Here is a 55,408-nt window from a genome sequence, read left to right as displayed (position 1 = left end):
GCGCTCGCTCCCGTACCACGCGAACGGCATGACGCTCTTCGCGTACGACGAGGCGGGCACCCCGCTGCTGGAGAAGACGTACTACTCGGTCGGCGGCGGCTTCGTCGTGGACGAGGACGCGGTCGGCGAGGACCGGATCAAGCTCGACGACACCCCGCTGAAGTACCCCTTCCGCAGCGGCGACGAGATGCTCCGCCTCGCGAACGAGACCGGCCTGTCGATCTCCTCGATGATGCTGGAGAACGAGAAGGCCTGGCGCACCGAGGACGAGATCCGCGAGGGCCTGCTGGAGATCTGGCGCGTCATGCAGTCCTGCGTCTCGCGCGGCATGTCCCGCGAGGGCATCCTCCCCGGCGGTCTGCGGGTCAAGCGCCGGGCCGCCTCCACGGCGCGCCAGCTGCGCACCGAGGGCGACCCGATGATGCACCGCAGCGAGTGGGCGACGATCTACGCGATGGCGGTCAACGAGGAGAACGCGGCCGGCGGCCGCGTCGTCACCGCCCCGACGAACGGCGCCGCGGGCGTCCTGCCGGCGGTCCTGCACTACTACATGAACTTCGTGCCGGGCGCGGACGAGGACGGCGTGGTCCGCTTCCTCCTCGCCGCGGGCGCGATCGGCATGCTCTTCAAGGAGAACGCGTCGATCTCCGGCGCCGAGGTCGGCTGCCAGGGCGAGGTCGGCTCGGCCTGCTCGATGGCGGCCGGCGCGCTGGCCGAGGTCCTGGGCGGCACCCCGGAGCAGGTCGAGAACGCGGCCGAGATCGGCATGGAGCACAACCTCGGCCTGACCTGCGACCCGGTCGGCGGGCTCGTCCAGATCCCCTGCATCGAGCGCAACGGCATGGCGGCGGTCAAGGCCGTCACCGCGGCCAAGATGGCGATGCGCGGCGACGGCTCGCACAAGGTGTCCCTCGACAAGGTCATCAAGACCATGAAGGAGACCGGCGCGGACATGAAGGTCAAGTACAAGGAGACCGCCCGCGGCGGCCTCGCGGTCAACGTCATCGAGTGCTGACGAGGCCCTCCCGGCGCCTTCGCCCCTCCGCGTGACCCCGGACGGCCCGGGGACCCGATGCTCGGCATCGGGTCCCCGGGCCGTCCGCGTTGCCGTCGCCGTCGCCCTCCGCCGCATGGGTGGGTTACGCCAGTAACTGAGTTCGAAATTGGGTGGGATATGAGGTTTGGCGACAAGTTGATCACGCTTGAGAGGGAACCAGGCGGTCTGGGCTGGTTTCTTGATGATCACCTGCGGCAGGGTGGGGGCACGACGTCGCGTCCGCACCCGGCGGTTCGGCCAACCGCCTTGGACCACAGCCTTTTTGCTTAACTGGAGGACTAGAAACATGGCAAGCACCCGCAGCATCCGTGTGATGGCGGCTGTCGCATCGCTCCCCCTCGCCTTCGCGCTCCTCTCGGGCGTGGCCCAGGCCGACAACGGGGCCGGTGCGGCCGGGACCGCGTCGAACGCGGCCCTCGCCGGCATCCTGGGCAGCGGGGTCGGAGGCAGCAACCTCGGAAACTCCTCCACCGCCCAGCAGGTCGCCTCCGGCTTCGGCGCGTCCAACCAGAACAACGGCGCGCAGTCCAACGGCTCCGGCTTCACCGCGATCGGCCAGTCCAACGCGCACGAGTCCTTCATCTACAACCCCCTGCCGTAGTCCGGCGCCCCGGTCCGGCCGCCCCCGCGGTCAGGTCCGGGGCCGCGGCCGCAGTGCTCCCGCCGAGCCCGCCCTCCCCGCGGAGGGCGGGCTCGGCCCGTTGCGGGCCCGGCCCCTCGCCGGAGGTCGGGCCGAGGGGCCCGGCGGGACGGGACCTTTGGACGGCGGCGGCGGCCCGGGGGTGGGCTAGTGCTGTGACCGGAAAGGTTTGCCGGGTCGCGGTGTCCGGTGCGGTGCATCGCAAGGCGGAGGACCACGCCTCGTACTGGACGTACCGGTGTGGTCCGACAACGCGGCGAGGTGCCGTGCCGGGCGCCGCGACCCGGTGAACCTTTCCGGTCACAGCACTAGCTTGCCCGAGTGGGCGTGCCACGCATGCGTCGGCGGGGCCCCAGCAACGGCGAGCAGTCCTGCGTGGTGTCCGCCCGCGCGAAGGACGTACGGGAGCTGTGCCGGCGGATGACCGGGATGGTGCCCCGCGGCCAGGAGCAGCGGCACTACGACCTCGACGCCGAACTGAGCGCCCTGCTGCCCGGCTGAGCCCGGTGCAACCGCACGCGCGCGCGGAGCGTCTCAGGTGGTGACACCAGTCCCCGTCTCTCGAGAATCAGGGGGACGTCATGAACCGTCCACGCCGTCGGCAGGCCGCCGCACTGGGTACGGGCGCACTCCTCGCCACCACCCTCGCCTTCGCAGCGCCGGCCTCCGCCGCCTCCACCACCACCTCAACCGTCTCCTCCACCCCGCTCGTCATCAATGCCCGCTGGGGCGGGCACTGCACGTACGACCGGCTGGTCGTCGACCTGCGGGGACACGTCCCGGCGGTCACCGTCGCCCCCGTCCCGCGGCTGGTCTACGACGGGTCCGGCAAGCCCGTGCCGCTGGCCGGGCGGTACTTCCTGGAGATCCGCCTGGAGCCCGCCGCCGGGCACGACGACGCGGGCCGGAACGTCTACCGCGGACCCAAGCTCCTCAAGGTCTACCTGCCCAAGCTGAAGGGCGTCGCCCTGACCGGCGACTTCGAGGGCCGGGTCACCCTCGGCGCCGCCTTCGACACCAAGCCCGCCTTCACCTCGTTCACGCTGCACGGCCCCGAGCGGTTCGTGCTCGACATCGCGCACCCGAACGTGTGCTGAGCACGGCGGCGGGGCCCGGCGGCGTCGCACCCGCCGGGCCCCGCCCCGTGACCGCCCGGCGGGCGAGGGCGTGTTCGTGTAGTCCAGGAAGCGGAACCACTCGTGCTCACGCGGGTCCGGCCCGCCCTGGTCCACCTGCGCGGTGCCCAGCGCGCACACCTCGTGCCCGGCCAGCGCGTCCCTCAGGTCCATGAAGTCGGTGCCCTTGCCCACGGCCACCGACTTGACCATGTTGCCGATCTGCGGGACCAGCGTGTACGCCGCCCAGGTCGCGTCGCGGTCGTTGAAGGGGCAGCCGTCCTTGAACATCCGGTCCGAGTCGTTCTGCGACAGCCGGAAGGACTCCCCGCCCGGGAGCGGAGACGGATAGGACTGCAGGACGAGGCGGTAGTCGCCGTCCGCGTACCCCGCGCCGCGCATGGCGGCGCGGATGTCGTCCACGACCGCCGCGACCTTGGCCTTCACCCCGGGCAGCTTGCCCTCGACGACCGGCGCCTGCTTCTTCCAGCACAGCCTCCTGAAGTACCAGTCGTACGCGCAGTCTCCGATGATCTGGCCGAACCCGAGGTCGTTCCCGCCGATGGACGGCGCGATGACCTTGACCCGCTTCGTCCTCGCGAGCGCGGCGAGCTGGTCGGTCTGCGGGGCCTCTCCGTTGTACGGCTGCCCGCCCTTGGCGGCGCTGAGCACGTTGACGGTCTCGGCGCCGGAACAGGCGAGGTTGATCCGCTGGTCGATGCCGGGCAGCGGGGCGACCGCGATCTCCGAGACTCCCCCAGCTACCGCTGGGAGGGGCCCCCTGAGCGGTGGCAGCCGCCGACCGCCCCGGAGGCCCCGTAGACCTTGGCCGGGTCGTACTTCGACCCGCCGGTCCAGGCCCGGTCGGTGCCGTTGCGGCTGCCGTCGTAGCGGTCGGTGTTGCCGAGCCAGCGGCCGGCCTCGCCGGAGATGAAGCTGTCGCCCATCGCCACGGCGACGGCCGGGCCGGAGGGCGGGGAGGCCGCGGAAGCCCGGGCCGTGGCCTGGGGGACGCTGAGACCGGCCAGGCCGAGCACGGCGGCGGTCAGCAGCGCGGCGGTGCGCGTGCGGGAACGCATCGGGCATGTCCTCTCGGAGCGGTGGGCAGGGGCGCCGGGGCGCGGGGAGGTGGGGGTGCGCCCCGGCGCTCCCGGGCCGGAGCGGAATGTGCGGCACCCCTGCTCCGGCCGGGTGGCCAGACGCTACGATCGCGGCCCACCGGCCGCCCATCCGTCGGCCATCCGTCCGCGACACAGCGTCAGGAGTGCGCGATGGCCCTCGTCCTCTCACTGCTGGGCCCGGTCCGCATCACCCTGGACGGCCGCCCCCTGACCACCGGCGGACCGCGCGGCCGGCGGGTGCTGGCGGCGCTGGCGCTGGACGCGGGGCGGGTGGTCCCGGCCGCCGGGCTGGCGGCGGCGGTGTGGGACGACCCGCCGGCCACGGCGCGGGAGCAACTGCAGAACGTGGCGGGGGTGTTGCGGCGCGCCGGGGTCCCGGTGGCGCGCACGGAGGCGGGGTTCGCCCTCGCGGCCGACGCGACGGACGCGGCGGAGGACCCGGCGGACCCGGCGGGCGCACCGGACCGGGTGGAGGTCGACGTCCGGGACTTCGCGCGCCTGCGCCGCTCAGCGGAGGCCTGCCGGGACCCGGGCGAGACCCGCCGGCTGCTCGGCCGGGCACTCGGGGCCTGGCGGGGCCCGGTGGCCCTGGCCGGACTCCGGGGCCGGGTCTTCGAAGCCGCGTCGGCCCGGCTGGCCGAGGAACGGCTCGACTGCGTGGAGCACGCGCTGGCCGCGGACCTCGCGCTCGGCCGGCACGCGCGGGTGTGCGCGGAGCTCGCCGGACTGTCGGCCGAACACCCCTTGCGGGAGCGGCTGGTGGAGCTGCACATGCTGGCGCTCCACCGGTCGGGGCGGCGCGGCGAGGCCCTGGCCGCGTACGCCGCGGCCCGGCGGCGGCTGGCGGAGCAGGCCGGCCTGGATCCGGGCGGGGCCCTGACCGCCCTGCAGGCGGCGGTCCCGGCCGACTCCCCCGCCCTGCACCCCCGGCCGCGGCGCCCGCCGCCGACCCGGTGGAGGACCGCGACGCGGACGACGTACGGCGCCGCATGTCCGCACTCCAGCGCGGCTGGACCGCGGGCCGAGACCAGCACGCCCGCCAGCAGGCACAACAGGCACGGCACGACCCACAGCTCGACGCACCGCACCACCACGCACCACCGCAGTCCGGGTCCGAGGCCGGCACCCCTGCCGCCGACGGCCCCGGATACGAGAACGAAGGGGACGGTCGATGACCGCACCGCAGTCCGGAAACGACACCTGGGGCCGCGGCTCCGGCTCGCTCAACTGGCTCCTCGACGAGCTCGTCGACCGGGTCGCCAGCATCCGCAAGGCCGTGGTCCTCTCCGGCGACGGCCTGCCCACCGGCAGCTCCAAGGACCTCACCCGGGAGGACAGCGAGCACCTGGCGGCCGTGGCCTCCGGCTTCCACAGCCTGGCCAAGGGCGTCGGCCGCCACTTCGACTCGGGCAAGGTCCGCCAGACCGTGGTCGAGCTGGACGAGGCGTTCCTCTTCGTCATGGCGGCCGGCGACGGCAGTTGCCTGGCCGTCCTGGCCGACGCCGACTCCGATGTGGGCCAGGTGGCGTACGAGATGACCCTCATGGTCAAGCGCGTGGGTGACCACCTTGCGACCGCCCCGCGCACCGGGCTGCCCGCCGGAGGGTGAGTCGGACGGCATGAGCGAACCAGGCCAGGACCATCCCGCCCGCACCCCCGGCGCGGCCGCCGGCGGGACCTCGGAGGAGGCCCCCGCCGCGGCCGGCGACCAGTGGTTCGACGACGACGCGGGCCCCGTCGTACGCCCGTACGCGATGACCCGCGGCCGGACCAGCCACGCGGGCCAGCACCGGCTCGACCTCATCGCGCTCGTGGTCGCGGAGTCCGCGGCCGACGACCCGGTCTGGGACGCGACGCTGTCCCCGGAACACGCCCACATCCTCGGGCTGTGCCGGGAACGCCCGCAGTCCGTCGCGGAACTCGCGGCGGACCTCGACCTCGCCCTCGGCGTCGTACGCGTCCTGATCGGCGACCTCGCCGCCGACGAACTGGTCCACGTGACCCGGCCGGTACCTCCGGCCGAACTGCCAGACGAATCCATACTGCGTGAGGTGATCGATGGCCTTCGGGCGCTCTAGCCGCACCGGCGCGATGCATGCCGTGTCGCCGGTCGAGCCGCTGACCCTCAAGATCCTGGTCGCGGGCGGTTTCGGGGTGGGCAAGACCACCCTGGTCAGTGCGGTGAGCGAGATCAGGCCGCTCCGGACGGAGGAACGGCTCTCCGAGCCGGGCCGCGGCATCGACGACACGGGGGGAGTGGAGGGCAAGAGCACCACCACCGTGGCCATGGACTTCGGGCGCATCACGCTGCGCGAGGACCTGGTGCTGTACCTCTTCGGTACGCCCGGACAGGACCGGTTCTGGTTCCTGTGGGACGAGCTGGCCCAGGGCTCGCTCGGCGCGGTGGTCCTCGCCGACACGCGCCGGCTCGCCGACTGCTTCGCCGCCATCGACTACTTCGAACGGCGCGAGATCCCCTTCGTGGTCGCGGTGAACTGCTTCGACGGCGCCGACCGGCACCCGGTGGCCTCGGTCCGCGAGGCCCTCGACCTCGCCCCCGAGGTACCGGTGCTGCTGTGCGACGCGCGGGACCGCGAGCTGGTCAAGGACGTCCTTGTGGGGGTCGTGGAGCACGCGATGAACCTGTCCCGGGCCCGGCGGACCCTGACGGCGGGCGCGTAGGCCGACGGCCGGCCCGGGTCCGCCGGGGCCGGCCGACAGCTGCCGGTCCCGCCGGTCCCGCCGGTCCCGCTTCCGGTCCCGCTTCCGGTCCCGCCACATGGAGGCGGCCCGTACCCCCGCCGACTGGGGTACGGGCCGCAGCTCTCATGGGGGGTTCCGGGGTCCCGGTCGCGGAGCGGGACTGTGGAGCGAGTGTGAACCCGCCGCCAAGGGCCGTCAAGCGTTCGGACAACAGCGGCTGTTCAGCGGGTCCGCCCGTCCGGCACGGCCCGCGTACGGGTCCGCACGCGGGTCCGCACGCGGGTCCGCACGCGGGCCCGCACGCCCCGGGCTACCGGACCGCGACGACCGCGGACCCGTGGCCGAACAGCCCCTGGTTCGCGGTGATCCCGGCCCGCGCGCCCGACACCTGCCGGTCCCCGGCCGTTCCCCGCAGCTGCCACGTCAGCTCGCACACCTGCGCGATGGCCTGCGCCGGCACGGCCTCCCCGAAGGAGGCCAGCCCGCCGCTGGTGTTGACCGGGATCCGGCCGCCGAGCGCGGTGGCGCCCTCCCGCACGAGCTTGGCGCCCTCGCCCTCCCCGCACAGGCCGATGTCCTCGTACCACTCCAGTTCCAGCGCGGTGGACAGGTCGTACACCTCGGCGAGCGAGAGGTCCTCCGGCCCCAGCCCCGCCTCCTCGTAGGCGGCCCGCGCGATCGAGGACCGGAAGGAGCCGGGGGTCGGCGCCACCGCGGTCACCGAGTCGGTGGCGATGTCCGGCAGGTCCAGGACCGTACGGGGATACGTGGGCGTGACCGTGGACACGGCCCGGATCCGCACCGGGTCCGCGATCCCCCGCGAGCGCGCGAAGTCCATGCTGCTCAGCACGAGCGCGGCGCCCCCGTCCGAGGTGGCGCAGATGTCGAGGAGCCGCAGCGGATCGGCCACGATCGCCGAGGCCGCGACCTCCTCGGCCGTGACGGCCTTGCGGTAGCGGGCGTTCGGGTTCAGCAGCCCGGCCGCCGCGTTCTTCACCTTGACCTGCGCGAAGTCCTCGCCGGTGTCCCCGTACACGGCCATGCGGCGCCGCGCGTACAGCGCGAAGTACGCCGGGTTCGTGGCCCCGAGGACCCGGAAGCGCAGCCAGTCCGGGTCGTCCGGCCGGTCCCCGCCGGCGGGGGCGAAGAACCCCTTGGGGGCGGCGTCCGCCCCCACCACCAGCACGACGTCGGCCAGCCCGGCCAGGATCTGCGCCCGGGCCGCCCCGATGGCCTGGGCGCCGGACGCGCAGGCCGCGTAGACGCTGGTCACGCGGGCCCCCTGCCAGCCGAGCGCCTGGGCGAAGGTGGCGCCGGCCACGTAGCCCGGGTAGCCCGACCGCACGGTGTCGGCCCCGACGATGGACTGCACGTCCGTCCACTGGAGCCCCGCGTCGGCGAGCGCGGCCCGGGCGGCGGCCCGCCCGTACTCGACGAAGCTGCGGCCCCACTTGCCCCACGGGTGCATGCCCGCCCCGAGGACGGCCACGTCCGCGGAGGAGCCGCTCACGCGTCCACCCCCACGGGCCGGAAGTGCCAGGTCGTCCAGGTGGTGCCGGCGGCGTCCTCGTTCAGTACGCCGGCCACCACCTCCACCTCCATTCCCACCGCCAGATCGCCGACGCCCACCCCGGGCACCGTCTGGCCCAGCACGACCATCCCCTCGGCCTCCAGCTCGACCGCGACCAGGGTGTACGGGGTCCAGGGCGCGTCCGGGTCGGACACGTAGGGGGCCGGCGGCCGGTACCGCCCGTCGGTGTAGGACCAGATCCGGCCGCGCGGGGACAGCGGCGCCTCGACCAGTTCCCCGCCGCCCGGGCAGCGCGGATTGCGGCAGTACGCGTCCTCGCGCGGGAAGAACACGGCGGCGCAGGCGGAGCACCGGCTGCCGAGCAGGCGGAAGCCGCCGCCGTCCGCGTCGTCCTCGGTGAACCACCCGTCCACGACGGGTGTGCGTGTGCGTTCCAAGACCCCTCCCGAAAGCAGAATCTGACGAACCGTCAGAAGTCTGTCACGGGAAGGCGCCGGCGGTCACCCGTTCTCGGCGAGCCACTTGCGCGCGATCTCGCCCAGCTCCGCGTCCCGTCCGGCCAGCATCATCCGGATCATCTGCGCGTCCCCGCGCAGCGACCACCCCGGATTGCCGAAGGTGGCCGGGTTGTTCTTCTCGATCAGGAAGTGCGCCGGCCAGGCGGTCCCGTACCCGATGAGGGGGAGCGCCGCGAGATAGCGCGGGCGGCCGCGCGCCAGCCCGTAGGCCGTGACGGCGAGGCCGGTGAGGGTGCCGGAGAGGTGGACCCAGCGGGTGGCGGCCCGGGAGTGCATGGCGACGTAGTGGGGCCAGAACTCCTCGTACGAACTGAAAGTCATGCCGAGCAACGTACTCAGGGCCGGACGGCCGCGACAGAGACGGGGAAGTCGAAGTACGTGTCCGGGAACGCCTCCGGCTTGTACGTGAAGTGCCACCACTCCTCGGGCAGGTTCACGAACCCCTGGGCGGCCAGCGCGCTCCGCAGCAGGTCCCGGTGCGCACGGGCGGGGCCCGTGACGCGCGGGTCGTCGGTGTGCGCGAGCGGGTCGAAGAAGTCGAAGGGGGTCCCCATGTCGAGCGGTTCGCGGAGCAGGTCCGTGAGCGTCACGTCGACCGTGCTCCCGCGGCTGTGCCCGGACCTCTCGGCGATGTACCCCTCCGGGATCAGCCGGTCCTTCTCCACGGCGGGATAGAACTCCGCCTTGGTCGACCGCTCCGCCCCGTCCGAGGCCCACCGCACGAACCGGTCCACGGCCCGCTGCGGCCGGTAGCAGTCGTACACCAGGAGGGAGTACCCGCGCCGCAGCACCTCCCGCTGCGCCCGGGCCAGCGCCTCGGCGGCGGGCCGGGCGAGCAGGCAGACGGGCTCCTCGTAGCCGTCCACGACGGCGCCGGTGAAATTGTGGGCGCCGGCGTACCGCATGTCCTGGCCGATGCTCGGATCGACGTGGGTCAGCGGCGCGAACCCGGGGGCGGGCGCACCGTTCAGCAGGGCTCCCACACAGCTCACAACAGCCAGCATCCGCATGCCCCTTGGCATACCATCGCCGCATGCCGGCACACCTGAGGGACTCGCACTGCTCCACCTGTGGAGCGCTGTTCGATTCGGCCGACTGGCCCCGCGCGTGCCCCTCGTGCGGCGCCGTCGCCTATCGCAACCCCCTTCCGGTGGCGGTCGCCCTCCTCCCCGTCGAGGACGAGGAGGGGACCGGCCTGGTGGTCATCACCCGCACCATCGAGCCCGCCCTCGGCGGTGTCGCCCTGCCTGGCGGCTTCATGGACTTCGGTGAGGACTGGCGCGAATCGGTCGTCCGCGAACTCCGTGAGGAGACCGGCATCCACGCACCGGCCGCCGACGTCACCCTGGCCGGAGCCCACAGCTCCCCGGCCGGGCACCTGCTCCTCTTCGGCCTCCTCCCGGTCCGCCCGGCCGCCGCCCTCCCCGCGTCCGTCGCCACCGACGAGACGACGGGCTGGCACGTCCTGCGGGGCCCGGAGGAGCTGGCGTTCCCGCTGCACACGCGGGCGGCGCAGGAGTGGTTCCGGGGCGGGTACGCGTAGTCCTCCGCAGGGCGCGGCGAGGGCGCGGCCAGGGTCCGGCGAGGGCGCGGCCAGGGTCCGGCGAGGGCGCGGCCAGGGTCCGGCGAGGGCGCGGCCAGGGTCCGGGCCCGCAGTCCGGCGCGCCCCGCCGGTGCCGGTCAGAGCCCCCGCACCACCACGCCCTCCACTGGCTCCCCGGCCTCGTCCTCCACCACCACCGCGTCCCCGATCCACCGCACCGCGTACCGCTCCACCTCGCCCGGCTCGAACCCCGGCCCCGGATCGCGGACCACCACCCCGCCGCCCGTCCGGCCCCGCGCCGGAGCCCACGCCTCCAGGGCCACCGACCCGTCGGGCGCCCGGACCGGCAGCAGCGAGCCCGCCCGCGCCAGCACCGGGATCCGGTCCTGCGGCGCGTCCAGCAGCACCTGGCCCGGCCCCTCGTACGCCGTGCCCGTCGCCGTGTCGTACCAGCGCCCCCGGGGCAGCCGCACCGCCCGCCGGTCCGCCCCGCACTCCAGCACCGGAGCCACCAGCAGCGCGTCCCCCAGCAGGAAGGCGTCCTCGCAGTCCCGCAGCGCCCGGTCCTCCGGCGCCCCCCACCACAGGGGACGCACGTAGGGGGCGCCGGTCCGCCGCGCGAGGTGCGCCAGCGTCACGAAGTACGGCCGCAGCCGCTCCCGCTCGTCGAGGACCGCCCGCGCGCCCGCCGCCGCCCCCGGCCCGAACTCCCACGGCTCGCGCCGGCCCGCCCAGATCGCCGAGTGCGTCCGGAACAGCGGCAGGTACGAGCCCAGTTGGAGCCACCGCAGGTACAGCTCGGGGGAGGGCGAGCCCCAGAATCCGCCCACATCGGGCCCCGAGTACGGCACCCCGCACAGGCCGAGCCCCAGGACCAGCGCCAGCGAGGCCCGCAGGCCGTCCCACGTGCTCTCCACGTCCCCCGACCACGTGCCCCCGTACCGCTGCATGCCCTGCCTCTTATACACCCCCGACGCTGGCGACGACCGACCCCTTCTGTATATCTGTGGCCGCCGACAACCCCGCCGAACGGCAACCTCGCGCAGGGCAGGCCGGCCACCGCTTCCTCGGCCGTCCAGTCGTACGCGGCGGGCAACGCCGTCGACGGAAACGCCTCCACCTACTGGGAGAGCAGCGGAAACTCCTTCCCGCAGACCCTGACGGTGGACCTCGGCGAGGCCAAGCGGATCGGCAAGGTCACGCTCAAGCTGCCGCCCTCCTCCGACTGGGCCACGCGCACCGAGAACCTCGCGGTGCTCGGCTCCACCGACAACTCCGCCTGGTCCACACTGCTCGGCTCCTCCGGCGTCACCTTCAACCCCGCGTCCGGCAACACCGCGACGCTCACCCTCGACGCGGCCGACGTCCGCTACGTACGGCTGAACATCACGGCCAACACCGGCTGGGCGGCCGGACAGATTTCGGAGTTCGAGGTCTACGCGGCCGACGGCGGCCCGACGACCCCGCCGACCACGACCCCGCCTCCGCCCACCACCCCTCCGGCCGGCACCAACCTCGCGCGGGGCAAGAGCGCGACCGACACCTCCCACACCCAGGGCTACCTGGCCGGCAACGTCACCGACGGGGACGCCGGAAGTTACTGGGAGAGCAACAACAGCTCCTTCCCGCAGTCGCTCACCGTCGACCTCGGCGCCACCCAGACCGTCGGCCGGCTGGTGCTGAAGCTCCCCGCCTCCTGGGGCACCCGTACCCAGACCCTCTCGGTGCTGGGCTCCACCGACAATGCGGCCTGGTCGACTGTGAAGGCCTCCGCCGCCTACACGTTCACCGAGGGATCCAACACGGTCACCGTCACCCTGCCCGCGTCCGGAGTTCGCCACCTGCGCCTGACCTTCGCCGGCAACACCGGCTGGCCCGCGGGCCAGCTGTCGGAACTGGAGGCGTACACCTCCTAGCGCACCCGCACCCGCACCCGCACCCGCACCCGCACCCGCGGCGGGCGCCGGACGGCCGACCGGAGACCTCCCGGTCCGGCCGTCCGGCGCGCCGCGAACGCGGGCCACCGGCTCGGCGATCATGAAGTCGCGGCGGACCATTGACGGCGTCGAAGGGCCTTCCCTAGATTCGCCGCATGGCGAACCCCGAGGCCTTGCCCACGGCCACCGAGTCTCCTTCCCGACAGTCCTCCGTCTGGTGGCGCAGTGCGGCGATCTACCAGATCTATCCGCGCAGTTTCGCGGACGGCAACGGCGACGGCGTCGGTGACATCGCCGGAATCCGCGCGCGGCTGCCGCATCTGCGCCGGCTCGGCGTCGACGCGGTGTGGATCAGCCCCTGGTATCCGTCCCCCATGGCGGACGGGGGGTACGACATCGCCGACTACCGTGACATCGACCCGCTCTTCGGTACCCTGGAAGAAGCCGAAGCGCTGCTGTCCGAGGCGCACGACCTGGGCATCCGGGTGATCGTCGACATCGTCCCCAACCACTGTTCGGACCAGCATCCCTGGTTCCGGGCGGCCCTCGCGGCCGGTCCCGGTTCGCCCGAGCGGGCGCGGTTCTGGTTCCGGCGCGGCCGTGGCGAGCACGGCGAACTGCCGCCCAACAACTGGCAGTCCGTGTTCGGCGGCCCGGGCTGGCGGAGGGTGACCGAGGCCGACGGCGCACCCGGCGAGTGGTACCTGCACCGGTTCGCCCCGGAGCAGCCCGACTTCAACTGGGACAACCCCGAGGTCCGCGCGGAGTTCGAGTCGATCCTGCGGTTCTGGCTCGACCGCGGCGTCGACGGCTTCCGCATCGACGTCGCCGACAACCTCGTCAAGGACCCCGCGCTGCCCGACCACGAGAGCGGGCCCACCCCCTGGGCCGACCAGGACGGCGTCCACGACATCTACCGCGCGTGGCACAAGGTGCTCGACGACTACGACCACCACCCGGTCTTCGTGGGCGAGGTGTGGACTTCCGACCCCGAGCGCTTCGCCCGCTACCTGCGCCCCGACGAACTGCACACGGCCTTCAACTTCCCCTTCCTCCAGAGCCCCTGGGAAGCGACGGCCCTGCGCACGGTCATCGATTCCACACTCGCCGAGCACGCCCCCGTCGGCGCCGCCGCGACCTGGGTCCTCTCGAACCACGACACCACCCGCCACATCACCCGGTACGGCCGCGCCGACACCTCGTACGCGCTCGACGGCCGCCGCGCGCACGGCGTGCCGGCCGACCTCGGCCTCGGGCGGCGCCGGGCCCGGGCGGCGGTCCTGCTGACGATGGCCCTGCCCGGCTGTGTCTACGTCTACCAGGGCGACGAGCTGGGCCTGTGGGAGGTCGAGGACATCCCGGCAGGACTCCGCCAGGATCCGACGTTCTTCCAGACCGGAGGCGAGGACCTCGGCCGGGACGGCTGCCGGGTCCCCCTCCCCTGGGGAGACGAGGCCCCGGACGCCAAGTCCTGGCTGCCCCGGCCGGCCGAGTGGGCCGCGCTGAGCGTGCGCGAGCAGGGCGCGGACCCGGACTCGATGCTCAGCTTCTACCGGCAGGCGCTCGCGCTGCGGGGCACCCAACCGCTCCTGCGCGAGGGCGGGTTCAGCTGGCTGCCCACCCATCCGGGCCGGCCGGGCGTACTCGCCTTCGCCCGTGCCGCGGCCGGATCCTCCGTGCGCTGCCTGGTGAACCTCTCGGCCGGCCCGGTTCCGCTGCCGGACCACACCGAGGTGCTGATCGCCAGCGGCCCGGTCGAGGACGGCGTGCTTCCCCGGGACACCGCGGTCTGGCTGCGCTGAATCAGGGTGACGCGGGGTGGCAGACACCGCTCGGCCGTGCCTCCGCCCCGCCCCCGCTTCCCGGCTGCTCGAGCTGAGGCCGCGCCGACTGAGCCGGCCGCGGGCGCATGGAACGGGCGGCACCGGACACACGTATGCCAACTGGCCTGAACGCAGAAGCAGTCGGGCCGCCCTTCCTCCGTCCACTGAGAAGGCGAGACGTCATGCCGCTGACATTCCGCAAGAGCTTCAGGATCCTGCCCGGCGTCCGGCTCAACATCAACCGCAAGTCGTGGTCGATCACCACCGGCGGCAAGCACGGCCCCCGCCGCACCCGCAGCAGCACCGGACGCCGTACCACCTCCATGAACCTGCCCGGCCCCTTCGGCTGGCGCAAGAGCCGCCGCGGCTGAGCGGCGGATACAGTCGGCTCGCTGCCCGGGCCGGACCGGGTGCGGGGCGCCCGCCATGTTCCCCTCTCGCGTTCCGGCCAGGAGACCCGATGCCCAGTACGCAGGAGTCGGCCGAGTCGGTCACGAACACTTCCACGGCACCGCGCGTGCCGTCGGCCGAGATACGGGTGGCGCGGCTGCGCCGGCGCCTGGAACGGCTGATAGGGATCGCGGCGACCGAGGGGAACGCCCTCACCCCCTTGCGCAACGGGGACGAGATCTTCGCCGCGATGCTGGGCGGCATCCGCCGCGCCCGGTACACGGTGGACATGATGACGTTCGTGTACTGGAAGGGCGACATCGCCCGCGACTTCGCCCGGGCACTCGCCGAGCGGGCCCGCGCCGGTGTGCGGGTCCGGCTGCTCCTGGACGGCTTCGGCAGCCGCCTGATCGAAAGGGAGCTGCTGGACGAGATGGAACGGGCAGGGGTGCAGGTGGCATGGTTCCGAAAGCCGCTGTACCTCTCGCCGCTCAAGCAGAACCACCGCTGCCACAGGAAGGTCCTCGTCGTCGACGAGGAGACCGCGTTCACCGGCGGGGTCGGGATCGCCGAGGAGTGGTGCGGCAACGCGCGCGACCAGCACGAATGGCGCGACACGCACGTAGAGGTCCGCGGGCCCGCCGTCGACGGGATCGCCGCGGCGTTCGCGCAGAACTGGGCCGAGTGCCACGACGAACTCTTCGACGACCGCGACCGGTTCACAGACCACCGCCCGCAGGGCGACGCGATCGTCCAGGTCGTGCGCGGCTCGGCCAGCTACGGCTGGCAGGACATGCAGACGCTGATGCGCGTCATGCTGGAGTCCGCCGAGGAGCGCTTCCGCCTCGCCACCGCCTACTTCTCACCGGACGCGTACTTCATCGAGCTGCTCTGCGCCACCGCCCGGCGCGGGGTCGAGGTGGAGATCCTGCTCCCGGGCCCCCACACGGACAAGCGGGTCTGTCAGCTGGCCGGCCAACACCACTACGCGGACCTGATCTCCTGCGGAGTGAAGATCTACCAGTACCAGCCGACGATGATGCACGCCAAGGTCATCACGGTCGACCACGTCGCCGCCTTGGTCGGCTCGACCAACTTCAACCGCCGCTCCCTCGACCATGACGAGGAGGTCATGCTCGCCGTCCTCGACGAGCGGTTCACCGCCGTCCTCGACGGGCACTTCGACGAGGACCTGGCTGTGAGCGAGCGGATCCAGGAAGGCCGCTGGAAGCGACGCCCCACCCTCCAGCGAGTCCGGGAGCTGGCCGTGCAGCCCATCCGCCGCTTCCTGTGAAACAGGCTCAGCGGGCTCAGCGGGCCCAGGGGGCCCAGGGGGTTCAGGAGGGGGGCTCACGCCAGGGTGCTCGTGACCTGCCCCGGAACACGGTCCACCGGTCGGTCTCCTCCGCTGCGGGCGATGAGGAACTTCCTGGGCGTAAAACCTGTCATTGCTCTGAAATCGCGGTGCAGGTGGGCCTGGTCATAGAAGCCGCAGGATGACGCCACGTCTGCCGCCGCGCCTCCCGACGTCAGCATTCTCAGTGCCCGCTGGATGCGCAGCACGCGTGAGACCGTTTTGGGCGGCTGGCCGATCTGCTCACGGAATTTGAGTTCGAGATGGCGAGCACTCCACTCGGTGGTCTTCATCAGCTCGCTCAGCGGAATCCGTCCATCGGTGCGTACCAGTTTCCCCCAAGCCCACACCACCTGCGGGGCTGCCGCGCGCCCCGCATCGCGCCTGCTCAGGAGCAGCAGGTCGAGCAGGGTGAACCGCGCCTGCCAGGACGGCGCACGCGCCAGCTGGTCCTCGAGCCGGTGGCCGGCCGGGCCGAGCAGTTCGACGAGGGACACCGTGCGGTTCCTGAGTTCGTGCATGTCCGTACCGAAGAGCGTGTATGCCATCCATGGTGTGAAATGGACCTCCATGCCATGGAGCTGCCCTGTGTGTTCGCCGATGACCGCGGTCGTCCTCAGTCCGTTGATCAGAGAACTGTAGGAAGTCGCCTCGGTGCCGATTTCACCGACTCTGACCGGATCGCCGAAATTGATCACCATGGTGACTGCCGCGTGAGGGATTTCAATGCGCCGTTGTGGCCGGTTCATGGCCAAGTGGTATCCGCGATATCCCAACACTCCATCCCGAAGGAGTGCAGCCGGCGCACCCGTGACCAATTGCCACATTCCGCAGTCTGTGGCCCCTCGCACTGAATTCATTCACGTCCCGATCTCCGTGACCGTCGATGATTCAATGGAATTCCTACCACCTGTGACCACCTGCGGGAGGACGGTTTCGAGCCGTCGGCCGCCGAGGAACCGGCCTGCCGTCCCGCAGGGATGCGAGGGGCGCATCCGGACCCGGCCGGAGTGCCGAGCCCGCACCGGGCGGATATCGTGGCGAATGTGATCGAGTCTGGACCGCCGCGGCGTCGTAGGCGCCCCGGCCCGGGAAGACTTGTACGGCTGTCGCCGGTCATCCTGACCGTCGTCATCGCCAGCCTGGCCTACACCACCCCGCCGGACATGGCCTTCAGCCGCCTCCTGCCCGCGGCGCCGGCGCTGGCCGCCGCCATGTGGCCGGTCCTCCCCACCATCCTGCTCGGGACGGTCTGCCTCCTGCTGATGATCGGCCTCAGCCTCGTCTTCCCCGATCTGGGAACGTGGTGGACGGCCGCGGGGATCATCGCGGTCACCGTGGCCGCCGCGTACGGAAGCCACGTCCGGCTCCAGCGGGAGCGCACCCTCTTTCAGGTGAGGCTCGTCGCCGACGCGGCCCAGCAGGTGGTGCTGAGCCCCATGCCGCGCCGCTTCGGCAGCATCGAGATCGAGTCGCTGTACCTCGCGGCCGCGGCGGAGGCCCGTATCGGCGGGGACTTCTACGAGGTGGTCGACACGGCGTTCGGGGTCAGGCTGCTGATCGGTGACGTGCGGGGCAAGGGTCTGCCGGCGGGCGGGGCGGCCGCGGCGATCGTCAACGCCTTCCGGGAGGCGGCCTACGGCGAGAGCGACCTGGTCGACATCGCGCGCAGGCTGGACGCCAGCAGCACCCGCTACAACTCGGCGTTTCCGCCCGAGGGCCCGATGGAACGCTTCGCCACCGCCCTTCTCGTCCAGATCCCGCACGAGGGCAGACGCATCGACATCCTCAACTGCGGACACCCCCCGCCGCTGATCCTGAACCGCGGGAAAGTCCGTGCCCTCGAGCCGGCCGCCACCTCGCCGCTGATCAGCCTCGCGGAGCTGATCGGCGACCAGTACACCGTCGACACCTTCGACTACGCCCCCGGCGACCTGCTGCTGCTCTACACCGACGGGATCGCCGAGGCCCGCGCGCGCGACGGCGAGTTCTTCCCCCTGGCAGCCTGGATGGGCGGACAGCCCCCGACACCGCCCCGCGAACTGCTCGCGGCTCTTCACCGCGACCTCCTGCGCTACAGCAGAGGACGCCTCGACGACGACGTCGCCGCCCTCGCCGTACGCCTGTGCGAGCCCTGACGGGGGTCTGCTGCCCGCCCTCCGCCGGTGTTCAGGGCCGGACGTCGAGTGCGGTGTAGCGGCCTTCCTCGAAGGCGATGGTGAAGGTGACCTGCTGGTCCTCGGAGAGGGTGGTGCAGGGAGGATCGAGTGCGGAGGCTTCCACGTAGATGGTGAAGGCCGTCCGGTACGGGACGAGGAAGCCGTAGCCGCGGGCGCGGTTGTAGGACTGGACGTAGCCGGAGATGCGGTCGTTCACGGGGCAGATCCTTGACGGGGGCTCGTCCCCCGGATGCCCAGGAATGTGGGTCGGGTCCTCGCGGAGGATGATCTGCGGGCCGGTGGGCGGGTCCCGCGTCACCCCACCGTCCTGGCGGGGGTTCGGGGGAGCGGCTGCGGCCGCGAGGAATCCACGCCGTGCGGGCCGCTCGGGTGCACGAACCCGCGAGCTGCGCGGCGTATTCCTTCGATTCCCTCATGGTGCCGGAACAACCCTTGTGCGACCAGGAACGGAAAGCTCAGTGGTCCACGGGGGCCGGCAGCGACTGCTCGGACCAGATGATCTTCCCGGAGGGGGTGTAACGGGTGCCCCATCTGCCGCCGATTTGAGCCACCAGGAAGAGCCCGCGACCGCCTTCGTCCGTGGTCGCGGCGTACCGCAGGTGCGGTGAGGTACTGCTGCCGTCGGAGACTTCGCAGGTCAGCAGCCTGCCGTCGTTCAGTAGCCGGACGCGGACCGGTGCGCTGCCGTGCCGGATGGCGTTCGTGACGAGCTCGCTGAGTACGAGTTCCGTGCCGAAGGCGAGCTCGGACAGGCCCCATTCCTCGAGCTTCTCCACGGCGCGGGTCCGCACGACCCCCACGGCACTCGGCTCGAACGGCACCTCCCAGTCGGCGATGCGGTCCGCGCCCAGCGCGTGCGTCTGCGCGATGAGGACGGCCACGTCGTCCCTCGGGCGCATGGGCAGCAGCCCCTTCAGGACCGCTCGGCAGGTCTCGTGGGGCCCCCGGCCGGCCTGGGAGAGTGCCGAACGGAGCAGCTCGAGCCCCTCGTCGATGTCGCGGCCCGGGTCTTCGATCAGGCCGTCGGTGTACAGCACCAGCTGCGAGCCCTCACTGAGGTCCAGCTCCGCCGACTCGAAGGGGAACCCGCCCAGCCCCAAGGGCGCGCCCGGGGGCAGGTCGGGCATGTGCGTCGAACCGTCGGGACGCACCACGAAGGGCGGCACGTGTCCCGCGCGGGCCATCGTGCACCGCTGGGTCACCGCGTCGTACACGGCGTACAGGCAGGTCGCTCCGATCAGCCCGCCGCCGTCGGCGCCGCCCTCCCCGCTCTGGTCGATGTACTGGACGAGGTCGTCGAGACGGGCCAGCAGCTCGTCGGGGGGAAGGTCCAGGGACGAGAAGTTGAGCACGGCGGTACGCAGCTGGCCCATGGTGGCCGCGGCGCGCAGTCCGTGGCCGACGACGTCGCCCACGACCAGGGCGACCCGGCTGCCGGGAAGCGGGATGACGTCGAACCAGTCGCCGCCGACCCCGGAGTGGGCGGGCAGGTAGTAGTGCGCCACCTCCACGGCGCTCTGTTCGGGCAGCTCGCGCGGCAGCAGGCTGTTCTGGAGCGTCACGGCCAGGGCGTGTTCGCGGGTGTAGCGGCGGGCGTTGTCGATGGTGATGCCCGCCCGTGCCACGAGCTCCTCGGCGACCGAGAGGTCCTCTTCGTTGAAGGGTTCCGGCTTCCGCGAGCGCCAGAAGTTGGCGACGCCGAGCGTGACCCCGCGGGCCGTGAGGGGAGCGGTGATCAGGGAGTGGATCCCGAAGTCGAGGATCTCTTGGGCCCGCCGCGGGTCCTGGGCGTGCCAGTCGGGCCCCTCGGAGAGCACGGGCACCAGCTCGGCCACCCCGCTGTCGAGGCCGCGGGCCTGCGGTGTGGCGGGCAGGAAGCCGATCAGCCTGCCGCGCGGATAGAGGGGCGAGTCGTCGCGGATGCCGCTGAACCCGGTACGGCGCAGGTCCGCGTCCGGCGTGGGCTCGTCCCCGTGGAGCACGGACTCGGCCAGGTCCACGGTCACGAAGTCGGCGAAGCGCGGTACGGCGACGTCGGCGAGCTCCTGGGCCGTGCGCTCCACGTCCAGGGTGGTGCCGACTCCCGTGCCGGCGTCGTACAGCAGCCTCAGCCGCCTGTGGGCGGCGTCGGCCCGGGCGCTGAGGACGCGCAGTTCGGTGGAGTCACGGATCGTGACGGCCGCCCCCTCGGGTCCGCCGTCGGCCCGGGTCGGCCGCTGGCTGATCACCAGCAGCCGGTCTCCGGCCTCGTGCACCTCGTCGGTGGCCTCCCGACCGGACTGCAACAGGCTCGACACCTCCCGGTCGAGGCCGGGCAGGTCCCGGATGAGTGCGCCTTCGGCATCGGGGGAGAGCCGGAGGAGCCGCTTCGCCTCGTCGTTCGCGAGCAGCAGCCGGCCCGCGCCATCGGTGATCAGCACCCCCTCGCGTACGGCGTGCAGCACCGCGTCGTGGTGCTCGTACATCCGTGTCATCTCCAGGGGGCCGAGCCCGTGGGTCTGGCGCCGGAGGCGTCTGCTGATCAGTGCCGCGCCCCCGGTGGCCAGTGCGAGGCCGGCCGCGCTGACGCCGAGGATCACGGGGAGCTGCCGGTCGACCACTCCGGTGACGTTCTCCACGGTGAGGCCGGCGGACACCAGGGCCACGACCCGGCCGTTGTCGGAGAACACCGGCACGACGGCCTGGATCTCGTTGCCCAGCGGACCGTCGACGCTCTCCGTGTACACGCGGCCGGCGAGCGAGGGCGCGAGCGTCCCCACGAACCGCTTGCCGATGCGGTCGGGGAGGGGATGGGTGTAGCGGATCCCCTGGGTGTCCATCACCACGATGAAGTCCACCCCGGCGGCCTTGCGCGTCGACTCGGCGAGTGGCTGGAGGATCGCGGAGGGATCGGGGGAACGGAGGGCTTCCTGCAGCCCGAGCGAGCGCGCGAAGGTCTCGGCGACCGCCACGGACCGGGTGCGGGCCTCGCGGTCGATGTCGTGGCGCGACTGGAGCACCAGCGCCAGCACCGCACCGGCGGCGAGCAGCACCACGACCGCCACCTGGAGGACGAAGACCTGTCGGGCGACGCTTCGCGGGCGGTTCCCGTTCAGTGACCGCACCGACGTCCCCGGTACGGGTTGCAAGGAGGGGTCACGAACCAGTTGTAGCACTGTCGGCGGCCCGTGGTGGGGCATGAAGGCCAAGAAAGGCGAGGCGCCCGCCCGCCAGGCCCACGCCGCCGGCCCGTAGGTGCCCTCGGCGCCCGGTGGGTACGCGGCGCGGGGTCACCCGGTTGCCGTGAGCTGTGACAACGGTGCGTGACGAGGGCAGACATGGGGGCGGGCAGGGCGAGCGCTCGCTTCCCGGCCCGGATCCGTCCACCGCCGCCCGTGAGGAACCCCATGCGCAGTGCTCCGCCCGTGCTCGACTCCGAACCCGCACCGTCCACGCGCCGCGGTGCGTGGACGGCGATGATCCTCGTGATCGCCTGTGCGGCCCAGTTCATGGTCGTCCTGGACATCTCGATCGTGAACGTCGCCCTTCCTGACATCAAGGACTCCCTCGGACTGAGCCCGGCCGGGCAGCAGTGGATCGTCAACGCCTACACCCTCGCCTTCGCCGGGCTGCTGCTCCTGGGCGGGCGCGCCGCCGACCTGGTCGGTGCCCGCCGCGTCTTCCTGGCCGGCCTCGGCGTCTTCACCGCCGCGTCCCTCGCCTGCGGACTCGCCGCCAACGCGGGCACGCTCATCGCGGCGCGCGCCGTCCAGGGCGTCGGCGGCGCGATCCTCGCCCCCGCCACCTTGACGCTGATCATGACCACCTTCACCGACCCGCGCGCCCGTACCCGTGCGCTGGGCGCCTGGAGCTCCGTCAACGCCGTGGGCGGCGCGGTCGGCGCGCTGCTGGGCGGCGCGCTGACCGAGTACGCCGGCTGGCGCTGGGTCTTCTTCATCGGCGTTCCCGTCGGCGTCGTGTTCTGCGTCGCCGGGTACCTCCACCTGCCCGCCGCCCGGAGCGGTGACGGTGCGCGGGGCACGGACGGACCGCAGTGCGCGGACGGACCGCGGGGCACGGACGGACCGCGGCGCTTGGACCTTCCCGGCGCGCTGTCCGTCACCGTCGGTCTGACCGCCCTCGTCTACGCGATCATCTCCACCGAGAGCGTTTCCCCGGCCTCCCCGCACGTGTGGGCGGCACTCGCCGTCGGCGTCGTGCTGATGGCGGCCTTCGTCCTCATCCAGTCGAAGGCCGCCGACCCGCTGGTCCCCTTGCGCGTCCTGCGCCGCCGCACCCTCGCCATCGCGAACGGGGTCATGATCGGCCTGGGCGCGGCGATGTTCGCGATGTGGTTCCTGCTCTCCCTCTACATGCAGCAGGTCCTCGGCTTCAGCGCGCTGAAGACGGGGCTGTGGTTCCTGCCCAGCTGCCTCGCGGTCGTCATCGGGACCAGGACCGCCACCCACCTCGTCCACCGCACCGGCCCGCGGAGCCTGCTCGTCGGTGGCCTGGCCATCAGCACCCTCGGCTTCCTGTGGCTCTCGCGCATCCACCTGCACGGAGTCTTCACCACCGATGTGGCAGCGCCGTTCACCCTGTGCGCCCTCGGCCTGGGGCTGGCCATGCTGCCCGTCACCGCCGCGGCCACCACCGGCATCCACCCGCGGGAGGCGGGCCTGGTCTCCGGGCTGGTCAACACGTCCCGCCAGGTCGGCGGCGCCGTCGGACTCGCCGTTCTCGCCGCCATCGTGTCCCACACCGCCCGCGGCCATGCGGGCCCGGGATCCCAGGCCCTCACGGCCGGCTACGCCCACGCCTTCCTCTGCGCCGCCCTCTTCACCGCCTGCGCGGCCCTCGGCTCGCTCTTCCTCCCCGGCCGCCCCGCCCCGTCGGCGGGGGCACCCACACCTGGCGCCAAGGAATGACCCCGGAGGATCACCATGACCACGACCACGACCGCCTCCTACTGGGAACCGCTCTGGGCACAAGGCCGCCGGTACCGGCAGATCGACGGCCCTGAGACACGGTTGCTGGAGCAGCACCTGGGCCGGGGCCGCGGGCGCCCGGCCCTCGACCTCGGTTGCGGCGACGGAGCCCTGGCCCGTCACCTCCACCACGGGCTCGGATACCGCACCACCGGCATCGACTGCTCCCGGAGCGCCGTCGCGCTGGCCGCCCACGGCGCGGCTCCCGGACACGGACCGGTCTGGAGGTGCGCCGACTTCACCACCGACGACCTCACCGCGCTGCCGGACCCGGCGTACGCGGTCATCACCTGCCGGCTGGTGTACCGGTGGATGGACGACAAGGCGCTCTTGCTCGACCGCGTACGCCGCCTACTCGCACCGGGCGGAACCTTCTGGGTGGTCACCGAGGTCACCGGCCGCCGAGGGGGCTCCGACCCCCTCCAGGGCCTGGGGATCAGCCCCGCGGAGGTCGAGATCCTCACCGCCGGATGGTCCGTCGTGCGGACCGCCGACCTCGACGTGCTCCGCTGCTACGCCTTGCGCCCCTGACCGCTCCCCGCCCGCAGCGTCACGCCACGGAATCGATCTCGTCGGCACACACATCCTGGATGACCTTCAAGTCCATCAGGACCTGCTCCCGCGCGTCCTGATGGCCCGGCAGCCCCTTGCCGATCTTCTCCACCGCCTCGCCGATCGCCGCGGTGACCGCCTTCGGGGCGAAGCGCGTCCCGAAGCTGTATCCCGTGTCAGCGCGGGTGCGCAGATCCCGCTCCACCGCGTCCCAGGCGGCGAGGACCGCAGACCGCTGGTCCACCACGTCCGCACCGGGTGGCTTCTCCAGGGCGCGGACCAAGGCCTGGATGTCCTTGTGGGTCTGCGTGCACAGCTTCCGGTAGCGGGTCCACATCTTGTGGGTCGCCACCACCATGGCGACGGCGATCGTGAGGGTCAGCGCGGGCAATGACCTGACGCTGTCGTGAGCGAACCTGGAGAGCAGGGTGTAGAGCAGGACCGCCACGCCGCAGAGTCCGCTGAAGTTCGCCAGCGTACGGCCGACCATGGCGCGGAAGACGCGCGCCGCGAGCCTTTGGAGCTGGTTCTCCTTCGGCTCGATCCAGCGGGTGAAGGAGGGGAACAGGAACGTGAACGCGAGCATCGTCATGGCGTCCCTGCCGTGCTCGAACAGCTGATCCGGGGCGGCCGCGATCCTTTCGGGGAGAAAGAACGGATGGACCGCGAACCTGAAGGCGATGAGCCCCCACACCGCCACCTTGAGCTTTCCCCAGCGGCTGACCCACTCAGGTGTCAGGAACGCGTCTTTCAGCCGGCCGCTCACCTGCCCGGGAAGGTGCCATCCCTGCCCGAACCCGTCCCACGCACGGCGCCCGCGCACCGCGATCACGAGTCCGCACACGAAGAGCGCGAGGCCCGGCCACCGGTGGGGGGTGCTGTACATCGAATTGCCCAAGCCATTGATGACAGCCCCAGCAGGCACGTACACGCGCTTCCAGTGGGTGCGAGCCGGAAGCGTCCAAGACGAGATCGACATGGCCGCATCGTCCTGCCGACGCAGGGCGCGGACGTACGATTTGACGCAGATCAGAGGTTGGATCCCTCGAGGCTGGTGGCGCGGCCGGTACCCGCATACCGGCACCCCATGGGGACGATCAACGGGATCCGGCGTCGACGTTCAGGACAGGCTCATCGGAGCGGTCCCTTTTCGTCGATGAACACCGTGGGCGCGGAGAGGAACGAAGTTCGGCGACTCCGGCACGGGCACGGGCACGGGCACCGGTGCCACCGCGACGCACCGCCACCCGGCCGGGCAGGGCAGCTACACCGCGGAGCTCACCGTCACCGACAACTCCGGTATGACGACCACGACGTCGCGCCGCATCGACTGCTACGGCTTCGGCACCGGCCGGTCCCGTTCCCCGGAATGGCGGGCCGGCGGCACATGGTCAAGCGGTCAGCTCATGGACGCAGGAAATCGCGGAGAGGGATCCCAGCACGAGCCCGGCGATACGCAGGACGGTGGGACTGAATCCAGCTCCAGGGGCCACGGGCGAACGGTCCATCGCGAGCTGGTGAATTCGATAGGCGCAGTCAAATAGATTGAAGGCAATCCCGAGCCCCACTATGCCAAAGACTCCATACCGTATGGCGTAGAGGTATTCCACGGTCGCGACTTGGGCCGCCAACACCATTCTGCTCCGCTCCCCGCCCTGCGTGCGTTCGTCTGTGATGGGCCATTCAGATGGTACGTGCGGTGGCCGTCCGGGGCCGAGCAGTACCGACGGCCTGAGGCTGTGCCGGGCCGCGGAACGGCAGGGTACGGCTGAGGACGAGGTTGGTGGTCGTGCTCCCGAACTGCGCCAGTGCGTCGACGATCTCCTCGAGCTGGGCCATCGACGTGGCCGCCACCTTCAGTACGTAGCAGTCGTCTCCGGTAGTGCGCAGGCACTCCAGAATTTCCGGTCGCTCCCCGAGGAGTTGACGCAAGGGCTCATGCCGATTCCCCGGATACTTCAGCCGGACGATCGCCAGCGCCATGTAACCGGTCCGTTCGAGGTCCACCTCCGCCCGGTACCCCGCTATCACCTCGGCCGCCTCCAGCCTCCGCACCCGCTCCGTCGTCGCGGACGCGCTCAGGTTGACGCGCCGGGCCAGCTCCGTGAACGCGATCCTGCCGTCCCGCTGGAGTTCATCCAGAATCGCCCAGTCCGTCGAGTCGAGATTCTCGGTCATCTGCCCATATTACCGATGGATCCACGGGAGAACCGGCCCTGAACAGGCGGGAATCCCTTCTGGCGGTCCCGCTTCCGCGACTAGCCTGAGCTGCATGAAGATCGGAGTCAACATCCTCAACTTCGGCCCCGGCACGGACCCGGGAACCCTACGCGATGGGGCTCAGACGGTGGAGGGTCTCGGCTTCGACCTGCTGATGGTCTCGGACCACATCGTCACTACTCCCGATGTCGCCGAGCGGTATCCCGCACCGTTCTACGAGCCGTTCACCACCCTGTCCTGGCTGGCCGGACTCACCACTCGGGTGCGGCTGGGCACGACAGTCCTCATCGCTCCCTACCGACACCCGCTGCTCACGGCCCGCATGGCGGCCAACCTGGACCAGTTGAGCGGCGGCCGGCTCGTCCTCGGTGTGGGGGTGGGCTGGGCACGACAGGAGTTCGCCGCCCTCGGGGTTCCGTTCGAACGTCGCGGGCGACTGACCGACGACCACCTGCGGGACATACGGGCGGCCTGGACGGACACCGCCTCCTACGGAAGCCGCGGGATCCCGGTATGGGTCGGCGGAAACAGCGACGCGGGGCTGCGCCGTGCCGTGCGGCTCGGTGACGCCTGGCATCCGCTGCGTTGCACCCTGCCGTGGCTACGCGAAGCCGTGGTCAGGCTGAAGGCCTTCGCGGACGAGGAACGACTCCCCGTCCCCGCCCTGAGCCCCCGGATCGCGCTCAAGCTCACCGAAGCACCGGTCACCGGACCACAACGGCTCGCAGGGGAGGGAACGATCGACCAGATCATGGACGACCTTGACCGACTGCGCCTGCTCGGAGCCGAGACCGTCGTCCTCGACACCTACAACGGCGACCCCCGTGAGACGTGCCATCCCCAGGCGAGTTGGCAGGCACTCGCCACGGTGGCAGCCCACTCCTTCTCCCCCCGCACCTGAACGGAGCAGTCATGACCACACTCGACGACCACACTCTCCTGCGCCGGGCCATCGCGCTCGCGGCCAAGGCGGCCGCGGGCGGTGACCCGCCGTTCGGATCCCTCCTGGCGGGACCGGACGGAACGGTTCTGGCAGAGGCCCACAACACCACCCTCACCGACAACGACATCACCGCGCACCCGGAGCTGAAGCTGGCGAGGTGGGCCGCGGGGGAGTTGCAGGGGGACACCGCGGCGCGGACCACGATGTACACCAGCTGCCAGCCGTGCGGAATGTGCGAGGCGGCCATCCAGAGCGCGGGACTACGGCGGGTGGTATTCGCCCTGTCCAACGAACAGCTCCTGGACATCAGGCCCGGCAGCGGCCGGCTGCCCGTGCCGCAGGACGGCCCCGCGCTGTTCGACGAGGTGAAGCCGGTGGTCGAGGGCTACTACCGCTGACCTTGCCGAGACCAGGGCTTGGCCCTACGCGACCGTCAGGACGAGCCCCCCGGTCAACGCCGGGACCGACGTCCGCGACCTCGTCCGACAGCGACAGCCACAGCGACAACGGCAACGTCATCGACCACTCGAAGGCGACCCGCGTTCCGGAGATCCGGAACGCGCACCGGTCCCGCACCGCCCCCCGGGCCGGTCCTGGCGGTGCGGGCCCGGTTCGTCCGTACGGGAGTCCAGAGGCCTGACCGGGCGGTACCGTGGTGTGAACCCGCCAGTTCAGTGTCCTGGAGTCCCCGATGAGGCATGAGTGAACAGCCGGCCTCCGCCGCCCGGCAGCCGCTGGACCCCGCGGCCGCCGACGCGGCCACGGGAAGAGGTGTGCGAAGCACACCTCGCCCGCCTCACCGACCAGCACCCCGCGGCCGCCTGATGGGCACACATCCCGCCCGCCGCCGAGCGCGGATCGCCTTGTCCGACGCCGCTGCGAAACAGCTGGAGGACATCACCGACGAGGCCGTCCTCCACGCCCTGGACCGCGCCCTCGTCGTCATCTCCGTGGACCCCGTCATCGGCGAGACGATCCCCGGCGACACCACCGCACCCCAACTCCGCCAGTACACCGACGAGGTCGAGTCCGTCCGCGTCCTCTACTTCGTCACGGCGCTGCGCACCGTGGTCGTCGTGGCGTACATCGAGGTCTAGTGCTGTGGCCGGAAAGGTTTGCCGGGTCGCGGTGTCCGGTGCGGTGCCTCGCAAGGCGGAGGGCCGCCGCTCGTACTGGACGTACTTCGGTGGTCCGACAACGCGGCGAGGTGCCGTGCCGGGCGCCGCGACCCGGTGAACCTTTCCGGTCACAGCACTAGCTGTCATGCCTGCCCGCCGGGGATGTCAGGGAGCGGCCGGAGCGAGTGGGGCCGGCGAACGTCCCTGGCCGATGCCGGAAAACCCGGGCAACGGCTCCGGCCCGCCCGCGGGTTGCTGCCGGGCACCCCGCAGTGCGTTGACGATGTCGGCGGGTGTGTCGTGGGCGGGGCGGAGTTCGTCCAGCCATGCGGCGCTCTCGCAGTAGTGCGCCTGGAACGGGCGGCCGACCAGCCGCGGATCCCGGGCCTGGAGCATGCGCAACTGGAAGAAGCGTCCCTGGGCGGTCTCGGTGACGCCGTCGACGACCACCTTGCCGGGTGTGGCCGACATGACCGGTCCGCGCACCGTGCGGGCGAGCCCGGGCAGGGTCAGGTAGGCGGACCGGAAGATGTCGTGGGCGCGGGCGAGCGGCACCTTGAAGTACTCGTACGGGCCGGTGTCCCGCTCGACGAACATGTAATAGGGCACGGCGCCCGCGGCCAGTTCCGCGCGCCACAGCGCGCTCCACGTCCCCGGGTCATCGTTGACGTGGGCGACCAGGGGCGCCTGGCAGTAGACCAGGGCGCCGGTCGACCGGATCCGGGCGATGGCCCGGCGGGCGAGGTCCGACTCCAGCTCCCGGGGGTGGGTGAAGTGCATCATCACCGCGAGGTTCCTCCCCGAGGCGACGACCTCCTCGAAGAGCCGGAGCACGTCGTCCGCGTCGGCGTCGGTCACGAACCGCTGGGGCCAGTAGGCGACCGACTTGGTCCCGATGCGGATGGTACGGACACCGGGCACGCCCAGAATGGGGGCGAGGTGACTCCGCAGCCGGTCGGTCGACATGATCATCGGATCGCCACCGGTGACGAGAACGTCATCGACCTCGGGGTGCCGGCCGAGGTAGTCCACGAGGCCGGTGGGCTCCGGTGCGGCGAAACGCAGATCGGCGTCCCCCACGAACTGAGCCCAGCGGAAGCAGTAGGTGCAGTACGCGTGGCAGGTCTGTCCCTGGCCGGGAAAGTAGAGGACGGTCTCGCGGTACTTGTGCTGGAGGCCGGGCACCGAATCGCCGTCCAGGGTGGGGACGTTGAGCTGCTTCTGCCCCGAGGGATGGGGGTTGAGGCCGCCTCGGATCTGCTCGACCGCGAGCCGGAGTTCCTTCCTCGCGCCGGGATCGTCCACGAGGGCCGCCAGTCGGCGCTCGTCCTCCGCCCGGAGCATCCCGGTCTGCGGGAAGACCATCTGGAAGACGGGGTCGTCCGGAATGTCGTCCCAGTCGATCAGGTGGGTGAGGACGTACTCGTTCACACGGAACGGCAGGACGGCGGCGAGGGACTTGACGGACCGGGCGACATGGCCCGGAATCGCGAACCGTTGGCTCAGCTCGTCCACGTGACGGGCGCCGTAGGCCCGGAATCTTTCCGTTTCCACGGCCGCGGGAGGAGTGAAGGGCATACGAGGTCCTCCGGTTCCGGGAAGCCGACCCGAGCAAGGTCCCTTGATCGTAAGCCGATCGGCCCAGCCTGATCCTCATGGACCGAAGGTCGGCTCATAGGAGCACCGCATGGCCGAAATGAGGGGCCCGGGAGGAAGGCCACCACCTGGTGCGCTCGTACCGTGCGGACAGAGGGAGCCGCGGGGAGTGCGAGTTCGGGCCGTCGTCACGGAGTCCGGGGTGGCGTGCCGCGAAGAGTTCTACATGGCTGACAACAACCTCCACCACACGAAGATCCGCATACCTGCCTTCACCCTCCCCGCAGGTACGCGTCTCCTCAAGGCCGTTGCCGGCTGCTGGCCCGCCTGCATCGGCTGGGACGAAGTGGCCGACCACGCGATGTGGTCCGTCGACGTAACCGTGACGGGGGTGGATGGCAGCGACGTCCTCTTTCTGGAGGCGGCGGTCGGAGAAATGGGCGAGAAAACCAACATGTGGCGCATTGGCTATCACCTGACCGCCTATCTCGGCGGCGAGGTGACCGACAACTCCCTCGCCCAGCTCATCATCTAGCACCAGGGGCTGTCCGAGCGGCGCAGGTGGGGGTACGGAACGGGCCGTACGGTGGCAGACTGCGCGCCAGGGGGTGGGGTCATGACAGATCAACCCGTACACGGGGGACAGCCGAAGGACCGGGCCGCGAACGAGGCCGAGTTGAGGGCGGCCGTGACGGCCACGCTGCAGGGCAAGGGGGCGGCGATCCCCAGGTGGGCCGGTGAGCAGCTCAAGAACCTCGACACGCTGCTCGCGGCGCTGCCCGCAGGACGGCGTGCGCAGTGGGTGGCCATGCTCAGGGAGTTGCTCAGGGCGCGCTCCAACGCTCTGGTCGCCGCGCTGAAGCTGCGCCTCGACACATCCGTCACCGTGACGCTCGCCGAGCTCCGCAAGAGCAGCCACGGCCTCATGCTGTCCGACGTGCAGCCGCTGACCGCCTCGACGGAGCAGTACATCGGGGACCAGTTCGCCTACGCCTCGATGCTCTGGACCCAGGTCGAGGAGAAGCTGGCGGAGTTCCAGGGCGAAGTCGCCGGGTACGTCGAGCGCGCGGTCCGGGTCGAGCAGACCGTGACGCTGTGCCTGACGAACGCGGGCAAGGAGCGCGACCGCCTCGCGCAGACGCTCCAGACGGCCAAGACGCTGACCGTCGAGGTCGCCGTGCTGGACCTGACCCTGTACGTGGGCCCGCTGCTGGACCCGGTGCACAAGGAGTGCGTGGCGGCGGAGGCGGCCCTGCAGGTCACTCCGGAGTCGCTCGCGGGCATGGTCGACGGTGAGCTGCTCAAGGCCTTCGCCCTCTCGGAGGAGCAGCAGAAGCAGCTGGTCGGCGATCTGTCGGGGAAGGCCATGACCCTGTGCATGCAGGTGGAGTCGCGGCTGAGTGCCCGCGCGGCCCGTCTGACCCCGTCGATGCTGAGCCGTCTGGCACCGCTGACCACGCTGCCCGCCACGTCCAGGAAGGCGTGCCTGTCGCTCGTCGGGACGTACGGCACGGCGTGGATCCACTGCCTGTGCTCGATGGAGTCCCCGGAGGACCTGGCCCGTCTCCTGGTCCGCTGTACGCACCTCGAAGTCGTGAAGGCGCTCACGAAGAAGGTCCCGGCGGCCAACCCCGAGAACCTGTCGATCGCGGTCCAGGTACTCAACGACGGCGCCCTGGACTGGGATGTCGCCTGCGGCAAGCTCAACAAGCTCGGCTTCACCACGATTTCGCTGCCGAGCGGCGTCAACGCGCTGTCGTGGCGCGGGATCGGCCAGGCGTGGGCCCCGAGCGCGTTCTGGTCCGGCGCGATGGAGACCGATCTGGCCTGCACCAAGCACATGGTCCAGGAGCTTGGCGTCGATCCGTCCCCGGCCAAGGTCGCCTCGTACTTCGCGGACATGGTCCAGGCCTGCCTGGTCGCCTGCGGCCAGTGGACCCAGAGTGGTCGGCCGGCCTCGTTCGCCGCGGACCCCTTCGTGGTCAACGGGGCGACGTGGAACATCATCGTGCGGAACCTGTTCGGCAAGCCGCAGATCTTCCACATCGACAGCGGCTACCAGAACTCACCCTGGCGCACCCGCACCGCTTAGGCCGACCCGGCCGCCGTCACCGTCGCGAACACGCGCCGACCGGCCAGAGCAGTAATGCAAGCCCGATCGAACTGGAGGTATGTACGCTGATCATGTATTCGCACATGTGACCGTAAGAGAAAATGGGGGGCCGGTGCATCATCGCCGACTCGTAGTTTCCGCTGCCCTCGTGGCCGCGGGCATCGGATTCATACCGGGGATCGCCCAGGCGGCAGGACCCGCCGCTCCGGCAGCGCCGGCAGCGCAGGGAGCGCCCGCGACCGGGGCCAACCCGGACGCGGCACGCAAGGCCAAGGCCAAGGGCAAGACCTTCACCAGCCCTGCCGACCGCACGGTCGTGACCGCGCCTTCCGGCGCCAAGGCCGGCGGGACCGCGCGGGCACAGGGGGCGCAGGAGGTGCCGGACCCGCACATCTCGATCTACCTGGACGCGACGACTCCGACCGCGCACTCCATCGACCTGCGGTCCCACGTCATCACCTGGGACGACGCCGAGGTCGAAGCGGTCGTCTCCTGGGGCGACGGGACCACGGACACGTACTCCGCCGCCCTCGCGGGCTTCCGCGGGGACGCCCGCAACATCACGCACACCTACGCCGCGGTCGGCTCGTACGACGTCAAGGTCACGGTGAAGCACGCCGCGAGCGGCGCCCAGGCCGTCAACGAGCTCAAGTTCGTCACCGACGGCACCGAGTTCACCGCGCACGAGCCCACCCGGCTGCTGGACACCCGCTCCGGCCTCGGTGCCGCGAGGGCCAAGGTCGGCGCGCGCAGCTCGGTGGCACTGAAGGTCGCGGGTGCCGCGAAGGTCCCCGCCGGGGTCGGCTCGGTCGTCCTCAACGTCACCGCCACCAACACCGCGGGACCGGGCCACATCTCGGTCGGCAAGACCAAGGAACTGACCGAGACCGCCGAGACGTCGAACCTGAACTTCGTCGCGGGCCAGACCGCCGCGAACCTGGTGATCGCGCCGGTCGGCGAGGACGGGTACGTGCACCTGTTCAACGCCGGCTGGGAGCCGGTCGACCTGATCGCCGACGTCACCGGCTCCTTCAAGGCCGCGCCCGCCGCCGGCTACGGCTCGGTGACCCAGACCCGTGTCGTGGACACCCGCGCGGGCCTCGGCACGGCGAAGGGCCAGGTCCCCGGCTACGGAACCTTCGGCGTGGAGATCGCCGGCCGCGGCGGCGTGCCGAAGGGCGCCACCGCGGTGGCGCTCAACCTCACCGCCACCAACCCGCGGTCGGCCGGCCACCTGAGCGCCTACCCCAGCGGGCAGGCGGCTCCGGTCACCTCGAACCTGAACTTCACCGCCGGCCAGACCATCGCCAACGCGGTGATCGTGCCGATCGGCGCCGACGGGAAGATCACCGTGCGCAACGGCAGCTGGGACCCTGCCGACGTGGTGGTCGACGTCGTCGGCTACTACAGCCCCGACAGCCGGTCCGCCTTCTCGTCCGCCTGGGTTCCGATGCGGCTGCTGGACACCCGCGAGGACCGCAGCTGGGGCCTGCGGCCGGCCGGCCCGGTGCCGGCCCGCAAGGTCGAGGTCATGCGGTTCGAGTCCGACACGAAGACGCCCCGCGTCGACGGCTGGGCGCTGAACACCACGGTCACCAACACCCGCGGCGACGGCTTCCTGTCCGTGACGCCGGACCCGAACTTCTGGTCCGACTACCAGAACGGCACCGCGATCACTCCGCAGCGGCCCGTCTCCTCGGCCCTGAACTGGACCGCGGGCGCGACCGTCCCGAACCTGGTGCAGACGCCCGCCGGCAAGGGAGCCATCATCGACTTCTGGAACCAGGGCTGGGAGGACGTCGACCTGCTCGTCGACCTGGTCGGCTACTACCAGACGATCTGATCGACCCGCGGGCCCGCCGGTGAGCGGGCCGGCAGGAGGGGCGGTGCGCCGTAAGGCGCACCGCCCCTCCGCTTGTGCGGGCCCGTTCAGTGCGGTGACGGTTTCGGGTCCAGGGCGTTGGCGACGGTGCAGCCGCCCTCCCCGGGCATCCGATGGATCCGGGGCGGCACCCACACGTCGGTGGCGCCGGGGCTCACGCGGGCAAGAAGGCAGTCCTGCGCGTCGAAGCCGTTGCCCCGTACCGACAGGAGAACGCCGACCCGGCCGCCGTCCGCCTTCACCTCGGTACGGATCGCCGGATCCAGGTCCAGGGCGGCGAGCGCGCTCCGCACCTCGCCCTCGTCCACCCGGCCGCCGTCCGGCACCCGGGGAAGCTTCGAGCGAAGCTCCTCGTACGGCAGCCGCGGCGGTTCGGGTGGCGGGGCGAAGGTCAGCGCGGGCCCGTCCGGGCAGCTGACGTCACGGGGATCCTCACCCCACTCCGACGTGGGTGAGACGCGCACCGCGAAACAGCGCCGCACGGTGACCCCCTCGGGGGCGAGCCACCCCCGGTTCGCCGATCCCGATGTGCGGACGAGGACGTCGATGCCTTTCCCGTCGTGTGTCGAGGTACCCGTCACCCGCAGCACCTCGACCCCGTCGATGCCGGAAGCGGAGCGCCCGACCTCCTCCGCCGTGCGCGGACGCTGGCCGTAGAGGCGCTCGCCCGCCGTCCTGGCCACCTCCCGTGCGGCGTCCGCCGCCTCACCCTCGGAGGACTGCACCAGTCCGCAGCCGGTGGCGAACAGCAACAGCGGGGCGAGCAGCAGCGGTCGGCGCATGCGTCCACCCTTGCGCCGCCGCGCGGGGCGGGCAACGGCTCGCGTACTCAGACCGGCGTAGGCGATCGTACTCAGCCGTTGCGGCGCGCTCGGGCTGCCTGCCTGTCTGTCTGCAGGCCGTTGAACCCGCTGAGACGGGGCCCCCACCGAGGACGAAGGTCACCCGTGCGCCTCGCTTCGCCGCCGAAATGATGCGGACCGTCACGGTGCGTGCCAGCGTCATCCGAGAGAAATCCGTGCTCCACGCAAAAAGGAGTCGCCGTCATGGGCGGTACGCAGGGCAAGAGCCAGGAACCGGACAAGGGCCGCGAGGCGCAGGAGCACCATCGCCCCGGAGACCCCGCGCACCCCCAGCCAGGCAAGCCCTCCCGCGAGCCGGGGCAGAAGCAGGGCCAGAAGCAGGGGCCGAAGCAGGGCCAGAAGGAGGGCCAGAAGGAGGCCTCGCACCGCCGCGAGGACGACCTGCTGCGCGAAGAGGACCTGCACGACGAGACCTTCTGACCAGGGCACACGCGCCCACACACCCAGAGCCCGGCCGGTCCACAGTCACCCGGCCGGGCTCTGTCACATCCGGAGACCGGCCCTCGCCCCGGGCGGCCCGGTCGGGGAACACGTGCGGCCCGATGTGACCGGTCTGCCCCCAGGTGGGAGAATTGTCATGGCCAGTGGTGGCGCATGCGTCTGTGCGTCCCACCCCCGAACAGGACAGCAGGTCAGGTCATGACCAAGCAGCCGAAGCCGTCCCCGCCCTCCGACGGAGAGGGCATAAGCCGGCACAGGGGATCCAAGCAGCACGGTTGGTCTCCGGATGTGGACGAGACCCGCCAGGAGGAGAACCCGAGCGCCCACCGCTCCTTCCACCCTGATGAGTACGCCCCCGCCAAGGGACCGGGTAGGACGGTTTCCAAGGAGGAAGCGGGCAATCCCCATGGCAAGCCCTCCAAGAGCAGGGGCGCCCGCGGGGAGGATCTGAGCAAGGGATCCGGCGACGAGGGCATGCACGACCTCGGAACGCGAGGCCGCTCGCAGCGACCCAGTGGAACCAAGGACGCCTCCGCCTCCACCGGTGTGGACCCCCAGGACCCGCCCGGCACGCGCAGTGCCGGATAGCCGCGGGTGGTCCGGGCACCGGCACCGTACGCAGCTCATCCAGGTCGCGCCTCAGCAGATGCGCGGTAGCTGCTCTCCGATCGGCAGGTCGACCACGCGGGTGCCGCCGAGGCCGGTCCGGGCGACCACCAGACCCGGGTGCGCGTCCACCGCCTCGCCGATCACCGCCGCGTGCCGGCCCAGCGGGTGGGTGCGCATGGCGGCGAGTACGGCCTCGGCGTGCTCGCGGGGTACGAACGCGACGAGCTTGCCCTCGTTGGCCACGTAGAGCGGGTCGAGGCCCAGGATCGCGCAGGCATTGCGGACGGGTACGGGAACGGGGACGCGGCCCTCCTGGATGACGACTCCCGCACCGGACGCGGCCGCGATCTCGTTGAGCGAGGCGGCCAGTCCGCCCCGGGTGGGGTCGCGCAGGACGTGCAGGTCGGGGGTGACCTCCAGCATCGCCCGTACGAGATCACCGAGCGGGGCGCAGTCGCTCTCGATGTCCACTCCGAATTCCAGCCCTTCGCGGACGCTCATGATCGCCACCCCGTGGAGCCCGATCTCCCCGCTGACGATCACCACGTCGCCGGGTACGACCCGCTGCGGCCGCAGGTCGACGCCCTGCGGGATGATCCCGATGCCCGCGGTGTTGATGTAGATCCCGTCTCCGTGGCCGGCCTCGACGACCTTGGTGTCGCCGGTCGCCACCTCGACCCCGGCCGCGCGGGCGGCGTCGCCCAGGGCCTCGGCCACCCGGGCCACCACGGACAGTTCCACGCCTTCCTCGAGGATGAACCCGCAGGACAGATAGGCGGCTTGGGCTCCGCTCATGGCGAGGTCGTTGACCGTGCCGTTGACGGCGAGGTCGCCGATGCTTCCCCCGGGGAAGAACAGGGGGCGCACCACGTAGGAGTCGGTGGAGAAGGCCAGCCGGACCCCGCCCAGCGTGACCGTCGCCGAGTCGCCGAGCTGGGCGAGCACCGGGCCGCCGAAGGCGGGTGCGAAGAGGTGCTCGACCAGCTCGGCGGAGAGCGCTCCGCCACCGCCGTGGCCCATCACCACCCGGGGGCGGTCGCGCAGCGGCGCGGGGCAGGTCCAGCCGGTGATGTCGAGGGTCGTGTCAGGCAACGGGGCTCGCCTCCAGCGGCGCGTCGGCGGTGGCGGTCCGCTCCGCCGTACGGGCGGTAGGGGCGGGGGCGGCGGTACGGGCCGTGCGGGTCGGCGTGATCTCCAGGCGCCGGTAGAGGTAGTAGGCGGCGCACGCGCCCTCGCTGGAGACCATCGTGGCGCCGAGCGGGTTGCGCGGGGTGCAGGTGGTGCCGAAGGCCTCGCACTCGTGTGGTTTCAGCAGCCCTTGGAGGACTTCGCCGCTCCGGCATTCGGCCGGCTCGCGCGTGTTGATCCCGGTCACCGAGAAGCGGTGCTCGGCGTCGAAGTCCCGGTAGCGTGCCGACAGCCGCCAGCCGCTGTCGGGAATCACGCCGATGCCGCGCCAGGCCCGGTCGGTGACCTCGAATACGTCCCCCAGCATGGCGAGCGCCGCCGGGTTCCCCTCCGGACGCACCGCGCGGGCGTAGGCGTTGTCCACGGTGTGCTCGCCGCGCTCCAGCTGATGCACGGCCCTGCGTACGCCTTCCAGGATGTCCAGGGGCTCGAAGCCGGTGACCACGATCGGGACGCGGTGGCGCGCGGCGAGCTCCGGGTACTCTCCCGTGCCCATCACACTGCACACGTGCCCGGCGGCCAGGAAGGCCTGGACGCGGCAGCTCGGCGACTGCATGATCGCCTCGATCGCCGGGGGGACGCGGACGTGGGACACCAGCAGGCTGAAGTTGCGGATGCCCAGCTTCTTGGCCTGGTACACGGTCATGGCATTGGGCGGGGCCGTGGTTTCGAAGCCGATGCCGAAGAACACCACCTCGTTCCGCGGGTTCTGCTGGGCGATCTTCAGGGCGTCGAGCGGGGAGTAGACGACCCGTACGTCACCGCCTTCGCTGCGCACCTGGAAGAGGTCGCGGCCGGTCCCGGGTACGCGCAGCATGTCCCCGAAGGAGCAGAAGATGACATCGGGGCGGGAGGCGATCTCCAGAGCCTTGTCGATGACCTCCAGCGGGGTGACGCACACGGGACAGCCCGGTCCGTGAATCAACTCGACCAAATCGGGGAGCAGTTGGTCGATACCGTGCCGGATGATGGTGTGGGTCTGGCCCCCGCACACCTCCATCAGCGCCCAGGGCCGGGTGACCGTCGAGTGGATGTCGTCCAGTAGCCGGCGAGCGAGGTCGGGGTCTTGGAATTCGTCGATGTACTTCACTGCCGGGTCGCCTCCTGCGCTACGTCATCGGAGTCGTCGGAGTCGTCGGAGTCGTCGGTGAAGGGCCACGGCGCCCCACCGGCCTGCGCGGCCTGCTCCCACGGATCGCCGAATTCCTCCTGGAGCATGCCGAGTTCCGCGAAGAGCTCCAAGGTCTGCTTGGCCGACTCCTCGTCGAGCCGCTGCAGTGCGAAGCCGACGTGGACGATCGCGTACTCGCCGACCTGGAGGTCCGGCAGGTACTCCAGGCACACTTCCTTGACCACCCCGCCGAAGTCGACGGTGGCCATGCGGGTGCCGTCCTTCTCCCCGATGTCAATCACTCTGCCGGGTACCGCCAGGCACATGGGCTTCTCCTTGCTGTGGGTGTTCCGTCGCGCGGGCAGAGTCGGCCGTGGCAGTGGCCGTGGTGGCAGCCGCAACCATGAGCTGGCCGAGGGCCAGGCCGCCGTCGTTCGGGGGGACGCGATGGTGCTGGAGCACGGTGAAGCCGTGTCCGCGCAGCCGTCGGGCCGTGGCCGAGGACAACAGGGTGTTCGAGAAGACCCCGCCGGTCAGCGCGACGGAGTCCAGGCCGTACCGCTCTCGCGCCAGGACGCACAGGTCGGCGACGAGTCCGGCGACGCCGGAGTGGAATCGGGCCGCGATCAGGGGTGGCGGGGTACCCGCGCGCACATCGGCCACGACGGCGGCCAGAACGGGCGCTGGATCGGCGACGACCGGACTCCCGGCGCCGGGAGCCGGGAACCGCAGGGAGAACCCGTAGCCCTCACCCGCCTCCTCTGCTGCCCCCTCACCCTCTCCTGCCCCCGCGCCGCGTGCCGCGGCCTCCAGCTCGATCGCGGCCTGGGCCTCGTACCCCGAGTGGTGGCAGACACCGGCCAGCGAGGATACGGCGTCGAACAGCCGCCCCATGCTCGACGTGGGGACGCAGTTCAGGTTCCGATCCAACTGGCTTCCCAGAACGCGCAGTTCATCGGCCGGGCAGACCGCCGTGCAGGGCAGGTCCGGCGCCCAGTCGAGGCCCGCGGCCCGCAGGTGCGCCAGGGCCATCCGGTACGGTCTGCGCACCGCGGCGTCGCCGCCCGGCAGCGGTACGTACGCGAGGTGTGCGAAGCGGCTGTATCCGGCGTAGTCGGCGAGGAGGACCTCGCCTCCCCACACGGCTCCGTCGTCCCCGTAGCCGGTGCCGTCGAACGCGATGCCGATGACCCGCCGACTGCCGTCCAGGCCGTGCTCCGCCATCGCCGAGGCGATGTGCGCGTGATGGTGCTGCACGCGCACCAGCGGCCGGTCGCCCGCGTGCCGCCCCGCCCACTGCGCGGATCGGTAGCCGGGGTGTCGATCGGCGGCGAGCAGCCGGGGCGCGACACCTGTGACGGACTCCAACTGACGCTCGGCGCGCTCGAACGCGTACTGCGTGGCCAGGTCGTCCATGTCGCCGATGTGGGCGGACAGCCAGGCGCGACGTCCCTCCCCGAGGCAGAAGGCGTTCTTCAGGTCCCCTCCGACCGCGAGGGTCGCGGGCACGGCCAAGGGCAGCGACAGGGGGAGCGGGGCGTAGCCGCGGGAGCGCCGGACGGTCAGCGGCTCGCCGTCGCACACGCGGACCACCGAGTCGTCGCACGGGACGTGGATCGGGCGGTCGTGGGTCAGCCAGGCATCGGCGAGGCCGGCCAGCCGCTCCAGAGCCTCGGCGTCATCGGTGACGATGGGTTCGCCCGAGAGGTTTCCGCTGGTCATGACCAGCAGCCGCGGCCCGGGGGGATCGCCGGGAAGCCCGAGCAGCAGATGGTGCAAGGGGCTGTACGGGAGCATCACCCCGAGGTCGGGACTGCCCGGGGCGACGTCGGCGGCCGGGGCCGCGGCGCCCGCGCGCCGGCGCAGCAGGACGATGGGCCGCTCCCGCCCCGTGAGCAGGGTCCGCTCCTCGGGACCGAGGTGGACGAGTTCCTCGACGGCGGGGAGGTCACGCGCCATCAGGGCGAACGGCTTGTCACCGCGGGCCTTGCGGCGACGCAGCTCCCGTACGGCGCCGGCGTGGGCGGCGTCGCAGGCGAGGTGGTAGCCGCCGATGCCCTTGACGGCGAGGATCACCCCGGCGCCGAGCAGTCGCCGGGCGCCGGCCACCGGGTCGGCGGGGTCCGTCTCGCGCGGCGGCGTTCCGGCGAGCAGCCGCAGCCGGGGTCCGCAGGCCGGGCAGGCGACGGGCTGGGCGTGAAACCGGCGGTCGGCGGGGTCGGCGTACTCGCGTGCGCAGTCGGGGCACATCGGGAAGCCGGCCATCGTGGTGTTCGGCCGGTCGTAGGGCAGTGCGGTGACGATGGTGAAGCGCGGCCCGCAGTGCGTGCAGGTGATGAAGGGGTGGCGGTGGCGCCGGTCTGCCGGGTCCGCGAGCTCGGCCAGACAGTCGCCGCAGGTGGCCACGTCCGGGGAGATCAGGGTACGGGCGGGGCCTCCCGTCCGGGAGGCGACGATGGTGAATCCGGCCCCGCCCACGGCCGGGACCTCGTCGTGGTGGACGGTGTCGACGACGGCGAGCGGGGGAGCGTCGGCCGCGAGCCGGTCGCAGAACTCCGCGACCGCCGACGGCGCGCCCTCCACCTCGGCGACGACGCCCTCCGCGGTGTTGGTGACGTGGCCGGCCAGTCCGAGGTCCGTCGCGCGGGTGTACACGTACGGCCGGAACCCGACGCCCTGCACCACGCCGCGGACGGTGACCCGGCGGCGCTGGAGCGCCTCCATCAGGGGGTCTGCACCGTGGCGTGACGGACGTGCTGCTGAGGATCGGAGTGCGGGTGCGGGTGGTCTCCTCCGTGCCCGCTCGGATGGCCGTGCTCGGGGCCGGGGCCGGGGCCGGGGCCATGGTCGTGCCCGTGCCCGTGTCCATGCCCATGTCCATGCCCGTGGTCGTGCTCGTGCGTGCTCGTGCCCCGGCCCGAGACTTGCCGGGCCATGACCGGCGCGTGCGTTGCCGCGCCGTCCGCGACCGCGGTCGCCCGGTCGAGCAGGATTCCCACCCCCGCCCCGGAGCGTGCGGACGTCAGCACCACCTCCACCCCTGGATTGACCTGCTGGACGTTGGCCCGGAACGCGTCCTCGTCGAACTCGACCGCCCCGGCGATGTCGGTCTTGGTGACCACCACGAGCTGGGCGAGACCGAAGGCGGTCGGGTACTTCAGGGGCTTGTCCTCGCCCTCGGTCACCGAGGCCAGGACGACCCGCAGGGACTCGCCGAGATCGTAGGAGGCGGGGCAGACGAGGTTGCCCACGTTCTCCACGAACAGGAGCCGGGTGGCATCGGGCAGCCAGCCGTCCAGGTGCCGGCCGAGCATCCCGGCCTCCAGGTGGCAGAGCCCGTCGGTGAGCACCTGCTTGACGGGTACGCCGGACCGCGCGAGGCGCACCGCGTCGTTCTCGGTGGCCAGGTCGGCGGTGAGGGCGGCCACCGCGAGACCGCGCTCCTTGGCGAGGAGCAGTTCGCGTTCCAGCAGGGCCGTCTTTCCGCTGCCGGGGCTGGAGAGCAGGTTGACGGTCACCGTGCCGCGGGCGGTGAGTTCGGCGCGCAGGGTGTGCGCGGCGGCGTCGTTCTTGGCGAGTACCGCCTGCTTCAGGTCGACCACTCGGCACATGGTTCGTCGCTCCTCGGAGTTCGGTTCGTGGGCGGGTGCGTGGCCGGGTGTGTGACCGTGCTCGTGGCCGGGGTGACGCCGGAACCGTCGTCCCAGTTCACACTGGCGATCTGCAGCTCACGGCCCGCGAGCAGTTCCACGTGCGCGGCGCTCCCGCATCCGGGGCAGCACAGTCGTGGCGGCATGCCGACCGCCCATTCCCGGGTGCAGGAGGAGCAGCTCGCGCGGGCGGACACCGGCTCCGTGACGAGCTCGGCACCTTCGAGGACCGTTCCCGCGCAGGCCAGTTCGAAGCAGAAGGCCAGGGCGTCGGGCACCACTCCGGCCAACTCCCCGACCCGCAGGCGCACTACGGTCACGGCGCTCGCACCGGCGGCCTCGGCCGCTTCCTCCACCTGGCCCACGACGGCCATGGCGATCGACATCTCGTGCATCGGACTCCGTCCTGCCGGGGCTCATTACACCGGCAGGACGGGGAGGCCGCGGCCGGGCACGCCGACGCAGGGTCCGCCGCGTACGCCGTTCGGTCGCTCCGAAGGACCGAACCGGCTGCCGCACGCGTCACATACGGCGCATGCGCAGATAGCGCCTGATGTCGGGGAGGATCTGCTTGAGCACGGCGACGAGCGTGGCCACGGCCGCACCGCCGATGACGGCCTTCTTCACGGGGTCCTCCTCAACTCGGCGACCGGGGCCGCCACGACGTCATGGTCTTCGTGGTCGTGATCCTCAGGGCCCTGACCCTCACGGCCCTGACCCTCACGGCCGTGATCTCCGGGGCCGCGATCTTCGAGTTCGTCCCGCAGTAGGCCCAGGATCATCCGTACGGCCTCCGGCACCGCGGCGGCCACCGGTCCGCTCAGCCCGATGCCCTCCGCGATCGACGCGGGCTCGCATCCCACGACGAGGATCCGCCGGGGCGGGTTGGTTCCGGTGCCCTCGCACAGGGTGCCCAGCAGGGCCAGGACCGCGTCGGGGGACATGTGGTGGCCGTCGAGCAGGGCGGCGCCCGGCTGGACGGAGCCGGGTTCGTCGGCCTCGATGAGGTACAGCGTGCCGGGGGCGCCGCCGCGTGCCGTGGCATCCGCCAGGACGAGGGTGTCGTAGCCGTCGAGGAGCTGGTAGGCGAGGTGCATTCCCCGGACGCCGAAGTCCACGGCCTCGACCTGGTCGGGCAGTTCGTACGCGGACAGCTGCCGCAGCGTCTCCACCCCGAAGCCGTCGTCGCCGAGGAAGACGTTGCCGATGCCCGCGATCAGGATGCGGCCGCTCACGCGTCCTCCAAGGGCGAGAGTTCGTCGGGCTGGAAGTAGAGGAACCGGCCCTGCTCCCGGCGGATGTCGGCCCCGGGGTCACCCTCCACCGTGACGGCGAGGTGCACCCCGCCGTCCACGTCGTGCAGGACGGCCTCGACCAGGGCGGCGCGGCCCAGGAGGAACAGGTCCTGGGCGTCGGTGCGTCGCAGGCCCGGCCGCAGGAGCACCCGGCTGCCGACTCCGACCGGTACGCCGTCGACGAGGACCCGGTCCCGCGCGGGATCGGCGGTGTCCGTGTGCGCCGGGTCCCACCAGGGGGTCTCGGGCCTGAACACGGCCTGCTCGTCGAAGAATTCCAGAGCGTCCACCGGGACATCCGGCCGGTCCGGGACATCCGGCCGGTCCGGGCCGTCCGGTCCGTCCGGGCCGGTGATTTCGCGCAGGGCGCGCACGGCGCCGTGCAGGCGCTCCAGTACCTCGGGGGGCATCGACTCGGCCATGTCGATCACGGCGGCGGCCCTCGGGTCCGTCCCGCGCGCCTCCCGCTTCTCCTGGTCGGTCAGGGCGGCGGTGCGCAGGGCGAGGATCTCGTCGATCTCGGTGGAGTCGTACATCGCGCCGATGCTCTCGGGAGCGATGGCGGGATGGTCCTCCAGGATGATCGGCGAGGACAGCACCACGTCCGCCCGGCCCGGCTCCCCGGCGAGCACCGGCCAGGTGTGCCGGTTGACGCAGGAGGCGACGGCGCCCTTGGCCCACTCCGGCGGATCGGTCATGGACAGGAAGGAGCCGCTGCTCAGGCCCAGCAGCAGATGAGCGGCGACGAGCGAGCGCGGCAGCGCCGCCTCACGGTCCTCACCGTCGGCGGCGGGGATCCACGGGCTGGTGTTCTCCACCACCGCCGTGAGTCTCAACACCCGGTAGGGTCCGTCGAGTTCGGTGGCACGCAGCCGCACGCACCCCTCGATCCGCTCGGTACGTCGCATCAGACGTCCGGCGCACCGTCCGTCCCTGTCGGTGACGGGCTCGGTATCCTCCCGGGCGTCCCGCGAGAACGGGATCTCGACTCCCTCTCCGGTCAGTTCGGCCAGGTCGACGCTCCACTCGACCCGCTCCTCGGCCCCCTCGTCCCAGGGCACGAGCACCCGGTCGTCGAGATGCAGTTCGGCGACCTCCGCGAACCCGCTTTCGGGCAGGGCCTGCTGTACGGTGCGCCGCTGGGCGTGCAGGAACCGCAGCTCAACGGCGAGCGTCGACTCGCCCTTGGGCTCCATGAGGAGTTCGGTCTGCTGGAAGGAGTGCTCTTCGTGCGCCGGACCCCATGCGGGCGGTACGAGCACGCCGAACTGCCAGCGCATGCGGTTCTTGGCCGCCGAGGCCCGGTAGGGGTACAGCACGTACCCCTCGAAGAGGACCGCGTCGGCCACCTGCCGGGCGGTCGCGAAGCGGGCCTCCAGTGCGGTGGCCGTGGTCACGGCGCCGTCCTCTCGGTGACACGCGGCAGGGCGGCGCCCAGCCGGAAGGGTTGCACGGGATCGGGCCGGGGTGCGGCCGCCGCGTCCAGGAGGGTCCGTACGGTCGCCTCCCAGGAGGCGAGGGCGTGCCGGGAGCGGAAGGCGAGCAGCTCGTCCATGACGGCCCGGGGCAGGCGGAGCCAGCCGCAGCCCGGGAAGTGCTGCTCGACCATCTCGTGCCAGACCGCCACGGGCATCCGGTACGAGGCCTCGCGGTCCCAGGGCACGGGCTCGACGCGGAAGCCGCCGGCCCCCGTGAAGGCGGTGCCGGAGAACAGCATCAGCAATGGCGCCTCGCCGTCCTCCAAGGTGCTGAAGTAGCGGCTCGCGGCGATGTCCATGTCGTAGGTGCACGGCACGACCACGTCGATCTCGGTCTCCCCGGTGAAGCTGGGCACCATGAGGGCGACCTGCGCGAACTGCACGGGCTGCAGGGTGGTGCCCCAGCGGGCGCGCTCGCCGAACAGGTCGGCCAGGCCCGCCGCCTCGGCCGGTCCGTAGCCGCGCCGGGCGGGTTCGATGCGCAGTTGGCAGCGCAGCGCGAGCGCGTGGACCCGGGTGGGTTCGGGGCCGCTGCCGGCCGTGACGCGCAGCCGGAACACCAGGGTGGGTCCGGCGGCGTACGGGTCGGCGCGCACGCCGGTGCAGGTGAAGCCGAAGTCGGTCATGGCGCGGGTGCCTCCGCCGGGATCTTGGCCCGCCGCCCGACCTCGGCGAAGAAGTCGGCGAGCGCTGCCCGGGCCTCGGCTCCGCCGTCGAACCCCGTCCACAGCAGGCGCATCCGCCCGACGAGCTCGTAGCAGGCGTCGATCGGCACCAGGTAGCAGTCGGTCCGGCCCTGCTCGCGGCGCAGCAGCAGGGCCTCCACGTCGGGTTCGAGGAGCGGGGCGAGGCGCCCGGCGCCGAGCACGGTCTGCCAGGTCTCGGCGTCGAGTTCGCTCTCGGTGGCGCCGGCCGGGCTCGGGTAGAGCGCGACGAGACGGTCGAGGGCGGCGTTGCGGAAGAAGAAGGCGACGCCGACCGGGATCTGCAGCAACTCCCAGGCACCGTCGTCGAGCCGGTGGTCGGGGTCGGCGAGATAGCGGTTCGGGACGGCGCGGAAGCGGCCGGTGGCGACGCCGGGCCTGTCGAACAGCAGGGCGCACGCGGTGCAGGCGCACACCAGCGCCCGCTTCTCGGTCTCCACGACGTGGCGGTGCGCGTTCTCGGCGACCACCACACCGCACAGCCCGCAGACCTCCGGACGGACCGGGCGCGCACCGGCGAACCGGCGCAGACCGCGCGGGGCGCCCGGCGCGCCCGGGCCGGGCCCGCCGTCCGTACGGGCGGCGGGCGGGGACCACCCCGGGGAGCCGCTCACCGGGTCCGTGCCGGGGTCTGCGCCGGGGTGGGCGCCGGGGTCTGCGGGCCGGTCCCGATCTGGAGCAGGACCGGCGCCGGGGCCTCGGCCGGCGCCATCTCCACGGTCATCACCTCGGGGGCGAAGCAGGCGAGGGCGTCCTCGACGGCCCGGGAGGGGCCCGCGCCGGCTTCGGCGCTGCCGCAACCGCAGCCCCCACCGGGCGCGGACCGCAGCCGCAGCGTTCCGGTGGCCTCGTCGAAGCCGAGGACCTCCACGGGTTCCCGCGCGCTCGCCAGGGCGCGGGCGATGCGGGCGTCCACGTCCTCGGGGTGCAGGTCGTGCAGGGCGAGCAGGCTCGCCACGAGTTCGTCGTCGAGGAGTCGGGAGAGCGGGGCCTCGCCGAGGCCGGCGACGATCCGGGCGAGCCCGGCGCCGTAGAAGTCCATGAGGACGCGCACCAGTTCCTCGGCGGCCGCGCACACTTCCCGGTCTCCGGTGGCGGCGAGCCGGTCGAGGACCTCCTCGACCCGCACCCCCGTCTGGCGGGCATCGGCGCGCACGCTCTGGCCGGCGCTCATCCGCCCAGTCCGCTCAGGCCGGTGGGCACGTGCATCTGCTTCACCGTCTGGCCGCCGCCCACGTACATGTGGACCCCGCACGGGAGGCAGGGATCGAAGCTGCGCACGGCCCGCATGATGTCGATGCCCTTGAAGTTCTCCGGGGTGTTCTCCTCGAAGATCGGGGTGTTCTGCACCGCGTCCTCGTAGGGCCCCGGCGTGCCGAAGGTGTCGCGGGTGCTCGCGTTCCAAGGGGTCGGCGGGTAGGGGTGATAGTTGGCGATCTTGCCGTCGCGGATCACCATGTGGTGCGAGAGCACCCCGCGGACGGCCTCCGTGAAGCCGACGCCGAGGCCCTCGTCCGGGACCTCGAACTTCTCCCAGGTCTGCGTCCGGCCGGCGCGGACCTCCGCCAGACCCTTCTCGGCGCAGTGCAGGGCGATGGCGGCCGCGTACGCCTGGAAGTACGTGCGGGCGCGGTTGCGCTCCAGCGCGTTGCTCCACTTCGGGATCTTCCACTCGAAGCGCGTCTCGGGCTTGGTCATGGTGCGGGGGAGGGTGATGACGACGCTGTGTCCGGTGGCCTGGACGTAGTCGGTGTTCACCAGCCCCGACAGAGCGGTGGACCACAGGCGGGCGAGCGGGCCGCCGCCGGTGTCGAGAGCGAGGTGGTCCTTGCCGTCGAACCAGCGCGGGGACATCACCCAGCTGTACTTGTCGTCGAAGTTCCGCTTCTGCGGGGCGGGGATGGTGTGCTGGTTCCAGGGGTGACGGGCGTCGACCGGGTTGCCGAGCGGGTCGTGGGTGACGAACTTCTCCTGGCCCTCCCAATCGTCGTAGTACGAACTGCCGAGCAGGATCCGGATGCCGAGGTTGATCTCGGTGAGGTCGTTGGTGACGAGCTTCCCGTCCACCACGATGCCCGGGGTGACGAACATCTTCCGTCCCCAGTCCGTCATGTTGGCGTAGGTGAAGTCGCAGTGCTCGGGGTCGTTGAGGGCACCCCAGCAGCCCAGCAGCACGCGCCGGCGGCCGACCTCCTCGTACCCGGGCAGGGCCTCGTAGAAGAAGTCGAAGAGGTCGTCGTGGAGCGGGACGACGCGCTTCATGAACTCGCAGTACCGCATGAGGCGGCTCATGTAGTCCGTGAAGAGCTGGACGGAGGCGATGGTGCCGACGCCACCCGGGTAGAGGGTGGAGGGGTGCACGTGACGCCCCTCCATCAGACAGAACATCTCACGGGTGTAGCGGCTGACCTGGAGGGCCTCGCGGTAGAACTCGCCCTCGATGGGGTTGAGCGAGCGCATGATGTCGGCGATGGTCTTGAAGCCGTGCTCGCCCGCGTGGGGGGCGGCGGTGCGCTCGGCCAGTTCCAGGACGCCGGGGTTGGTCTCGCGGACCATCTTCTCGCAGTAGTCGACCCCGACCAGGTTCTCCTGGAAGATGTTGTGGTCGAACATGTACTCCGCCGACTCGCCCAGGTTGATGATCCACTCGGCGAGGTGGGGAGGCTTCACCCCGTAGGCCATGTTCTGCGCGTAGACGGAGCAGGTGGCGTGGTTGTCACCGCAGATGCCGCAGATGCGGCTGGTGATGAAGTGCGCGTCGCGGGGGTCCTTGCCGCGCATGAAGACGCTGTAGCCGCGGAAGACCGACGAGGTGCTGTAGCACTCCGCGACTCGCTTCTGCTTGAAGTCGATCTTCGTGTGGATGCCGAGACTGCCCACGATCCGGGTGATCGGATCCCAGGCCATCTCCACCAGGCCGCTGCCGTCGCCGGTTGCCTTCGTCTTCGGTGCCATCGTGTCTGCCGTGACCCTTCGGTGCTGGATCGGTTGTTCTCACAGGAGTGCGGGTGCGGGTGCGGGTGCGGATGGGAGTCTGGGGGCGGGTGCGGGTGCGACCCGGCCGCTCACCAGGGCGGGCGGTAGCCGGTGGTCAGCTTCTCCCCGCGGCGGCGCCACTTCGGCTCCTGGTCCACGGTGTGCGCCGTGATGGCCCGGAGTTTGCGGATCACCGCCCCGTAGGCGCCGCTGGCGGCGCTGGACACCTTGCCGCCGGGCGGTTCGTCCATGAAGGGCATGAACTTGTCGGGGAACCCGGGCATGGTGCAGGCGATGCAGATGCCGCCCACGTTCGGACAGCCGCCGATGCCGTTCATCCAGCCGCGCTTGGGCACGTTGCACTTGACGACCGGACCCCAGCAGCCCAGCTTGACCAGGCACTTCGGGGAGTCGTAGGTGTGGGCGAACTGCCCCTGCTCGTAGTAGCCGGCCCGGTCGCAGCCCTCGTGCACGGTCGCGCCGAACAGCCAGGTGGGGCGCAGCTTGTCGTCGAGCGGGATCATCGGGGCCGAGCCGGCCGCCTGGTAGAGCAGGTAGGTGAGCGTCTCGGAGAAGTTGTCGGGCTGGATCGGGCATCCGGGCACGCACACGATCGGGATGCCCGCCTTGGACTTCCAGTCCCATCCGAGGTAGTCGGGCAGGCCCATGGCGCCGGTCGGGTTGCCCTCCATCGCGTGGATGCCGCCGTACGTGGCGCAGGTGCCGATGGCGACGACCGCGAGGGCCTTGGGCGCCAGCCGGTCGATCCACTCGCTGGTGGTGATGGGCTGACCGGTCTCCGGATTGTCGCCGAAACCGCACCAGTAGCCCTCGGGCTTGATGCTTTCGTTGGGGATGGAGCCCTCCACGACGAGCACGAAGGGGTCGATCTCGCCGCGTTCCCCCTTGAAGAACCATTCGATGAACGTGTCCGCGCCCCCCACGGGACCGCATTCGAAGTCGATCAGCGGCCAGTGCACGGCGATCTTGGGCAGACCGGGCAGCACACCCAGCACGATCTCCTCGATGCTGGGCTGCATGGCCGCGGTCAGCGACACGGAGTCGCCGTCGCAGCTCAGCCCCGCGTTGATCCAGAGGATGTGGATCGGAGGGTCCTCGGCCTCGGTCGGCGCGGCTGTGTCCATCCGGATGCCTCCTGGGGGGAGTCGAGGGGGAGGGGAGGTGCGGCCTGTACGGCGGCCCCACCCTCCTTGCTAACAGGTGGCCGGTCCGGGTGCCCGGTCATGTACGCCCAGTCCAGTGAGTCGGCCCGGTGCCGTCACCGGGCGCGTACGCGTGCCCGGGCCCCGCACCGATCGGGCCACCGTGAGCGCGGGCCAGGTGCGCCGGGGTGGAGGCCGGGGCCTCCTTGCGTACGAACGCCCTGCGCAGGGCGTGGTACGGGGCCTCGGGGTCGAAGAAGGTGTCCCGCATCCGGGCCAGCTCGGCCTCCCGGTACGAGGCCAGCGGCCGGACCGACTCGTCGAGCTCGCGCCGCGCCTTCTTCCCGGCGATCCGCGCCTGCACCGTCGGTGAACCGGCCAACCGGACGGCGAGCCGGGCCGTGACGTCGTCGAAGGCCCCCGACGCGCAGGCGAGCGTACGGTCGGCCAGCCCGAGCCGCACCGCGGTGGCGGAGCCGACGGGCAGGGCGTCGCGGGTGAGCCGCGCGGTGGCCTCCGCCCCGGCCCGGCGCGGCAGGGTGTACGTCCAGTACTCCGAGCCGTACAGCCCCATCAGGCGGTAGTGGGGGTTCAGGACCACGCCTGACCGGCACCAGACCTCGTCGGCGGCGAGGGCGAGAACGGCTCCGCCGGCGGCGGCGTTGCCGCCGAGGGCCGCGACGACGAGGCGGTCGGTGGTGGTGAGGACGGCTTCGACGAGATCGTCCATGGCGTTGATGTTCGCCCAGGACTCCTCGGCCGGGTCGGCGGCGGCCTCGATGACGCCCAGGTGGATCCCGTTGGAGAAGAAGTCGCGGCCGCCGCTGAGGACGAGTACCGAGGTGGGGCGGGAGCAGGCGGTCCGGTAGGCATCGAGCAGGCGCCGGCACCGCTCGGTGCTCATCGCCCCGCCGGGGAAGGAGAACGTCAGGAACCCCGCCCCGCCTTCCTCCCGGTAGTCGATCTCGGACCAGGTGCGCCGGTGGGTGGTGCCGGTGCCGGTGCCGGTGGCGGTGTCGGTGGCGGTGCCGAGCACCGGAGCGGGGAGCTCCGGGAGCGGTCGCGGCAGGTGGGGCGGGCGTAGCAGGTCGCCGAGGGCCACGGTGGCGGGGAGTTTCAGGGGGGCCGGTTCCCCGGGAACGCGCCGCGCCCGGAGTTCGGGGATCCAGACGGCCCCGTCGGCGGTGGCTCGGCAGACGGCCCCGGCGCGGGTGGCCAGCAGTTCGCCCGGGCGGCCGCTCAGCGTCTCCTCCGGGTGGCCGCCGTGCAGGTACCACTCGCCGCCGAGCAACTCGTCCCGTACGCCGGGCTGGGAGTCCGCGGCCCGAAGGACGCGCAGCACGCGCTCCGTGGAGTCCGTCTGCCAGTCGATGCGACGGTGTTCCTGGCGCAGGTACGGCAGGGCGTGGCCGGTGATCTGGGGCTGCGGGGTGTAGGTGCCGGAGGCGAAGCGGTCGACGGCGAGCAGGACCGCCTCCAGCGCGGCGTCGGCGATCTCCCCGCGGTACAGGTCGCTCTTCGCGACCGGGGGGACGGCGCATTCGACGGTGGCCCAGACGTCACCGGCGTCCATCCCCCCGACGGCCTGCAGGACGGTGACGGCCCAGCGCGTGAGCCCTCCCTGGACGGCCCGGTCGAGGGAGGCGGGGCCGCGGTCGCCGACCGGCCCCGGGTGGACGATCAGGCAGGTGCGGGTGGACCACACCTCGGGCGGGATGGCCGTGCGCAGCATGGGCGCGAGGATCAGGTCCGGCTGATGGTGTTCCACGACCTCGGCCAAGGCGGCGCCGGGCAGGGCGAGTTCGACCACCACCTGGTGGCCGTGCTCGCGCAGTTCGGCGTGGACGCGCTGCGTGAGGCTGTTGAAGGCGCTCGCGACGAGCAGGACCTGCACGTGATTTCCTCCGCTGCATGGCGACGGATCATGACCGGAACATGACCGACCGCCTGAGATCGTGGAGGACCGCGGTGGCCCCCCGCACGGCGCCGAGCTGCGGTGTCACTCGAAAGCGCGGTGATGGACAGCCACTCGGCGGTGCCTTGGCGGATCGTCGAACGGGGGCGTGTCGTGTCTCCGCGGCCGTGCGGGTTCGATGCCGGCGGCGAGCGGGGGAGGGCGTGGATGTCGGGACTCGGCGACCTGGTCCTGCACGGCTCCCCGGAGTGCAGGCTCTCCGCCTGGCGCCGCTCGACGGGGGAGCCCCGCCGGCAAGCGGACCGTGACGGGCGGACCCGCCCTCTCGCGGCGGCGGCCGGGCTGTTGTTCCTGTCGGTCGGCGACGGCGACCTGTGTGCCGTGGACGCGGAGACCGGAGCGGCGCTCTGGAGCCGGGATCCGGACGACGGGTCGGCTCGTGCCGCGGACGGGTCGTGGGCCTCGACCACGGGCCCTGCGGTGGTCGCCGGGGACCGGGTGCTGGTGACCGCGTACCGCGGCACCGTGATCGGCGCCCAGGCCCGGCTGTCGGCGGTCACCGCGCCCTGAGCCCGGCCCATGGCCCCCGGCCCATGGCCCCCGGCCCGGGGGCCCCGAACGTACTCAGCGCTTGACGCCCGCGATGTCGAGCAGCCGGTGCATGAGCGGGGCGGGCAGCGCGGGATTGAGGGCTGCTGTGTACGGCATGCGGTTGCTGCCCAGGAGTTCGACGAGCCGCGCGTGGGGAAGGCGCGGGTCGGCCGCCGCACGGCCGCGCACGGTGTCGTCCGGGTCGTGGGACAGCCGCTCCACGAGTTCCGGTGTGGCCTGCGGGTCGGACAGGGCCGCGAGCCGCAGCCGGTAGTTCGGGTCGTCCGCGGACCGGGCCAGGCCGGGCCGGGCGAAGTTCCGGCGGCTGGCCAGCATCCCCCAGCTCAGACCCTTCCAGTCGGCGAACATCTCCACGAGCAGCTCGTGCGGAGCATGGTCGTTCTCGCAGAGCATCAGCCGGACGAAGTAGTCGTCGTCGGCCGCCAACCGCTCGATCACATCGCCGGGAAGCTCGGGCGCGCACGTGACGCCCCGTCGTAGCAGGACGTGGTGGGAGGCCGCGATCTCCCGCAGCGCATCCGGGTCGCCGAATCGTTCCTCCACCCAAGCCGGCACCGGATAGCGGCCCTCGGGCACGGTGTGGTCGATCGAAGACCGCTGCTCCTCGGTGATCTCCGCGCGAAGGGACAAGGCGAAACGGACGTGGGGCTCGGGGTCGGTGGCCAGCGTGAGGGCGAGCGCCGCGGGGACGTGCGGGTTCCAGACGGCTCCACGACGCCGCGAACTGTCGGCGTGGGCGACGAGATGGGCGGCCAGATCCGCGTCGACGGGTGCACGGTATGCGGCGTCGTCGCGGCGTCGTTCGTCCGGTTCCGCGAGGAAGTCCGCGAGCGTCGTCGGCAGGGGCAGGTCGATGCGGCCGGCACGCTCGACCGCCTCGCGTACCAGGGGGTCGCCGTCGGCCTCGGCCGCGGCTCGGACCTCCGGGCGCAGCCGAGGCCAGCTCCAGGAGTCGATGGCGTGGGCCCGGACCCTGGGATGCGGATCCTCGACCAGTGACAGTCGCGTCTCGTCCGGCAGGCCGGGCAACGCGATGGCGTGTATCCGTACCAGGGCCTCGGGGCTGGCGGCCAGGCGTACGGTCAGCTCCGTCGGCAGTTCGACGTTGTACTCGCCCGCCGTCATCACGGCGAACCGTGAACACGTACCCTCTCGTGATCGAATACCAGTTCCTCAGACGTCATGTGATGACCCCTGGGCCTGACTCCGTCCGTTGCGCGACCTTCCCCTCCCCGACGCCGAATCTGGCCCACGACACCGCGCCCGCTACGGCTTCCGCGCGGACGTCCAGCCCTGGCGGCGGAGGCTTTCGAAGCCGTCCAGTAGGAGGTCCAGGGCGAATTCGAACTCGAACTGGTCGTCGCAGCCGCCACCGACCGTGGAGCCCCCGTCGTGTGCGGCCGTCGCCGCCAGTTCCGCGATGTGCGGGTAGTGCGCCGCCAGTGCGGGGTCCGGCGGGCCGGAGGGACCCGAGGTGTCGAACAGTTCCTGGCTGAAGCCGAGCAGGCGGCTGCCCATCGCGTGCATGACGTGGTGCGCGAGGTCGGCGGAGAGGCCGCCGTTCCGGAAGGTCCCGGCCATCGAGTCCAGGTACGCCAGCACGGCCGGGGTGGGTCCGGTCCGCGACTCGATGACCCGGGCCGCCCAGGGGTGGCGCAGCAGGACCTGCCGGGCCGAGAGGATCCGTCCCCGGACCACGCGCTGCCAGTCGGGGCCCGCGGCCGGCGGGTCGATCTCGCCCACGACGGCGTCGGCCATGCCGTCGAGCAGCTCCTCCTTGTTGGCCACGTGCTTGTAGAGGGCCATCGGTACGACGTTCAGCTCCTGCGCGAGCCTGCGCATGCTGAGCGCGTCGATGCCGGTGGCGTCGGCGAGCGCGACGGCGGCGCGCAGGACGCGGTCCCTGTTCAACGGGATCCGTTGCGTGCGCGTGTGCGTGGCTTCCTGCCGGGTCATTCCGGTTGGTCCCCTTCCCTCCTCGACAGCGTCCCCTCCTTGACGAGTGTACGTCGTACACCTATGGTCGCCCTCAGGTGTACGGCGTACACCACTATCGAGTGAGAGGTGCCGAGAAGATGAGTCCGGACCGGAGAACCGCAGTGGCCGCCGGGTTGCTGTTCCTGCTGACGGAGATAGCCGCGATAGCCGGGGCGGCTCTGTACCGCCCCCTGCTGGGCGCGGCGGACGGCCGGCTCGCGCAGGGCGCCGACACGATGGCGCTGCTCGGAGTGGTCTGCGAGGTGGTGCTGGTGGTGGCGGTGACCGGTACCGGGGCGGCGCTGTTCCCCGTCCTGCGGCGCCACGGCGAGGGGCTCGCGCTCGGGTACGCCTTCGGGCGGCTGCTGGAGGCGGCCGTCATCGCCGTCGGGATCGTCGCCGTCCTGGCGCTCGTCACCCTGCGGCGGGACGCGGGGGCGGCGGACGGCGCCGACCTCGCGTTGGCGGCCGTGCACGACTGGACGTTCCTGCTCGGGCCCAACATCGCCCTCGGCCTGAACACCGTCCTGCTCGCGTACCTGGCGTACCGCGCACGGCTCGTACCGCGCTTCATCGCCGTACTCGGGCTGGTCGGCGGGCCGCTGATCTGCGCCTCGGCCGTCGCCGTGATGTTCGGGGCCTACGCGCAGCTCTCCGCGGCGGGGGCGGCCGCCGCCCTCCCGGTGTTCGCCTGGGAGCTGGCGCTGGCCGGGTGGCTGATCATCAGGGGGTTCGGGCCCGGCTCGGGCGCCGAGTCCCGGGCAGACGGGGAAGCGGCCGATCCGGCAGGCATCCGTCGATGAGGGGTTGGGTGCCGTGCAGTGCCGTGCAGTGCTGTGTACCCCTGCTCCGGCAGAAAAACGGCGTGCAGGTGCGGTGCACCTCTCACTAGCGTGTGCCCATGAGTGAGGACACATGGGCTGGAGTGCGGGAGCGGGTGCTCCGACTCGCCGAACACCCCGGGGCGGAGGAGGTTTTCGGGGCGAATGGGCATGGCTTTCGCCTCGGCCCGGTCATGGGGGAGGAGCAGCTCCAGGCGCTGGAAGCGGACCTGGGCGTTGGTCTGCCCGCGCAGTATCGGAGTTTTCTGCTCCGCGTCGGAGGAGGGGGCGCCGGCCCCCACTACGGCCTGATGACACCGGTCTTCGACAACGGTGCGTGGCAGTGGCTCGGTATCGGCCTCGCCTGCCCCGCGCAGCCGACCACGGCCGGGTTCGCCGGACGGCCCTTCGTGGCCGAGGCGCTGCGGAGTGAGCTCGCCACGCTCGAGACCCAGGAACCCCAAGAGGACGCCTTTACGGCCGATGACGCCTTCCGTCGCGCGTACGCGGCCTGGGACGCGCGCTACGAGGAGCTGAACGACGCTCAGGAGGCGGGCGCGGTGTTCCTCAGCGAGCAGGGATGCGGCTATGCGTCGCTGATGGTGATGACGGGCCCGCACCGAGGCGCCATCTGGGAGGACCTGAGGCCGATGGACCGAGGGATCGAGCCGACCGGGCATGACTTCGCACACTGGTACCGGAGCTGGCTCGAGCGCACCGAGCAGCAGCTCGATGTCGTACCCGCACCAGCCCGCCAAAGAGACACGATCTGAAGGTCGTTGCAGAACGTGGCGGGGACGGGGCAGTCCTCAGCGTAAGGGCCCTGGTGCGCGGGGCGGCGGCCGGGCAGGTAGTTTGCTCGGATGAGTCTCCTTGATGATGTGGCCGAGCGCGACGGCTGGCGATGCTGGGTGTGTGACGAACCGGTCGACCCGGACGAGTCGGTGAACGACGCGCGGGGGCCCAGTGTCGACAGCCGGACCGCGGACCGGAAGGCCAAGGTCGCCGAGCGGCTCGCGCACCGCGGGTGCAATAGCCGCAAGGGTGCGGTCAAGGTGGTCATCGCCTGGCCGGAGCACCTGTACGTGGTCGAACCCGCGCCGCTGATCGCCGTTGCCGCGAGGCTGGAGCGCAAGGGGGGCCGCGAGATGGTGGGCCGTTGTCCGACGAAGAAGGACGCCCAAGGGGCGGCGAATTGGCTGGTGGACCGGTTCTCCCGACTGGTACCGGGGCTGCCGGTGACCGCCGGCATCGAGGCGGGCGGCGGCCAGTTCCTCGTCATCCTGTCCACCGGCCGTCGCT

The 55,408-nt window shown here is 71.8% G+C and carries 57 protein-coding genes and 1 pseudogene (2 of these 58 only partly in view); 28 read left to right on the top strand and 30 right to left on the bottom strand.

Translation table 11 applies throughout. The annotated features are described in order from the left end of the window. From DRB89_RS09175 to DRB89_RS09165, 4 genes are all read left to right on the top strand, one after another. Window positions 1–1,015, top strand: the 3' portion of a protein-coding gene (locus tag DRB89_RS09175; RefSeq protein WP_112452146.1) for an L-serine ammonia-lyase. It extends 368 nt beyond the left edge of the window; only the last 1,015 of its 1,383 coding nucleotides appear in the window; the start codon falls outside the window, past its left edge; it ends in the stop codon at window positions 1,013–1,015. A 328-nt stretch (window positions 1,016–1,343) separates the two neighbouring features. Beyond that, window positions 1,344–1,658, top strand: a complete 315-nt coding sequence (locus DRB89_RS09170) for a hypothetical protein (protein ID WP_112452147.1) — start codon at window positions 1,344–1,346, stop codon at window positions 1,656–1,658. 360 nt (window positions 1,659–2,018) lie between these two features. Continuing rightward, complete coding sequence (locus DRB89_RS42765; RefSeq protein WP_162688515.1) at window positions 2,019–2,198, top strand: hypothetical protein; 180 nt, start codon at window positions 2,019–2,021, stop codon at window positions 2,196–2,198. An 80-nt stretch (window positions 2,199–2,278) separates the two neighbouring features. Next, complete coding sequence (locus DRB89_RS09165; RefSeq protein WP_112449443.1) at window positions 2,279–2,794, top strand: hypothetical protein; 516 nt, start codon at window positions 2,279–2,281, stop codon at window positions 2,792–2,794. A gap of 779 nt (window positions 2,795–3,573) precedes the next feature. On the opposite strand, the gene DRB89_RS09160 is transcribed toward DRB89_RS09165, so the two are convergent. Beyond that, entirely contained in the window at window positions 3,574–3,891 is a 318-nt protein-coding gene (locus DRB89_RS09160) for a hypothetical protein (protein WP_112449445.1), read from the bottom strand. Between the two features lie 549 nt (window positions 3,892–4,440). Next, window positions 4,441–4,857: a hypothetical protein gene (locus DRB89_RS44355; protein WP_239516064.1), complete on the bottom strand. Its 417-nt coding sequence runs from the start codon at window positions 4,855–4,857 to the stop codon at window positions 4,441–4,443. Window positions 4,858–4,886: 29 nt separating this feature from the next. Here DRB89_RS44355 and DRB89_RS42760 point away from each other — a divergent pair, with 29 nt between their 5' ends. Genes DRB89_RS42760 through DRB89_RS09140 form a run of 4 tightly spaced genes read left to right on the top strand, consistent with a single transcriptional unit; the run spans window position 4,887 to window position 6,615 of the window. Next, window positions 4,887–5,108 (top strand): hypothetical protein, encoded by a 222-nt coding sequence (locus tag DRB89_RS42760; protein WP_162688514.1) that lies wholly within the window; start codon window positions 4,887–4,889, stop codon window positions 5,106–5,108. After that, the gene (locus DRB89_RS09150) at window positions 5,105–5,542 is read left to right on the top strand and encodes a roadblock/LC7 domain-containing protein (protein WP_112451667.1); all 438 of its coding nucleotides are present in this window, start codon (window positions 5,105–5,107) and stop codon (window positions 5,540–5,542) included. Before DRB89_RS42760 ends, DRB89_RS09150 begins: the two co-directional genes overlap by 4 nt. 10 nt (window positions 5,543–5,552) lie before the next feature. After that, window positions 5,553–6,011, top strand: coding sequence for a DUF742 domain-containing protein (locus DRB89_RS09145; protein ID WP_239516063.1), 459 nt, complete (start codon window positions 5,553–5,555; stop codon window positions 6,009–6,011). Further along, on the top strand, window positions 5,992–6,615 hold the full coding sequence (locus tag DRB89_RS09140; protein WP_112451666.1) for an ATP/GTP-binding protein: 624 nt from the start codon (window positions 5,992–5,994) through the stop codon (window positions 6,613–6,615). The genes DRB89_RS09145 and DRB89_RS09140 overlap by 20 nt, the downstream gene beginning before the upstream one ends. Window positions 6,616–6,946: 331 nt before the next feature. Here DRB89_RS09140 and DRB89_RS09135 read toward each other — a convergent pair whose 3' ends face one another. From DRB89_RS09135 to DRB89_RS09120, 4 genes are all read right to left on the bottom strand, one after another. Next, window positions 6,947–8,146, bottom strand: coding sequence for a lipid-transfer protein (locus tag DRB89_RS09135; RefSeq protein ID WP_275432036.1), 1,200 nt, complete (start codon window positions 8,144–8,146; stop codon window positions 6,947–6,949). Beyond that, complete coding sequence (locus DRB89_RS09130; protein WP_112451665.1) at window positions 8,143–8,604, bottom strand: zinc ribbon domain-containing protein; 462 nt, start codon at window positions 8,602–8,604, stop codon at window positions 8,143–8,145. The genes DRB89_RS09135 and DRB89_RS09130 overlap by 4 nt, the downstream gene beginning before the upstream one ends. A 63-nt stretch (window positions 8,605–8,667) precedes the next feature. Then, entirely contained in the window at window positions 8,668–9,015 is a 348-nt protein-coding gene (locus DRB89_RS09125) for a DUF962 domain-containing protein (RefSeq protein ID WP_112451664.1), read from the bottom strand. 5 nt (window positions 9,016–9,020) lie between these two features. Continuing rightward, on the bottom strand, window positions 9,021–9,689 hold the full coding sequence (locus tag DRB89_RS09120; RefSeq protein WP_239516062.1) for a M15 family metallopeptidase: 669 nt from the start codon (window positions 9,687–9,689) through the stop codon (window positions 9,021–9,023). A gap of 29 nt (window positions 9,690–9,718) precedes the next feature. Here DRB89_RS09120 and DRB89_RS09115 point away from each other — a divergent pair, with 29 nt between their 5' ends. Next, the gene (locus DRB89_RS09115) at window positions 9,719–10,228 is read left to right on the top strand and encodes an NUDIX domain-containing protein (RefSeq protein WP_112463246.1); all 510 of its coding nucleotides are present in this window, start codon (window positions 9,719–9,721) and stop codon (window positions 10,226–10,228) included. 137 nt (window positions 10,229–10,365) lie between these two features. On the opposite strand, the pseudogene DRB89_RS44350 reads toward DRB89_RS09115, so the two are convergent. After that, window positions 10,366–11,181, bottom strand: a pseudogene (locus DRB89_RS44350) (glycoside hydrolase family 31 protein); the annotation flags it as partial. Between DRB89_RS44350 and DRB89_RS43670 the strand changes: the two are divergent. From DRB89_RS43670 to DRB89_RS09095, 4 genes are all read left to right on the top strand, one after another. Next, window positions 11,173–12,144: a discoidin domain-containing protein gene (locus tag DRB89_RS43670; protein ID WP_239516760.1), complete on the top strand. Its 972-nt coding sequence runs from the start codon at window positions 11,173–11,175 to the stop codon at window positions 12,142–12,144. The pseudogene DRB89_RS44350 and the gene DRB89_RS43670 sit on opposite strands and share 9 nt — an antisense overlap. A gap of 176 nt (window positions 12,145–12,320) precedes the next feature. Next, window positions 12,321–13,967, top strand: a complete 1,647-nt coding sequence (locus DRB89_RS09105; RefSeq protein ID WP_112447838.1) for a glycoside hydrolase family 13 protein — start codon at window positions 12,321–12,323, stop codon at window positions 13,965–13,967. A 203-nt stretch (window positions 13,968–14,170) separates the two neighbouring features. Then, window positions 14,171–14,359 (top strand): DUF4236 domain-containing protein, encoded by a 189-nt coding sequence (locus tag DRB89_RS09100; RefSeq protein ID WP_112447837.1) that lies wholly within the window; start codon window positions 14,171–14,173, stop codon window positions 14,357–14,359. Window positions 14,360–14,448: 89 nt separating this feature from the next. Beyond that, window positions 14,449–15,672 (top strand): phospholipase D-like domain-containing protein, encoded by a 1,224-nt coding sequence (locus tag DRB89_RS09095; protein ID WP_112447836.1) that lies wholly within the window; start codon window positions 14,449–14,451, stop codon window positions 15,670–15,672. Between the two features lie 56 nt (window positions 15,673–15,728). On the opposite strand, the gene DRB89_RS09090 is transcribed toward DRB89_RS09095, so the two are convergent. Further along, entirely contained in the window at window positions 15,729–16,481 is a 753-nt protein-coding gene (locus tag DRB89_RS09090; RefSeq protein ID WP_162688513.1) for a helix-turn-helix transcriptional regulator, read from the bottom strand. Between the two features lie 297 nt (window positions 16,482–16,778). Here DRB89_RS09090 and DRB89_RS09085 point away from each other — a divergent pair, with 297 nt between their 5' ends. After that, window positions 16,779–17,870 (top strand): PP2C family protein-serine/threonine phosphatase, encoded by a 1,092-nt coding sequence (locus tag DRB89_RS09085; protein WP_239516061.1) that lies wholly within the window; start codon window positions 16,779–16,781, stop codon window positions 17,868–17,870. A gap of 31 nt (window positions 17,871–17,901) precedes the next feature. Here the strand turns inward: DRB89_RS09085 and DRB89_RS09080 are convergent, their stop codons facing one another. Together DRB89_RS09080 and DRB89_RS09075 are read right to left on the bottom strand one after the other, a co-directional pair. Further along, on the bottom strand, window positions 17,902–18,108 hold the full coding sequence (locus DRB89_RS09080) for a cold shock domain-containing protein (protein WP_162688512.1): 207 nt from the start codon (window positions 18,106–18,108) through the stop codon (window positions 17,902–17,904). Window positions 18,109–18,367: 259 nt separating this feature from the next. Beyond that, window positions 18,368–21,016 carry a SpoIIE family protein phosphatase/ATP-binding protein gene (locus DRB89_RS09075; protein WP_239516060.1) on the bottom strand — a complete coding sequence of 883 codons (2,649 nt, stop codon included), beginning with the start codon at window positions 21,014–21,016 and terminating at the stop codon, window positions 18,368–18,370. Window positions 21,017–21,298: 282 nt separating this feature from the next. Here DRB89_RS09075 and DRB89_RS09070 point away from each other — a divergent pair, with 282 nt between their 5' ends. Together DRB89_RS09070 and DRB89_RS09065 are read left to right on the top strand one after the other, a co-directional pair. Then, window positions 21,299–22,819 (top strand): MFS transporter, encoded by a 1,521-nt coding sequence (locus tag DRB89_RS09070; RefSeq protein WP_204357678.1) that lies wholly within the window; start codon window positions 21,299–21,301, stop codon window positions 22,817–22,819. Window positions 22,820–22,834: 15 nt separating this feature from the next. Then, window positions 22,835–23,410, top strand: a complete 576-nt coding sequence (locus DRB89_RS09065; RefSeq protein WP_112447831.1) for a class I SAM-dependent methyltransferase — start codon at window positions 22,835–22,837, stop codon at window positions 23,408–23,410. Window positions 23,411–23,429: 19 nt separating this feature from the next. On the opposite strand, the gene DRB89_RS09060 is transcribed toward DRB89_RS09065, so the two are convergent. After that, window positions 23,430–24,263, bottom strand: a complete 834-nt coding sequence (locus DRB89_RS09060) for a hypothetical protein (protein ID WP_162688511.1) — start codon at window positions 24,261–24,263, stop codon at window positions 23,430–23,432. 851 nt (window positions 24,264–25,114) lie between these two features. Continuing rightward, window positions 25,115–25,609: an Lrp/AsnC family transcriptional regulator gene (locus DRB89_RS09050; RefSeq protein WP_112447829.1), complete on the bottom strand. Its 495-nt coding sequence runs from the start codon at window positions 25,607–25,609 to the stop codon at window positions 25,115–25,117. A 94-nt stretch (window positions 25,610–25,703) separates the two neighbouring features. Between DRB89_RS09050 and DRB89_RS09045 the strand changes: the two genes are divergently transcribed. The 3 genes from DRB89_RS09045 (at window position 25,704) to DRB89_RS09035 (ending at window position 27,691) form a co-directional block, all read left to right on the top strand. Beyond that, entirely contained in the window at window positions 25,704–26,552 is an 849-nt protein-coding gene (locus DRB89_RS09045) for an LLM class flavin-dependent oxidoreductase (protein WP_112447828.1), read from the top strand. A gap of 11 nt (window positions 26,553–26,563) precedes the next feature. Next, window positions 26,564–26,992, top strand: coding sequence for a nucleoside deaminase (locus tag DRB89_RS09040; protein WP_112447827.1), 429 nt, complete (start codon window positions 26,564–26,566; stop codon window positions 26,990–26,992). 426 nt (window positions 26,993–27,418) lie between these two features. Further along, window positions 27,419–27,691: a hypothetical protein gene (locus DRB89_RS09035; RefSeq protein ID WP_112447826.1), complete on the top strand. Its 273-nt coding sequence runs from the start codon at window positions 27,419–27,421 to the stop codon at window positions 27,689–27,691. A 186-nt stretch (window positions 27,692–27,877) separates the two neighbouring features. Here DRB89_RS09035 and DRB89_RS09030 read toward each other — a convergent pair whose 3' ends face one another. After that, a complete protein-coding gene (locus DRB89_RS09030; RefSeq protein ID WP_239516059.1) occupies window positions 27,878–29,290 on the bottom strand; it encodes a lysine 2,3-aminomutase in 1,413 nt (470 codons plus the stop codon). A 244-nt stretch (window positions 29,291–29,534) separates the two neighbouring features. Between DRB89_RS09030 and DRB89_RS09025 the strand changes: the two genes are divergently transcribed. The 3 genes from DRB89_RS09025 to DRB89_RS09015 all read left to right on the top strand — a co-directional run bounded on the left by DRB89_RS09025 (window position 29,535) and on the right by DRB89_RS09015 (window position 33,264). Continuing rightward, window positions 29,535–29,843: a hypothetical protein gene (locus tag DRB89_RS09025; protein WP_162688510.1), complete on the top strand. Its 309-nt coding sequence runs from the start codon at window positions 29,535–29,537 to the stop codon at window positions 29,841–29,843. An 81-nt stretch (window positions 29,844–29,924) separates the two neighbouring features. Continuing rightward, window positions 29,925–31,400, top strand: a complete 1,476-nt coding sequence (locus DRB89_RS09020; RefSeq protein ID WP_162688509.1) for a hypothetical protein — start codon at window positions 29,925–29,927, stop codon at window positions 31,398–31,400. 169 nt (window positions 31,401–31,569) lie between these two features. After that, on the top strand, window positions 31,570–33,264 hold the full coding sequence (locus DRB89_RS09015) for a PKD domain-containing protein (RefSeq protein ID WP_112447823.1): 1,695 nt from the start codon (window positions 31,570–31,572) through the stop codon (window positions 33,262–33,264). Window positions 33,265–33,350: 86 nt separating this feature from the next. On the opposite strand, the gene DRB89_RS09010 is transcribed toward DRB89_RS09015, so the two are convergent. Beyond that, window positions 33,351–34,085, bottom strand: coding sequence for a translation initiation factor IF-2 (locus DRB89_RS09010; RefSeq protein WP_112447822.1), 735 nt, complete (start codon window positions 34,083–34,085; stop codon window positions 33,351–33,353). A 264-nt stretch (window positions 34,086–34,349) separates the two neighbouring features. On the opposite strand from DRB89_RS09010, the gene DRB89_RS09005 reads away from it, so the two are divergent. Together DRB89_RS09005 and DRB89_RS09000 are read left to right on the top strand one after the other, a co-directional pair. Continuing rightward, the gene (locus DRB89_RS09005; protein WP_112447821.1) at window positions 34,350–34,586 is read left to right on the top strand and encodes a hypothetical protein; all 237 of its coding nucleotides are present in this window, start codon (window positions 34,350–34,352) and stop codon (window positions 34,584–34,586) included. A 219-nt stretch (window positions 34,587–34,805) separates the two neighbouring features. Beyond that, window positions 34,806–35,195: a hypothetical protein gene (locus DRB89_RS09000; RefSeq protein WP_112463244.1), complete on the top strand. Its 390-nt coding sequence runs from the start codon at window positions 34,806–34,808 to the stop codon at window positions 35,193–35,195. 51 nt (window positions 35,196–35,246) lie between these two features. On the opposite strand, the gene hypE is transcribed toward DRB89_RS09000, so the two are convergent. The 14 genes from hypE to DRB89_RS08930 all read right to left on the bottom strand — a co-directional run bounded on the left by hypE (window position 35,247) and on the right by DRB89_RS08930 (window position 50,675). Then, window positions 35,247–36,308 carry a hydrogenase expression/formation protein HypE gene (gene hypE, locus DRB89_RS08995; protein ID WP_112447819.1) on the bottom strand — a complete coding sequence of 354 codons (1,062 nt, stop codon included), beginning with the start codon at window positions 36,306–36,308 and terminating at the stop codon, window positions 35,247–35,249. Next, window positions 36,301–37,494: a hydrogenase formation protein HypD gene (gene hypD, locus DRB89_RS08990; protein WP_112447818.1), complete on the bottom strand. Its 1,194-nt coding sequence runs from the start codon at window positions 37,492–37,494 to the stop codon at window positions 36,301–36,303. Before hypD ends, hypE begins: the two co-directional genes overlap by 8 nt. Further along, window positions 37,491–37,841 (bottom strand): HypC/HybG/HupF family hydrogenase formation chaperone, encoded by a 351-nt coding sequence (locus DRB89_RS08985; RefSeq protein ID WP_112453287.1) that lies wholly within the window; start codon window positions 37,839–37,841, stop codon window positions 37,491–37,493. Before DRB89_RS08985 ends, hypD begins: the two co-directional genes overlap by 4 nt. After that, entirely contained in the window at window positions 37,810–40,239 is a 2,430-nt protein-coding gene (gene hypF, locus DRB89_RS08980; protein WP_112463243.1) for a carbamoyltransferase HypF, read from the bottom strand. Before hypF ends, DRB89_RS08985 begins: the two co-directional genes overlap by 32 nt. Further along, complete coding sequence (hypB, locus tag DRB89_RS08975) at window positions 40,239–41,126, bottom strand: hydrogenase nickel incorporation protein HypB (RefSeq protein ID WP_112463242.1); 888 nt, start codon at window positions 41,124–41,126, stop codon at window positions 40,239–40,241. Before hypB ends, hypF begins: the two co-directional genes overlap by 1 nt. Then, window positions 41,105–41,560, bottom strand: a complete 456-nt coding sequence (gene hypA / locus DRB89_RS08970) for a hydrogenase maturation nickel metallochaperone HypA (protein WP_112447815.1) — start codon at window positions 41,558–41,560, stop codon at window positions 41,105–41,107. Before hypA ends, hypB begins: the two co-directional genes overlap by 22 nt. 228 nt (window positions 41,561–41,788) lie before the next feature. Further along, window positions 41,789–42,400, bottom strand: a complete 612-nt coding sequence (locus DRB89_RS08965; protein WP_112447814.1) for a hydrogenase maturation protease — start codon at window positions 42,398–42,400, stop codon at window positions 41,789–41,791. After that, window positions 42,397–43,857, bottom strand: coding sequence for a hypothetical protein (locus DRB89_RS08960; protein WP_112447813.1), 1,461 nt, complete (start codon window positions 43,855–43,857; stop codon window positions 42,397–42,399). The genes DRB89_RS08965 and DRB89_RS08960 overlap by 4 nt, the downstream gene beginning before the upstream one ends. Continuing rightward, window positions 43,854–44,564 carry a DUF6084 family protein gene (locus tag DRB89_RS08955; RefSeq protein WP_112447812.1) on the bottom strand — a complete coding sequence of 237 codons (711 nt, stop codon included), beginning with the start codon at window positions 44,562–44,564 and terminating at the stop codon, window positions 43,854–43,856. The genes DRB89_RS08960 and DRB89_RS08955 overlap by 4 nt, the downstream gene beginning before the upstream one ends. Beyond that, complete coding sequence (locus DRB89_RS08950; protein ID WP_112453286.1) at window positions 44,561–45,172, bottom strand: DUF5947 family protein; 612 nt, start codon at window positions 45,170–45,172, stop codon at window positions 44,561–44,563. Before DRB89_RS08950 ends, DRB89_RS08955 begins: the two co-directional genes overlap by 4 nt. Window positions 45,173–45,252: 80 nt before the next feature. Further along, window positions 45,253–45,816, bottom strand: a complete 564-nt coding sequence (locus DRB89_RS08945; RefSeq protein ID WP_112447811.1) for a hypothetical protein — start codon at window positions 45,814–45,816, stop codon at window positions 45,253–45,255. Then, window positions 45,813–47,597: a nickel-dependent hydrogenase large subunit gene (locus tag DRB89_RS08940; RefSeq protein WP_112447810.1), complete on the bottom strand. Its 1,785-nt coding sequence runs from the start codon at window positions 47,595–47,597 to the stop codon at window positions 45,813–45,815. The genes DRB89_RS08945 and DRB89_RS08940 overlap by 4 nt, the downstream gene beginning before the upstream one ends. A gap of 110 nt (window positions 47,598–47,707) precedes the next feature. Continuing rightward, a complete protein-coding gene (locus tag DRB89_RS08935) occupies window positions 47,708–48,763 on the bottom strand; it encodes a hydrogenase expression protein HypE (RefSeq protein ID WP_112447809.1) in 1,056 nt (351 codons plus the stop codon). Between the two features lie 97 nt (window positions 48,764–48,860). Further along, window positions 48,861–50,675, bottom strand: a complete 1,815-nt coding sequence (locus tag DRB89_RS08930) for a hydrogenase maturation protein (protein WP_112463241.1) — start codon at window positions 50,673–50,675, stop codon at window positions 48,861–48,863. Window positions 50,676–50,903: 228 nt separating this feature from the next. Between DRB89_RS08930 and DRB89_RS08925 the strand changes: the two genes are divergently transcribed. Then, window positions 50,904–51,266 (top strand): PQQ-binding-like beta-propeller repeat protein, encoded by a 363-nt coding sequence (locus DRB89_RS08925; RefSeq protein WP_162688508.1) that lies wholly within the window; start codon window positions 50,904–50,906, stop codon window positions 51,264–51,266. A 54-nt stretch (window positions 51,267–51,320) separates the two neighbouring features. On the opposite strand, the gene DRB89_RS08920 is transcribed toward DRB89_RS08925, so the two are convergent. Next, on the bottom strand, window positions 51,321–52,433 hold the full coding sequence (locus DRB89_RS08920; RefSeq protein WP_112447806.1) for a HEAT repeat domain-containing protein: 1,113 nt from the start codon (window positions 52,431–52,433) through the stop codon (window positions 51,321–51,323). Between the two features lie 141 nt (window positions 52,434–52,574). Further along, entirely contained in the window at window positions 52,575–53,264 is a 690-nt protein-coding gene (locus DRB89_RS08915) for a TetR/AcrR family transcriptional regulator C-terminal domain-containing protein (protein WP_112447805.1), read from the bottom strand. 119 nt (window positions 53,265–53,383) lie between these two features. Here DRB89_RS08915 and DRB89_RS08910 point away from each other — a divergent pair, with 119 nt between their 5' ends. The 3 genes from DRB89_RS08910 to DRB89_RS08900 all read left to right on the top strand — a co-directional run. Then, window positions 53,384–54,088, top strand: coding sequence for a DUF4386 domain-containing protein (locus tag DRB89_RS08910; RefSeq protein WP_112447804.1), 705 nt, complete (start codon window positions 53,384–53,386; stop codon window positions 54,086–54,088). Between the two features lie 98 nt (window positions 54,089–54,186). Beyond that, window positions 54,187–54,879, top strand: a complete 693-nt coding sequence (locus DRB89_RS08905; protein WP_112447803.1) for an SMI1/KNR4 family protein — start codon at window positions 54,187–54,189, stop codon at window positions 54,877–54,879. A 90-nt stretch (window positions 54,880–54,969) separates the two neighbouring features. Continuing rightward, window positions 54,970–55,408, top strand: the 5' portion of a protein-coding gene (locus DRB89_RS08900) for a hypothetical protein (protein ID WP_112447802.1). It continues 2 nt past the right edge of the window; only the first 439 of its 441 coding nucleotides appear in the window; it begins with the start codon at window positions 54,970–54,972; only part of the stop codon is in view: it crosses the right edge, with 1 base visible at window position 55,408.

It is taken from the genome of Streptomyces sp. ICC4, from assembly GCF_003287915.1.
GTDB classification, from domain to species: Bacteria; Actinomycetota; Actinomycetes; order Streptomycetales; family Streptomycetaceae; genus Streptomyces; species Streptomyces tritrimontium.
This window is presented reverse-complemented; position numbering and strand designations above follow the sequence as displayed.

Excerpts from the sequence above, each read along its gene's own strand:
- DRB89_RS09170 (WP_112452147.1), top strand. The coding sequence starts at position 1,344 with ATGGCAAGCACCCGCAGCATCCGTGTGATGGCGGCTGTCGCATCGCTC.
- DRB89_RS09165 (WP_112449443.1), top strand. The coding sequence starts at position 2,279 with ATGAACCGTCCACGCCGTCGGCAGGCCGCCGCACTGGGTACGGGCGCA.
- DRB89_RS09160 (WP_112449445.1), bottom strand. The coding sequence starts at position 3,891 with ATGCGTTCCCGCACGCGCACCGCCGCGCTGCTGACCGCCGCCGTGCTC.
- DRB89_RS09150 (WP_112451667.1), top strand. The coding sequence starts at position 5,105 with ATGACCGCACCGCAGTCCGGAAACGACACCTGGGGCCGCGGCTCCGGC.
- DRB89_RS09145 (WP_239516063.1), top strand. The coding sequence starts at position 5,553 with ATGAGCGAACCAGGCCAGGACCATCCCGCCCGCACCCCCGGCGCGGCC.
- DRB89_RS09140 (WP_112451666.1), top strand. The coding sequence starts at position 5,992 with ATGGCCTTCGGGCGCTCTAGCCGCACCGGCGCGATGCATGCCGTGTCG.
- DRB89_RS09120 (WP_239516062.1), bottom strand. The coding sequence starts at position 9,689 with ATGCTGGCTGTTGTGAGCTGTGTGGGAGCCCTGCTGAACGGTGCGCCC.
- DRB89_RS09115 (WP_112463246.1), top strand. The coding sequence starts at position 9,719 with ATGCCGGCACACCTGAGGGACTCGCACTGCTCCACCTGTGGAGCGCTG.
- DRB89_RS09105 (WP_112447838.1), top strand. The coding sequence starts at position 12,321 with ATGGCGAACCCCGAGGCCTTGCCCACGGCCACCGAGTCTCCTTCCCGA.
- DRB89_RS09100 (WP_112447837.1), top strand. The coding sequence starts at position 14,171 with ATGCCGCTGACATTCCGCAAGAGCTTCAGGATCCTGCCCGGCGTCCGG.
- DRB89_RS09095 (WP_112447836.1), top strand. The coding sequence starts at position 14,449 with ATGCCCAGTACGCAGGAGTCGGCCGAGTCGGTCACGAACACTTCCACG.
- DRB89_RS09090 (WP_162688513.1), bottom strand. The coding sequence starts at position 16,481 with ATGAACCGGCCACAACGGCGCATTGAAATCCCTCACGCGGCAGTCACC.
- DRB89_RS09070 (WP_204357678.1), top strand. The coding sequence starts at position 21,299 with ATGCGCAGTGCTCCGCCCGTGCTCGACTCCGAACCCGCACCGTCCACG.
- DRB89_RS09065 (WP_112447831.1), top strand. The coding sequence starts at position 22,835 with ATGACCACGACCACGACCGCCTCCTACTGGGAACCGCTCTGGGCACAA.
- DRB89_RS09050 (WP_112447829.1), bottom strand. The coding sequence starts at position 25,609 with ATGACCGAGAATCTCGACTCGACGGACTGGGCGATTCTGGATGAACTC.
- DRB89_RS09045 (WP_112447828.1), top strand. The coding sequence starts at position 25,704 with ATGAAGATCGGAGTCAACATCCTCAACTTCGGCCCCGGCACGGACCCG.
- DRB89_RS09040 (WP_112447827.1), top strand. The coding sequence starts at position 26,564 with ATGACCACACTCGACGACCACACTCTCCTGCGCCGGGCCATCGCGCTC.
- DRB89_RS09035 (WP_112447826.1), top strand. The coding sequence starts at position 27,419 with ATGGGCACACATCCCGCCCGCCGCCGAGCGCGGATCGCCTTGTCCGAC.
- DRB89_RS09030 (WP_239516059.1), bottom strand. The coding sequence starts at position 29,290 with ATGCCCTTCACTCCTCCCGCGGCCGTGGAAACGGAAAGATTCCGGGCC.
- DRB89_RS09025 (WP_162688510.1), top strand. The coding sequence starts at position 29,535 with ATGGCTGACAACAACCTCCACCACACGAAGATCCGCATACCTGCCTTC.
- DRB89_RS09020 (WP_162688509.1), top strand. The coding sequence starts at position 29,925 with ATGACAGATCAACCCGTACACGGGGGACAGCCGAAGGACCGGGCCGCG.
- DRB89_RS09010 (WP_112447822.1), bottom strand. The coding sequence starts at position 34,085 with ATGCGCCGACCGCTGCTGCTCGCCCCGCTGTTGCTGTTCGCCACCGGC.
- DRB89_RS09005 (WP_112447821.1), top strand. The coding sequence starts at position 34,350 with ATGGGCGGTACGCAGGGCAAGAGCCAGGAACCGGACAAGGGCCGCGAG.
- DRB89_RS09000 (WP_112463244.1), top strand. The coding sequence starts at position 34,806 with ATGACCAAGCAGCCGAAGCCGTCCCCGCCCTCCGACGGAGAGGGCATA.
- DRB89_RS08985 (WP_112453287.1), bottom strand. The coding sequence starts at position 37,841 with ATGTGCCTGGCGGTACCCGGCAGAGTGATTGACATCGGGGAGAAGGAC.
- hypF (WP_112463243.1), bottom strand. The coding sequence starts at position 40,239 with ATGGAGGCGCTCCAGCGCCGCCGGGTCACCGTCCGCGGCGTGGTGCAG.
- hypB (WP_112463242.1), bottom strand. The coding sequence starts at position 41,126 with ATGTGCCGAGTGGTCGACCTGAAGCAGGCGGTACTCGCCAAGAACGAC.
- hypA (WP_112447815.1), bottom strand. The coding sequence starts at position 41,560 with ATGCACGAGATGTCGATCGCCATGGCCGTCGTGGGCCAGGTGGAGGAA.
- DRB89_RS08955 (WP_112447812.1), bottom strand. The coding sequence starts at position 44,564 with ATGACCGACTTCGGCTTCACCTGCACCGGCGTGCGCGCCGACCCGTAC.
- DRB89_RS08945 (WP_112447811.1), bottom strand. The coding sequence starts at position 45,816 with ATGAGCGCCGGCCAGAGCGTGCGCGCCGATGCCCGCCAGACGGGGGTG.
- DRB89_RS08940 (WP_112447810.1), bottom strand. The coding sequence starts at position 47,597 with ATGGCACCGAAGACGAAGGCAACCGGCGACGGCAGCGGCCTGGTGGAG.
- DRB89_RS08935 (WP_112447809.1), bottom strand. The coding sequence starts at position 48,763 with ATGGACACAGCCGCGCCGACCGAGGCCGAGGACCCTCCGATCCACATC.
- DRB89_RS08925 (WP_162688508.1), top strand. The coding sequence starts at position 50,904 with ATGTCGGGACTCGGCGACCTGGTCCTGCACGGCTCCCCGGAGTGCAGG.
- DRB89_RS08920 (WP_112447806.1), bottom strand. The coding sequence starts at position 52,433 with ATGACGGCGGGCGAGTACAACGTCGAACTGCCGACGGAGCTGACCGTA.
- DRB89_RS08915 (WP_112447805.1), bottom strand. The coding sequence starts at position 53,264 with ATGACCCGGCAGGAAGCCACGCACACGCGCACGCAACGGATCCCGTTG.
- DRB89_RS08910 (WP_112447804.1), top strand. The coding sequence starts at position 53,384 with ATGAGTCCGGACCGGAGAACCGCAGTGGCCGCCGGGTTGCTGTTCCTG.
- DRB89_RS08905 (WP_112447803.1), top strand. The coding sequence starts at position 54,187 with ATGAGTGAGGACACATGGGCTGGAGTGCGGGAGCGGGTGCTCCGACTC.